The organism is Micromonospora sp. RHAY321 (genome assembly GCF_023896955.1).
Taxonomy (GTDB): domain Bacteria; phylum Actinomycetota; class Actinomycetes; order Mycobacteriales; family Micromonosporaceae; genus Micromonospora.
In genome coordinates, this window is sequence record NZ_JAMHIW010000001.1 from 454,901 (window position 1) to 512,571 (window position 57,671).

At 71.2% G+C, this 57,671-nt stretch carries 28 protein-coding genes (2 of these 28 running past the window's edge); 14 read left to right on the forward strand and 14 right to left on the reverse strand.

Features of this window, described 5'->3' with window-relative positions; translation table 11 throughout:
* Window positions 1–284 carry the 5' portion of a DUF642 domain-containing protein gene (locus M8C17_RS02140; protein WP_252414462.1) on the reverse strand. Its footprint begins 484 nt before the window's first position, so the window shows 284 of its 768 coding nt (coding positions 1–284); its start codon is at window positions 282–284; its stop codon lies beyond the left edge, outside the window.
* A 323-nt stretch (window positions 285–607) separates the two neighbouring features.
* Here M8C17_RS02140 and M8C17_RS02145 point away from each other — a divergent pair, with 323 nt between their 5' ends.
* From M8C17_RS02145 to M8C17_RS02165, 5 genes are all read left to right on the forward strand, one after another.
* Window positions 608–1,009, forward strand: a complete 402-nt coding sequence (locus tag M8C17_RS02145) for a DUF4345 domain-containing protein (RefSeq protein ID WP_252414464.1) — start codon at window positions 608–610, stop codon at window positions 1,007–1,009.
* Window positions 1,010–1,265: 256 nt separating this feature from the next.
* On the forward strand, window positions 1,266–2,600 hold the full coding sequence (locus M8C17_RS02150; protein WP_252414466.1) for an SWIM zinc finger family protein: 1,335 nt from the start codon (window positions 1,266–1,268) through the stop codon (window positions 2,598–2,600).
* On the forward strand, window positions 2,597–5,134 hold the full coding sequence (locus M8C17_RS02155; RefSeq protein WP_252414468.1) for a DUF6493 family protein: 2,538 nt from the start codon (window positions 2,597–2,599) through the stop codon (window positions 5,132–5,134). Before M8C17_RS02150 ends, M8C17_RS02155 begins: the two co-directional genes overlap by 4 nt.
* Before the next feature lie 412 nt (window positions 5,135–5,546).
* Window positions 5,547–5,954: a hypothetical protein gene (locus M8C17_RS02160; protein WP_252414470.1), complete on the forward strand. Its 408-nt coding sequence runs from the start codon at window positions 5,547–5,549 to the stop codon at window positions 5,952–5,954.
* A gap of 237 nt (window positions 5,955–6,191) precedes the next feature.
* A complete protein-coding gene (locus tag M8C17_RS02165) occupies window positions 6,192–6,818 on the forward strand; it encodes a maleylpyruvate isomerase N-terminal domain-containing protein (protein ID WP_252414472.1) in 627 nt (208 codons plus the stop codon).
* Between the two features lie 257 nt (window positions 6,819–7,075).
* Here the strand turns inward: M8C17_RS02165 and M8C17_RS02170 are convergent, their stop codons facing one another.
* Window positions 7,076–7,657 carry a hypothetical protein gene (locus M8C17_RS02170; RefSeq protein WP_252414473.1) on the reverse strand — a complete coding sequence of 194 codons (582 nt, stop codon included), beginning with the start codon at window positions 7,655–7,657 and terminating at the stop codon, window positions 7,076–7,078.
* Window positions 7,658–8,563: 906 nt separating this feature from the next.
* Between M8C17_RS02170 and M8C17_RS02180 the strand changes: the two genes are divergently transcribed.
* Window positions 8,564–8,893: a TraR/DksA C4-type zinc finger protein gene (locus tag M8C17_RS02180; protein WP_252414474.1), complete on the forward strand. Its 330-nt coding sequence runs from the start codon at window positions 8,564–8,566 to the stop codon at window positions 8,891–8,893.
* A 54-nt stretch (window positions 8,894–8,947) separates the two neighbouring features.
* Here the strand turns inward: M8C17_RS02180 and M8C17_RS02185 are convergent, their stop codons facing one another.
* Together M8C17_RS02185 and M8C17_RS02190 are read right to left on the reverse strand one after the other, a co-directional pair.
* Window positions 8,948–9,199 carry a potassium transporter TrkA gene (locus tag M8C17_RS02185; protein ID WP_252414476.1) on the reverse strand — a complete coding sequence of 84 codons (252 nt, stop codon included), beginning with the start codon at window positions 9,197–9,199 and terminating at the stop codon, window positions 8,948–8,950.
* A 197-nt stretch (window positions 9,200–9,396) separates the two neighbouring features.
* On the reverse strand, window positions 9,397–9,606 hold the full coding sequence (locus M8C17_RS02190) for a hypothetical protein (RefSeq protein WP_252414478.1): 210 nt from the start codon (window positions 9,604–9,606) through the stop codon (window positions 9,397–9,399).
* A 143-nt stretch (window positions 9,607–9,749) separates the two neighbouring features.
* Between M8C17_RS02190 and M8C17_RS02195 the strand changes: the two genes are divergently transcribed.
* Window positions 9,750–10,220 (forward strand): phage holin family protein, encoded by a 471-nt coding sequence (locus M8C17_RS02195; protein ID WP_252414480.1) that lies wholly within the window; start codon window positions 9,750–9,752, stop codon window positions 10,218–10,220.
* 215 nt (window positions 10,221–10,435) lie between these two features.
* Here M8C17_RS02195 and M8C17_RS02200 read toward each other — a convergent pair whose 3' ends face one another.
* Window positions 10,436–10,606, reverse strand: coding sequence for a hypothetical protein (locus M8C17_RS02200; protein ID WP_252414482.1), 171 nt, complete (start codon window positions 10,604–10,606; stop codon window positions 10,436–10,438).
* 205 nt (window positions 10,607–10,811) lie between these two features.
* Between M8C17_RS02200 and M8C17_RS02205 the strand changes: the two genes are divergently transcribed.
* From M8C17_RS02205 to M8C17_RS02215, 3 genes are all read left to right on the forward strand, one after another.
* The gene (locus M8C17_RS02205) at window positions 10,812–11,741 is read left to right on the forward strand and encodes a diacylglycerol kinase family protein (RefSeq protein ID WP_252414484.1); all 930 of its coding nucleotides are present in this window, start codon (window positions 10,812–10,814) and stop codon (window positions 11,739–11,741) included.
* A 490-nt stretch (window positions 11,742–12,231) separates the two neighbouring features.
* The gene (locus M8C17_RS02210; protein ID WP_252414485.1) at window positions 12,232–12,834 is read left to right on the forward strand and encodes a hypothetical protein; all 603 of its coding nucleotides are present in this window, start codon (window positions 12,232–12,234) and stop codon (window positions 12,832–12,834) included.
* 408 nt (window positions 12,835–13,242) lie between these two features.
* Complete coding sequence (locus M8C17_RS02215) at window positions 13,243–15,690, forward strand: CehA/McbA family metallohydrolase (RefSeq protein WP_252414487.1); 2,448 nt, start codon at window positions 13,243–13,245, stop codon at window positions 15,688–15,690.
* 230 nt (window positions 15,691–15,920) lie between these two features.
* On the opposite strand, the gene M8C17_RS02220 is transcribed toward M8C17_RS02215, so the two are convergent.
* Window positions 15,921–17,183: a winged helix DNA-binding domain-containing protein gene (locus M8C17_RS02220; protein WP_252414489.1), complete on the reverse strand. Its 1,263-nt coding sequence runs from the start codon at window positions 17,181–17,183 to the stop codon at window positions 15,921–15,923.
* A gap of 416 nt (window positions 17,184–17,599) precedes the next feature.
* On the opposite strand from M8C17_RS02220, the gene M8C17_RS02225 reads away from it, so the two are divergent.
* The 3 genes from M8C17_RS02225 to M8C17_RS02235 all read left to right on the forward strand — a co-directional run bounded on the left by M8C17_RS02225 (window position 17,600) and on the right by M8C17_RS02235 (window position 21,681).
* Window positions 17,600–18,328: a Crp/Fnr family transcriptional regulator gene (locus M8C17_RS02225; RefSeq protein ID WP_252414490.1), complete on the forward strand. Its 729-nt coding sequence runs from the start codon at window positions 17,600–17,602 to the stop codon at window positions 18,326–18,328.
* Window positions 18,325–20,694 (forward strand): ACP S-malonyltransferase, encoded by a 2,370-nt coding sequence (gene fabD, locus M8C17_RS02230; protein ID WP_256481924.1) that lies wholly within the window; start codon window positions 18,325–18,327, stop codon window positions 20,692–20,694. Before M8C17_RS02225 ends, fabD begins: the two co-directional genes overlap by 4 nt.
* 135 nt (window positions 20,695–20,829) lie before the next feature.
* Window positions 20,830–21,681 (forward strand): cupin-like domain-containing protein, encoded by an 852-nt coding sequence (locus tag M8C17_RS02235; protein WP_252414493.1) that lies wholly within the window; start codon window positions 20,830–20,832, stop codon window positions 21,679–21,681.
* Between the two features lie 179 nt (window positions 21,682–21,860).
* Here the strand turns inward: M8C17_RS02235 and M8C17_RS02240 are convergent, their stop codons facing one another.
* The 3 genes from M8C17_RS02240 to M8C17_RS02250 are packed head-to-tail and all read right to left on the reverse strand — an operon-like array spanning window position 21,861 to window position 42,555.
* Entirely contained in the window at window positions 21,861–41,102 is a 19,242-nt protein-coding gene (locus M8C17_RS02240) for an SDR family NAD(P)-dependent oxidoreductase (RefSeq protein WP_252414495.1), read from the reverse strand.
* Between the two features lie 17 nt (window positions 41,103–41,119).
* Window positions 41,120–41,347 (reverse strand): ferredoxin, encoded by a 228-nt coding sequence (locus tag M8C17_RS02245; RefSeq protein ID WP_308209342.1) that lies wholly within the window; start codon window positions 41,345–41,347, stop codon window positions 41,120–41,122.
* Window positions 41,344–42,555, reverse strand: coding sequence for a cytochrome P450 (locus M8C17_RS02250; protein WP_252414496.1), 1,212 nt, complete (start codon window positions 42,553–42,555; stop codon window positions 41,344–41,346). The genes M8C17_RS02245 and M8C17_RS02250 overlap by 4 nt, the downstream gene beginning before the upstream one ends.
* 113 nt (window positions 42,556–42,668) lie before the next feature.
* On the opposite strand from M8C17_RS02250, the gene M8C17_RS02255 reads away from it, so the two are divergent.
* Window positions 42,669–43,154, forward strand: a complete 486-nt coding sequence (locus tag M8C17_RS02255) for a hypothetical protein (protein WP_252414498.1) — start codon at window positions 42,669–42,671, stop codon at window positions 43,152–43,154.
* A gap of 154 nt (window positions 43,155–43,308) precedes the next feature.
* Here M8C17_RS02255 and M8C17_RS02260 read toward each other — a convergent pair whose 3' ends face one another.
* The 5 genes from M8C17_RS02260 to M8C17_RS02280 all read right to left on the reverse strand — a co-directional run.
* The gene (locus tag M8C17_RS02260; protein ID WP_252414499.1) at window positions 43,309–44,544 is read right to left on the reverse strand and encodes a hydroxymethylglutaryl-CoA synthase; all 1,236 of its coding nucleotides are present in this window, start codon (window positions 44,542–44,544) and stop codon (window positions 43,309–43,311) included.
* Between the two features lie 3 nt (window positions 44,545–44,547).
* Window positions 44,548–45,309, reverse strand: coding sequence for a thioesterase II family protein (locus M8C17_RS02265; protein ID WP_252414501.1), 762 nt, complete (start codon window positions 45,307–45,309; stop codon window positions 44,548–44,550).
* An 80-nt stretch (window positions 45,310–45,389) separates the two neighbouring features.
* The gene (locus M8C17_RS02270; RefSeq protein ID WP_252414502.1) at window positions 45,390–46,631 is read right to left on the reverse strand and encodes a beta-ketoacyl synthase N-terminal-like domain-containing protein; all 1,242 of its coding nucleotides are present in this window, start codon (window positions 46,629–46,631) and stop codon (window positions 45,390–45,392) included.
* Window positions 46,628–46,897, reverse strand: a complete 270-nt coding sequence (locus tag M8C17_RS02275; protein WP_252414504.1) for a phosphopantetheine-binding protein — start codon at window positions 46,895–46,897, stop codon at window positions 46,628–46,630. Before M8C17_RS02275 ends, M8C17_RS02270 begins: the two co-directional genes overlap by 4 nt.
* Window positions 46,894–57,671 carry the 3' portion of a non-ribosomal peptide synthetase gene (locus M8C17_RS02280; RefSeq protein WP_252414506.1) on the reverse strand. The gene runs 1,963 nt beyond the window's last position, so 10,778 of the gene's 12,741 nt are visible here — the last part of the coding sequence; the start codon falls outside the window, past its right edge — the gene reads right to left on this strand; the stop codon is at window positions 46,894–46,896. Before M8C17_RS02280 ends, M8C17_RS02275 begins: the two co-directional genes overlap by 4 nt.

Sequence of the window (57,671 nt, forward strand, 5' to 3'; positions counted from 1 at the left end):
ATGGCGGGGCTCTCGAAACCGTCGGCGAAGACGGGGGCCGCCGCCGCCGGACTCGCCGTGAGGGCGGTCAGTAGGGCGGACAGCGCCACCGCCAGCGCCACCCGGGTTGCCGTGCGACGGGTACGCGAACGTCTCGTTCCCATGGTTGTCCTTCCGACGTAGGCACTGGCACTGGCCGGGACGGTGCCGGGAATCCGTATCGCGGATCGACCACCGGACGCTAGAAAGTCGATGCCCGTCAGTGACGTTACGGTGACGCCGCAAAGGCTGGCAAGGCCGTTCAATTCCCAACAGTCGGCCAAAATCCGACAACGGTTGAGCATCGGAGAGCCTTGACATCGCCTGCCCAACGGCATTGCCGTCGGCCTATCAGCAGACCACTGTGGCGCCGCTGGCGACGAAGACAAGGCATCGCCAGCAGAAGCGGTGATTCAGCCAGCTCACCATGATGACCGGAGCGGCTGGCCACCGGTGATTCGTCGATGCCGGCGGAGCGGACAGCGAGCGGGTGATGGATACGCCCGATCGGTAGGCTCCGCACCACATCGTGGCCTCGTACTTATCGGAAGATCATCGGTGGCGAGGGCGGCGGGCGAGGGAGAATTTGGTGAGCAAGCGAGGCTTGCAAGTCGTACTGGCGATCCTGGCTTCGGTCGCGGTGGCTTCGGGTCTGTACGGAATGTTGGCAGGGCCGACCGCGTTGCCGGGTAGCGGTCCAGTCGATGCCACCGTGGACAGCGAGTACCGGTTCACCAATGCGTTCTGGCTCGTTGCGGGGGTGGTCGTATGGTGGGCGATCCCAAGGGTGCAGCAGGCTACCGCCGTGCTGCGCGTCGCACTCGGCGCGGCGTTTCTCGGCGGTCTGGCCCGGTTACTCGCCGCCGCGGTCTCCGGCTGGCCGCACCCCATCTTCCTCGGCGCCCTCGGCGTTGAGCTCGTGGTCGTTCCGACTGTGCTGTTGTGGCAGGCGAGGGTGTCCAACGCTGCCCGCCGGGGCGCGTCAGCCTAGCTTCCGTCTACCGAGGCGTCGGCCGCAAACCCTGACCGACTTGGCACCCGAACCAACATCGCCGCTGCATTGCGCCACAACGCCCGCAAGAACCGCCGCGTCCGCAAACAACTGGAGACCGGTTGGCTCTGCGGTTCCGGCCTGCGCCTGCTGCCATCTGCCGTCGTCTTTCAAGCACACGGCCGTTGCGACGACGCAGCTGGCCGGCTAGCCCGCGTCGTGCGGGTGTCGGGGGTCGGTCGTAAGTTCTGCAGCCGTGAGCGCCCTTCAGACTTACCGCTACCTCCAGCCGTCCACGCTGCACCGGGGTGACCTGGCGCTGCAGACCAGCGGCGGGCCCGCGACCAACCCCCGGTTCTTCTCCGGTTTTCTGACGACCCCGCAGGCGGCGGCCGCCGGGCTGCTGGCGGTCGCCGAAGTCGCCCGGACCCGGTATCACCAGCCGGTCAGCCCAGCGAGCCTCGATCCCGTGGTCACCGGCAGCCGGGACCGGATGCGCTTCGAGTCGTTCTCCGGCTGCTGCGGGGTGTACGCGCGGCTGGACGTCGTGCCTGCCGGGTTCGATGGCGACATCGTCGAGCACGGCACCACCAACGTCGACGTGAACGCGCCGCTGCGGGAGGCGCTGGCCCGGGTGGGCGGCATCGATCCGCTGCACCTGTCGGTGGGGCCGGACGACCTGACTGTGTCCACCCTCGATGGCCAGGTGGTGGAGAAGAAGGTGCCGCTGCCCGGGCGTTGGCTGCGGGGGTTCGCCGAGGTCCATCTGATCGCCGCGGCCATGGAACCGCGGGCGGAGGTCCCGGCGGCGGAGGCGGCCGCCTTCCTGCGCCGGCTGCCGGCGGGCAACGACCGGTCGGTGCTCTGGGCGGTGCCGGCCGGCCGCTCGCTGCGGCTGACCTCGCGCCCGGTGCCCGGCGCGGTGTGCCTGGCCGGCGCCGGACGGCTCGCCACGCTGCGTGGGCTGATCCGGTACGCGAAGACCCTGCGGGTGTACGGGCCACCGGCGGCGGCCGGGTCCCCGCCGCTGCCGAGCGTGTGGGAGCTCGACACCGGCGCGCTGCGGCTGTCGCTGACCCTGTCGCCGGAGCCCCACCGGGGTTTCTCCGGGGAGGGCGGCGCGCTGACCGCGCTCGCCACGGACGACGTCGCCGACGACGCCGCGCTGGTCGCCGCGCTGCTGTCCTGGGACCCGACGATCGATGTCCACGCGTTGGCCGCCTCGGCGGGGATCTCGGCGGACCGGGTCCGGGCCGCGCTGGCCCAGCTGGGCACCGCCGGTCGGGTCGGCTTCGACGTGGCCGAGGCGGGCTACTTCCACCGGGTGCTGCCCTACGACGCCGGCCGGGCCGAGCGGGACAATCCCCGGCTGGTCGGGGCGCGGGCGCTGGTCGAGGCGGGCGCGGTCACCCTCGACAGCGAGGTGGCGACCGTACGCCACGGCGACGAGGTCTACCGGGTCCGCCGCCGGACGGACGGCTCGTACACCTGCTCCTGCCCGTGGTGGGCGCGGCACCGCGGTCAGCGCGGGCCCTGCAAGCACGCGCTCGCCACGACGATGGTGGGCGCTCCGGTGGAGGTCGGGGCGTGACCGATCCGTTCGAGTTCCTGGTCCAGGGTGACATCGGCGCGGCCGTCGACGCGGTCACCGGCCTCGACGAGCAGGGGCGGCGGTCGTTCGCCGACGGGCTGGTGGCCCACGTACGCCGGCGGCGCGACAACTGGTGGTGGAACAACGAGGCGACGGCCCTGGCGGTGGCCGCGGTCGGGTGCCTGCCCACCGCCGCCACGGCGGCCGAGCTGCTTGGCCGGCGGAACGTGTCGCTGCGGGGCGCCGACGCCGGGCTGGTGGTCGAGGTCGCGCGGACGCGCGGGGTGCCCTGGCTGGCCGAGCTGGCATACCGGCTGGCGGACCGGCTCCGCCGGGACGACCCGATGGACGGCTGGGGATTCGTCGCCGAGCTGCTCGCCGCCGAGAAGGCGGCGACACCCACCGGTGATCAGTTCGTGGAGGGGTGGCTCGCCATGATGGCGTGGCCGCCGGAGTGGCAGCGACCGGTCCCGCTGGTGGACCGGCTCCGGGCGGACGTGTTCCTCGACGCCCTGGTGCCGCGCCTGTTCGAGGTGGATGGCGCAGGGACGCGGATGTCCTTCGACGAGTTCATGACCGACGAGAAGCTCGCTATGCCGCGAGCGCTGGCGCGACTGGCCGGCGAGGGCCGCCTGGACCGGACGATGCTGCTCGACGGCTGCGTGAGCCGGCTGCTGCGCGGCGACCGGCCGGCTGCGTTGCGCGCGTTCGTCGCCCTGCACGCCCTGCTGGAGCCCACTACCAGCGAGGTCGACCGGCATCGCGGAGACTACCTGCGCCTGCTCGCTGACGCCCCCGGGTTCGTGGCGTCGGTGGCGCAGAAGACGCTGCGGGCTTTCGACGGCGTGGAGGTCGAGGGGCTGCTTGACGCGTCGCGGGCCGTCCTCGTCCGGCCCGACAAGGCGTTGGTCCGTGCACAGCTCGGCTGGCTGGACCAGGTCGCCCGCCGGCACCCCGACCGGGCGGCGGAGATCGCCGAGGTCATCGCGACAGCGGTTGACCACCCGGCGGCGGACGTCCGCGACCGGGCCGGCACGCTGGCCGCCCGGCACGGTCACGTGGTCGCCCCGCGGGTTGTGGTCGGTGCTGTGGGCGACGACCTGCCGCCACCGGCCGGCCCGCTGCCCGCGTCCCCGGCCATCACCGACCCGGACGAGCTGGCGGAGGAGGCTGCCTCCCTGCTCGGCGGCCCCACGACGGCGTCCGGTCTGGAACGGGTCCTCGACGCAGTGGTCCGGCTCGCTGGTAGCGACCGGGTCCGGCTGAAAGACGCCCTGATTCCGGTGCTGCGGCGGCACCGCGCCGGCGCGGAGGAGCACCCGTGGGATCCGTGCTGCCTGTGCGGTCTCCTCGGCGGGGTGCTGCACGCGGCGGCCGACCCGGTCGAGGGGGGCGTACGGCGGGGACGGTGGGCCGCGATGCTGGCGGCGTTGCGGCGCCGCACGCCGGGCGGACCGTCCCTCGATCCACGGGTACCCCCGCCGCACAGGCTGCTGCGCGCCCGGCTGGCCGAGATCGGTGACCGCGTCGGCCCGCCCCAGCACCCCGGTCTGCTCGCAGCCCCGACCACGGCAAACGGCGCCATCGACCCGGAGGTGCTGTACGACCGCCTGACCCGGCTCGGTGAGCGCGGCGCGTGGGAGGTGGACCTGACGCAGGCCCTGCTGCGGCTGCCTGCGCGGGTCGACGAGCCCCTCGCGGCCAGGGCGGCGGCGCTCGGCACGCCCGCCGGTAGCCGGCTCGCCGGATGGCTGCGCGCCGGAGGCCTGCCGACCCCGGACCAGCGGGTGGTCACGCTGCCCCGCCGGGAGCGCCGACAGGGCTACGACTGGGGGTACGACGAGCTGCCCCGGCAGCGGACGCACGTGCAGGTCAGCCCACCGGAGGGCGTCGACGACCCGTTCGGCCTGCTCACCGTGCCTGCCGGATCAGTCGACAGCTACGTCGGCGGCGCGGCCCTGCTCTGGCCGGCCGTGCTGCCCGGCCACCGGGGACTGGTCGCGGCGTACGCGCTGCCTGACATCGCCAGCAGCGCTGATCAGGACCTGTCCGGCGGCGCCGCGATCCTGCCACTGCTCGCCGAGTGCGGCGGCGACGGCGGTCCCGCCGTCGACCTCGCCCTCGCGTACGGCCTGGGTGCCCGGCACGAGTCCGACCGGGTCGCCGCCGTTGACGCCCTGCTGATGCTGGCCGCCGCCGGCGACCTGGACGCTCCCACGGTCGGGGCCCACCTCGGCACCCTCGCCGCCGTCGGTGACGTCACGCTGACCCGCACCCTGCAGCCGCTGCGCGACGCGGCCGCCGCCGGTGCCCCGCTCAGCACCTGGCGCCTGCTCGCCGCCGCGTTGCCCGCGCTGCTCGCGGCGCCGAAGGCCCCGCGCGGCACCCCGGACCTGTTGACCCTGGCGGCGGAGACGGCGGGCGCGACCGGCGCCCGGATCGACGTGCCCGGGCTGGCCGAGGTCGCCGCGCGCGGCGGGTCGAGCCGGCTGGTCATCGAGGCGCGGCGCCTAGCCATCGCACTCGACCGGTGATGCCACCTTCGAGACCTGCGACTTCGACAGCCGCCGGTTCCGGGGATATCAACGTCTGCGCGAACGTCTTGATCATCGCCTGCAACACATCCGGCGATTGCGCCCTGGACGCGATGCCCGTTTCTCATCGATGCAACACGGCTATCACGGGAAGTCGTACGCCACTCCCGCACTCGGAGATCAACTGGGCTAGGCTTCCGCCCAATTTCTTGAATCAGAGGAGCACCATGGCGACGATCCGCCGCAACCGGACCACCCGGATAGCCGCCGCGATTGCCTCGCTGCCCGCGGTAGCAGCACTCCTGCTGTCAACCGCGTGCACGGCACCAGCACCCGCCCCGCCGACGCAGGCCAGCACCGCACCGCCTCGAAAGCTGCACACGCCAGAGACACTCCTCGGGATGCCCAAGATATGACCCGAGGTCTGACTGACAGACCCATCTCGCTGCTGGAAAAGCTGAAGCGAGAGGTCGGAAACCCAACCAGCGCGGTCGGTTGGGCGTATGGGGGCGAGACCGAAACCGCCGACGCGGTGCTCGTCACGGGCGCGTCGGGAACCGTCGCCGACCCGGCAGCAACCCTGAGACGCGTACTCACCCTGTACGGACGCGTCGAGACCAAGCCAGTTGATGCGGGCAAGTTTGGGGGGAAAGCCGGCTGCGGGCAGGGACTCGCTGAGCTCGGCGGCTACATGACGATCTGCGGCTGGGCGGACAAGGAAACGGTCGGAATCGTTGCCTTCGTCTCCGACCTTCCACAAGGGGACCCCACCGACGACTTCCTCACCGTGCGAAGCGAGCTAGAACGCCCGACCACCTGATAGCGGCAACCACGCTCCCTCACGTCTAGAGCAGCTGGGACTGACCAACCACGTCCCACTGTTGGAGGACCACGGAGCGCTCACGCCGGGCGCTCGGACCCCGCCGTGACACCGACTACGACGGTCCCCACCGAGCGTCCGCTCATGTCGATGGTCGCGCACTCGCAACGGGGAGTCGCTCCTCGCCGGCGCTTGCGGGGATGACAAGGGTCCCCGTGCGCGCATAACGTGCACTCGATGATCCGACCCGCGTTCCTGGACGCCGCCGACACCGCCATGGCCCTGTTGCGCAATCCGATACTGGCCGAGCAATGGTCCTCGCCCAGCGCACTGCCGGACTTCTCCACCGGCGGCCTCGCCCGCCATCTGGCCAACCAGGTCACTCAGACCGTGACATTCCTCGCCGCGCCGCCCGGAGAATCGGCGATCTCGGTGCTGGAGCACTTCACCAGCAACGCCTGGGTGACTTCAGGAGTGGACAGTGCCGACAACATCGACATCCGGCGCCGCAGCGAGCAGACAGCTGCCGCGACGGCAGCCAGGGAACTGGCGGACGCGGTCGATGCGGCACTGACCGACCTGGGTGCCACGGTGACAGCGCAACCGCCCGACCGCATCGTGGACCTCGGCGACTGGGGCCTCAAGGTCGACGACTTCCTGCTGACCCGGGTCATGGAGCTGGTCGTGCACACCGACGACCTGGCAGTCAGCCTCGGCTTGCCGACGCCACCGATGCCGCAGTCAGCGACTGAAGCGACAATCCAGCTGCTGAGCAGCCTCGCGGCCTGGCGACACGGTTCCCTGAACGTGATACGCGCGCTAGCTCGGCAAGAACGAGCTCCCACCTCCATCTCCGCCCTCTAGCTGGTGGAGCGCTCGCTCTGCACTGTCCCCATCTAGCCGCGCTCCGCGCGGCCACTGGGGCGCAAGATAAGTTGCACTCAGTAATCACGATTTCGGCCTGGCTCGGACAGGGTTCGTCGCAAACGCCTATGGCCGGATCGATCGCACAGGTGCCGGGCCGCCGTAGTCAATCGTTGACCGTCGCTTCGGACCTGTGCTACCGCCGACTCACCGAAAACAACCATCTGGAACGAGCCTTAATCGCCGCGGAATGCGCCTTACCCCGCGAAACGACTGGCGTGACCGGCGGGCCGCATGGACAGCACGGACAACGACAGCAGCAGGATGCCGCCGATCAGGAAGTAGGTACCGGAGGCCACCATGTCTGCCAAACCCAACTCGGGATTGGCCGCCTTGGCTCCCCATTGAACGATCTCGCCGCCGACGGCTGCCGACAGCAGCAATCCCAGCAGCGGGGCGGCCGCTCGGCCGAGGCGGAGAAGCCGCGGATTACCGCACAGCACCGCAGTCGCCACTACCAGCGCCACCAGGCCCAGCATCGGGGTCAGGAAAGGAAGGTCCGTGGTCCGCAGCGCAGAGACCGGATCACCGTTCGAGGCCAACGGCGCGAACATCGCCACCATCATCGCGAGGAATCCGGCACCGGCCATGATGTGCGGCAGCGGCGAGGACAGCCCGTTGGGCGATGCCGCCATCGCGGCCCCGCCCGGCGCGGGAGGTGTCGTGAAGTAAGGCGGCGGGGCGGGCTGCGCGGGCACCGGCTGCGACGAGCCCTCGGCCCGGGGAGGTTGGCTCGGCGGCACCGAAGGACGGGTGCCCTCGTGGTCTGCAGCTGTCACCCCTGCAGTATCGCAGTCGATTGACATCGACCAGGCCCAGCCCAACCTAAGGGACGTCTCGTAACCCGTCGTCTGTCTGTTGGGGAGTCGGGCAGGATGCCTGGGTCCAGGTGATCACGGCGCCCCGCCCGGAGTGGATCTTCCCAGTCACTGGGCTGCATCCCGCTCAATTCCGCACGCTGGTCCGGCTCGTCGCCGAGCGTGGCGGTGACCCCGTAGCCGGACCAGCAATGCCGCCCGCAGAGTCCTCGCCAACACGCCGACGGACCAGGTGCGGGTGATCGCCCCGCCGGACGCGTCACGGTCACGGCCGGCGGCGCACCCCCGGCCACGGTCACCCTCGACGCGTCGAACGCCGGCACCACCCGGATACCGCCGAACAAGCCGGCCACCCTCACCGCCCACTCCAGGCAACGGCAGCGTCCTCGGAACCACTCCGTTGCCGCCGGTTGAGGCCGACATGTCGGGCCTGCCGGGCGAGAGCCGGCTACCCGGGTGACCCCCTGACGAACCGAGGGCGGGGCCGAGCCGTCGACGACGGCTCGGCCCCGCGAGCAGGTATTGAGGTAGTCGTGGTCGGAGCGGGTGCCACCGCGGGCGTTGGCTTTAGGGCAGCCATCAACCTATGGTGGGGGCATGTCGCCGGTGACGTTCCGCTCGCCTGCCGTCACTGAGGTGGCGGCACCCGGCGCTGTCCACGTGACGACGGCGGCGCACCTCATGGCCGGGATGCGGGTGCCGGTTGTCCGCCCGCTGCACATCGCGCCCACGCACAGGCTGTCGAGCCCGGCGCGAACCGGCCGAGGCCCTCCCGCGGAATCGTTGCATCCCAGAACGACCGCCAGGGCGAAGCTATTCGAGCTTCGGCCCTTTTTCTTTTCCACGTCCCATTCCGAAAGGTGAATCATGAGCGTCGATCATCGTACTGTCGACCAGCGTTGGCTGGCTGATCTGCGAGCGTCCCTGGCGGACGACTTCGCCACACAGACGGCTCGGCTGCGAGAACTGACCGAGCTCAACGCGGACACCGGCGACCCGAGCGAGGCCCATCACCAGGCCGCGCTACTGGTGGCAACCCGCCGCAACATCGAGCAGATCACCGGCGCGCTGAGCCGGATCAGCGACGGCACCTACGGTGCCTGCGAGAAGTGCCGCCAGTCCATCCCGGCCGAGCGTCTCGAGGTTCTTCCGCACGCCCGCTTCTGCGTGCCGTGCCAGGAGAAACACAACAGGTGACTCCCGGTGTGGCTGCCGTGCCGCGCCGATGCACGGCACGGCAGCCACACGCCGTTACCCGCGAGATGGCTCCGCGACGGTGACGACGTCCAGGACGTCAAGGATGCCGAGGAGCCCGGCGAGGGCCACGGCCTCGGCGCGGGTCAGGGTCAGACAGCAGGTGGCGTCGGGATCGTCGTGGGAGTCGTAGACGAGATCTCGCCGGCCGCCGGGATGGTGCGTGACCACACCGACGCGACGGCCTTCAGCGGTGGTGAACATGCGGCGTACCCCGATACCGGGCAGCGGGGTCAGTTCGACATTCATGACAACTCCAAGAGGGACGCGGGGAAGCCGCTTCGGCGGCAGACGCGGGCCGGCGAGCGTGGCCAGGCGTGGTTCGGCCGGCACGGCGACAGTTCCGCTGGTCATGAAAGCCAACCGGGCGGCGACAGTCGGATGAGTGGCACCGCCGCCGGTGAGCAGCCTCCCGGCCAGAACCGGCGCGAGCCGGGGCGAGTGGGTCAGGCGATGGCGGGCGTGTGATGCGGCGGAGCACGATCCGCCGACCAGGCGGGCACGCAACCAGGGATCGCCCGCCGTGCGGAACGGAACACGATGCACAGCCCGATCGACCGGGTGGCCGAGAGCACCATCACGACCACGGCAAGCACCAGCATCGTCGGCAGCGGCATGCGCTCGCCGACGCGCCGAAGGGTGCGCCGATCATGCATGCCGCACACCATAGCCGTCCCCCAGGTGTGTCCTCCACGTCCTCGTCCGGTGACTGCCGTGGCCCCGGCAGCACCGTCGTCCAGGTATAGCGGTGATGTTTGCGGGTAAGCGGCCGACCGCAGCGAAGCGGAGGGGGCGACCGATGAGTGATCCAGCGGCGCAACGGTCCGGAGCATCAGGACCGGCGGTCAGTCCGACCGAGCGGTTAGCTGCGGACGTGGCCGAGGTGGTGCGTGCGGAGGTCCGGGAGATGCGCAGCCAGCTGATGAGGCTGGCTCGGCCGACCGGAGTCGGCTTGGCGCTGCTCGCCACGGCCGGGGGATGTCTCGTCCTGGGAGCCGGGGCCGCCTCGGCAACCGCGTTGCGTGTGCTGGAGACCTTTCTGCCCCGCCGGCTGGCCACCGCGGGACTCACCGGGGGCTACCTCGTTGGCGCCGTCGTGCTGGGACGGGCGGGACTGCACCAGCTGCGGACGGCGGGAGGTGGCTCGGCCTGGCTGGCGGACGAGGTGCAGGCCGCCGTGGCCACCACCGCGAGTCGGGTGGTACCGGCCGGTGCCGCCGCGGTTCGGGACGAACTCGACCAGTGGGGCTCCGGCCGGCAGGACCGCTGATGTTGACATTTGGGACGGGTGGCGCCGATCGTGACGTCACCGGTGAACTCGCACCCTGCCGCCGGCTCCGCTATGTCAGTTCCAGGCGCGGCCACTCCGCGAGGTCCCGCAGCAGCTGACGGTCGTGCGTGGCGACGACCACCGCCGCGCTCGTGTCGCGGATCGCGTCGGTCAGCTTGTCGGCCAGCGCCGACGACAGGTGATTGGTCGGCTCGTCAAGCAGGATCAGCCCCGGGCCGCCCCGTCAGCGCCAGGTCGAGGCGCCGCTGCTGCCCCTGCGACATCCGCTCGACCGGCGTGCGCATCGCATCGGAGTCCAGCAGGCCGAGCGACCCGAGCGGGACGCCGTCATCGCGGAGGCTCCCGCAGGCCACCAGCCGTCCCACGTGCCGGGCGTACACCTCGCAGGCGGTGAGCCCGGGGTCCTGCTCGGCGGTCTCCTAAGTGGCCCGCGCGACCCGTGCCTCCCTCGCCGTCCGACGTGCCCATGCGTGGGCTCGAGCAGCAGCACGTCGTGCCGCGCGCCGAGCTGGCACGCCAGCTGGGGCGAACGGGATGTCGCCCGCCCATCCGGCGATAGGCTCCGGCTTTATGCGAACAAAGCCGGAGCTGAGCGAGGCCGTCCGACGGGAACGGCGCGCGGCGCTCGTCGTCAACGCCCACTCCCGCAATGGCCGCCGGCTCTACGAGCGCGCTCGGGATCGGCTCACGTCCGCCGGCTTCAAGCTGCTGGCCACGTACCCGGTCGAGCGGCCCGCCGAACTGGAGCAAAGCCTCGCCGCTGCCGCCGATCTCGGGCCGGACCTGCTGGTAGCGGGCGGCGGCGACGGCACGATCAGCACCGCCGCGCGCCTGCTCGCGCACCGTGACATCGCGCTGGGTCTGCTGCCGCTGGGCACCACCAACAACTTCGCGCGCACGGTGGGCGTCCCACTCCACCTCGACGCGGCCGTGGCGGTCCTGACCGACGGAAAGGTGATTGACGTCGACCTCGGGCTTGTGGGCAGCATGCGGTTCACCAACCACGTCGGCGTCGGCCTGTCCGCCGACGTGATGCTCCGGACGCCGCCGCGTCTCAAGCGGGCCACCGGCCGGCTCGCGTACCCGGTCACCGCGCTGACGCTGCTGACCCGGCACCGTCCGCTGCGCGCCGTGGTGCGCGCGGAGGGACGGGAGCACGAGTTCGTCACCCATCAGCTGTACGTGGCGAACGGCGGCTTCCACGCCGGCCGGCCGATCACCGCGGACGCGGATGCAGACGACCGGCTCCTGGTCGCCTATCCGGTGGGAGGCCGGCCCCGCTACGAGCTGCTGCGGGACACGGCCCGTAACGCTGCGACCGGGCACCGCCGCACGCTCGGCGAAGAGCCGTTCCTCGCCGTCCGCCAACTCTGGCTGGAGACCGACCGACCCGCCCCGGTGGAAGTCGACGGCGAGCTGTACGGCGAAACCCCGGTGCGGATCGGCCTGGACGCCAACGCGCTACGCATCATGGCTCCCGCCCACAGCCCGGACCGTTAGCACGCGCCCGCGGGAGCAGGCCGACACCAGGGGCCGCTGGTCAGGCGTCGGCGCGGGCGGCGAGGGCGTCCACCAGGCGGCGGGCGGAGCCGGCCAGGTTCCAGGTACCTGCCCGGCCGGTACTGGATGTGAGCTGCGCGCCGGTCACGGACGCCTTCGAGCGCGCCGAAGAGGTCGATCACCACGACGAATTGGCGGCAGGAGCTCTTGGTTGTTCTGGTCCGTTGTGGCGGCACCGGTGTGTTGCCGAAAGCAGCGTGGGATCCCCGTACGGCCGCAACACACGCCCACGCCTGGCCACCGCGCTCCGCCGCCTCCGTGACTGCTCACCGCCCCCTTGCCGGTGTCCGGTCGCCTTCCCGGCAGGGGTCCGGTCTCCCGTAGGCGAGGGAGCGACTCCCCCCTCACAAGGGATGGATGCTGTCCACGCGTCGCGGATCGTGAAGGTCACGCAGGGCCGCGGCACCGCGGCCGGATCGGGAGGAAGACCATGCGCAAGACATTCGGATGGGGAACGGCCGCGGCGGCCACGATGGTGGCGGTGGCGGCGGTGGCGGCGCCGGCCGGGGCCGCGGACGACAGGCCGGCGCGGGTGACCGGATCGGCCGAGTTCGCTCTGCCGTACGGGGAGGACGGCGACGTGCGCTCGTTCGCCTTCGACGCCCGGTCGGAGCCGTACAGCCGCCCGATTCCGCTTCCGGGCGGGGAGAAGGGCTCGCCCGCCGACGCGACGGGCACGGTCCGGGTCGCGCACTGGCTGGCCACCGACAACATCACCGTACGGTTCGAAGCGGCCGTCGACTGCATGATCACCAGCCCCGGTCACGCGACCTTGACCGCCATCGTCACCCGCGCCGACGAGGAGGCCCGCGACTTCCTCGGCAAGCGGGTCGGTTTCAGCGTCCAGGACGGCGGCCGCGGCCGCGACCGGGTCGGCTTCACCTGGTCGGCCAGCGCCGACCAGAACGAGGCGGGCCAATGGGGTCCGTCCCGAATCGGTACCTGCCTCGCGCCGGCCGCGTTCGCCACGGTGACTCGCGGGAACTACACGGTGCGGCACGCCGAACTGACGGCACCGCCTACCGACAACTGACCTCGACCACGGCGGGGCGAGAAATCGCCCCGCCGTGGCGCGTCGCACAGTGCGACCCACCGCATCTGGCTTTCCTGGCCGCAACACGCTGCTCGACTCGTTCGCCGGCCTCGTCGACGTGACCGTTCCCCCACGCAGCGGGGGACGAGCGGGGCGCGGCATCCCGTACACGGTGCGCGAGGCGCCCTCCGGCACCCGGCATCACCGCGCACGTCGCCACCCGTCCGCCTCCGCAGGACAAGGGCCGCAGCCGTCGCTCCGTTCCTCGCCATTTGATCTTCACCGGCGATTCACGGGACCTACGCAATCGGCTGGCTAGCGTTGCGCTCGCTTGATCAATTCGAGCCCACCGACGGCTGCCTCACCAGGACATGTGCGCCGGAGGGATCTGCGCGAGATGAGGGCCGCATGGAGCTAGATCGCAGACAGTTCATCGCCATGGGTGGCGTCGTCGCCGCCGCGGGGCTGCTGCCCGCCACTGCCGCCCAGGCGGACGCGGACGTGGAGCGTAAGCCCGGTGGGCGAGACGAGCCGGAGGGCATGTGGCTGCCGGGTGACACCCACGTCCACGACGACCACTCGTCCGACGGCAGCGCGCCGCGCCAGTTGTCGAACCAGCGGGACCCGGGGAACCTGCCGGTCAGCGACCAGATCAGCTACGCCGAGTCGGTCGGTCTGGCGTTCCTGCCACTGACCGACCACCGCACGTTCGACCAGCACTGGGACCCGCTGTGGCGGTCCGACAAGTTGCTGCTGCTCACCGGCGAGGAGGTGAACGGCTCGCCGCACGCCGTGGTGCTCGGCGCGGTCGACACCGTGGTGGACGGCGCCAACCCGCCCGGCTCAGCCGCGTTCCGGCACGTCCAGCAGTCGATCTGGGACGCGCACGCCCAGCACGCGTTCTGGTCGGTCGCGCACCCGGACGACGGCGAGTACACCCCGGCCGCCGGGCCGAACGCCAACGCGAGCGCGCAGGGCGTTGACGCCGTGGAGTTGTGGAACGCCAGCAGCAACCCCGACGTCGAGATCGAGTACGCCGAGAACCGCTGGAACCACGGTTTCCGCTTCGGCGGCGTCGCAGCGAGCGACAGCCACTTCAAGGAGCTGCGCCCGGTCAGCGCCCCCGGCCAGCCGACCACCTGGGTCTTCGCCGCCGAGCGCTCGGTCCGCGCCGTCCTCGACGCGCTCAAGGCCGGCCGCACGACGTTGTCGTCCGGTACGGACGGGCCGTTCGCCACGATCGAGGCCGACGCCGACGGTGACGGCCGGTTCGAGGCGATGGGCGGCGACGAGGTGATCGTGGACGTCCGGGGCCTGCCGAAACGCGCGGCGCTGCGGGTACGGGTCAAGCGGGCCACCGGCATGAAGGTGCTCGTCTACGCCGCCCCGGGCCGCTCGGCGGGACCGGTCGCCACGTACGTCCCGGACAGGGCGGACCAGACCTACCTGCTTCCGCTCACGGTGACCGGCGACCACACCTGGTACCGGGTGGAGGTGCGTGCCCCGGGCGAGTTGTCCGGACGCGAGGCGGACCCGAACCTGCCGGACCAGTTGCGCGCCGCCACGTCGCCGGTCTTCCTGTCGGTCCGGCGGCCCGCGGTGCCGGCCCCCGAGATCGCGCTTCCGGCGCCGGCCGGCGGCGACGACCGGGCGGACCTGGTGGTGGGCCAGCGCGACGGCTTCGCCGGGTTCGCCGACGTCGCCGTGGAGGGCCGCGTCACCCACGTCGTCGCCGAGGTGCACGCGGAGCACCGGACGTCGGTGGTCTACCGCCGGCTCGACGGGCACGGGAACAAGCACGCCGACAATGAGGTCGTCCTGTCCGGCCACTCCGGCACCGCCCGCGCGCCCCGAGTGGTGGCCGCCGACGACGACGTCTGGGTGGTCTGGCAGGACGCGCAGGGCCAGGAGCAGCCGCACCGGCCGGGCATCTGGCTGCGCCACAGCCGCAACGGCGGACGCAGCTTCGCCTCTGCGGTGAAGCTGAGCACCGGGCACGGTCGGGCCGAGCACCCGGCGCTCGCTCTCCTCGACGGCGAACACCCGGTCGTCGCCTGGGCGGAGAACAGCGGCGGGGCGTTCGACGTTCACGTCCAGGTCGTCGGCGTCGACCGGGCGCCGGTGAACGTCTCCGCCGCCGGCAAGGTCATCGTCCCCGGTACGCCCGCCGACGCCCGTTCGCCGATCCATCCGGCCTCACTCTTCCCCGCGGTCGCGGTGACCGAGGACCGGCGGATCATCGTGACCTGGCAGGACAACCGGTTCGACCCGGACGCGGGGTGGACCGGCCACACCCCGCCGGCCGGCCAACCGGCCAGCGGCGGCACCAACCCCGACAACTGGGAGATCCTGGCCACGGTGCGGCCGGGCGCGAGCAGTGTCTGGGGCGCCCCCGTACGGGTCAGTGCCAACGACGACGCGGCCGACCGGCATCCGAGCGTGGCGGTGGACCGGGACGGCGGCTACGTCGTCATCTGGGAGTCCAAGGCCCTCTCGGCCGCCGGGGTGAACCTCATGCTGCGCGCGAGCCGGTCGGCCGACGGCGTGACGTGGTCGCCGTCGGAGGCGGTCGCGCTCGACCCGAACGCGATGAGCCAGCGGCCCCGGCTCGCCGCCGACCGTGACGGAACCGTCCGGGCCGTCTGGTACGACTCCCGCTCCTCTGACTGGCGCTGGAAGGTCTTCACCTCCCGCCGGACGGCCTCGGGCTGGACCCCTCCGGTCCCGGTGAGCACCCTCGGCAACGGCACCTGGCCGGCTGTCGACAAGGGAGCGGTCGTCTTCACCAGCGACCGGCGTGCGCTGCGTACCCAGCGGGACCGCACTCAGGAGGTCTACCTGGTCGCGCAAGGCTGACGTGGTGAGGTGGGGGCGGCCCCGGCGGGCCGCCCCCATGCGGCGGCAGGATCTTGCGGCGGGAGACACCGAGCGCTTCGAGTCGGTTCGGTACGTCACGTCGCTGACGCAGCGTGCCCTACCGGAGGGGCAGCCAGCCCTGGGCGCCCTTGAGGAACTGCCCGAGATCGGCAGTGAAGCGCCGACCGGCTACGGCGGGGTGAGCTGCTGGTCCAGGCGGTGCGGCCCGATCACCGCTTGTGCCCTGGGCTGTCGGACAGTTCTCGCTCCAGCGGTGTGTGGAACCTTGGGCTGACACGCGACCCGCCGAGCCAGGTGGACAGTCGTTCGGCCTCGGCGGCGATCGCCCTCTGCTCCCGTGCGCCGACGTCGTTCAGGAGACGCCAGTTGATACGGCCTATGCGGTCCTGGGCCCACCCGCCGACCACCTGGCCGTTGACCCAAACGGTCGGGCCGGCGTTGCCGGTACGGTCGAACAACGCCGGCGTGCTCTCGGAGGGCAGGTACCAGGCGCGGTCACGCCAGCCCATCACGGTGGAGTCCAGCGCGGGAAGCAGCGCCACCGAGAGCTCCGGTGGCTCGACCGGGTCGAGGTCGTCGGGGGCGACGTATCCGGTCTGGCCCTCGCTCAGCTCCACCGCAACGGCGTTGACGTCCGCCAGGCTCTGACGCGTCTGCGTGACGGTCCATCCGGTCCACCAGCGGACATCTGCCTCGGTGACCGGTCCGTAGCGGGCGAGATAGTGGCTGAGCAGGTCGGCTCGTGCGGCCCGCGGCTCGATGGTGGCCATCGGTGCGGGAGGCGACCACGTGTACTGTCCGCTGGTCCACCCGCCGAGCGGACGGCCCCGGCAGATGCGTCCGGTCATCGCCAGGTTGTAGAGGATGCGCATGCTGACCGGCTGTCCCGGGGCGGTGGACGACGGGGAGCTGCTGGGACGGATCTTGGTGCGCAGGACGGGAAGCGCCTCGGCAAGCTCGCGGCCGGTGATCGTGCCCTTGGCGATGACGAGCGCGACGATCGAGTCCTCAATCTCGGTGAGGTGGTCCTCGGTCCAGCCGAGGTGAGCGTCGAGCAGACGCAGGATAGTGGCGCGGTCCCGCAGCGCCAGCGGCCGGGCGGTCGCCTCCAGCACCGTCGGGGCCAGGTCCGCCTGAAGGACGAAGACGGTGCGACGCATGCCGGTCATGCGCGTCATCGACGGCGCGTGCAGGCCGGCGGCGACGTCAACGGGACCGGCGAGTCGCGTACGGGCGGCGACGGACAGGTAGACGGTCGGCGGGTCAGTGGCGTGGATCGCGACGAGCGAGCCGGCAACAGCGCCGGCATCCTTGGCGATACCTTCTGGAATCAACGCATGCCGGACGGAAAGACGGGCTCGCCGTTGACTTTCGGACACGCGCAGCCTCGCGCCGCTTATCATATTCCCGCCCCTCGGCCAATAAGCAGGTTCGCCACTGTGTTGTGGCTGGAAGCGCGCATCAATAGCCACAGTTGCCGACTCTACCAAGATGGGGTCGATCCGGACACGAGAACGCGGCTCTCGGACCACCGCGAGGCCCTCCACTTACCGGAGCAGACCCATCGAAGAACGACGAAATCAGACAGCCTGCGGTTGCGGGAGATGTCTGTTTTTGGACATCAGTCCGATCGGTCGGGCTTACGACCCCGACCTTGTAACAGCACCGTAGCCGCTGTTAAATGACTGAGCGATAACACAGTGTGATCGCCGCTGCGGCTCAAGGTGCGCACCGCTTCGGCGACGTTGACCGAGTGCAAATGCCAACGTGCAAACCGGCAAGCAGATCCTGCGTGTTGGTGGGAGGGGATAAGCCGGCAAGGGCCGGACGAGCACCGTTGGCGGCAAGGGAACGAGTCGACTGGGGAACTGTTTTCGGGGGAGAACAGATGCAGATCAAGGAGCGCGTCTCGCTACGGGACGCGGACCGTCAAGTCACCACCTTGCATCGACGAACGGTCCTGGGGAGGATCATTCTCGCAAAGATCGATGAAGGTACGTTTCATGCGCCGGTCAGAAGGCTGCCGCCCGAGGTTCATCTCTACAGTTGGGGCGACTCAGGAGATTGGCTTTATCTGATTAACAGTGGCTGGGTCAAGTCGATGACCTGGTCGCTGAACGGGAAGCCGTGCCTGTTGGAAATCAGTGGGCCAACCGCCATCGTCGGGGTGTCGAGCATCCTGAGGGGACGGCGAGCGGAGACCGCGATGACCAAGAGCCCCACGGAGCTGACGGTGATCGCGCGCGACCAGCTGCACCAGATCACCGACGACCGGATGCTGCGCGATGCCTGGGACCACCATCTGGCCTCACACATCACCGAGCAGCAGGAGACTCTGACGAACTTCGTGACGCTCGACAGCGAGCACCGTTTGGCGATGACCCTGCTGCGGCTGGCCCAGAAGCTCGGTAGCGGCAACAGCGATGGCGATGGCGACGGCCTGATCATCGACTGCCGCGTGACTCATGAGGAGTTGGCGCAGATGGTGGGCACCACCCGATCGCGTGTCGGCTATTTCCTCAAGCGTTTTCAACAGGCAGGCATGACGAGAAAGCACGGCCACAACATCGTGGTGAACGCCAACGAGCTCACCGACTACCTGACGTCCTGCCGATGACCGGGGCGGGGCGGCCCGCGCAAGCGTGGCTCTTTCCGGGCCAGGGAGCCCAGCGACCCGGGATGGGATTGGACCTGCTGTCTCGGTTCACTGACCATCGCAAAGCGGCCGACCGGGTGTTGGGCTACTCGATCCGAGATGTGTGCGACGGCACCATCAGCGGCGGCCTTCGCAGGACCGAATACGTCCAGCCCGCCCTGTTCGTCGTCGAATACCTGGCCTTTCGGGCCCGGATGGACTCCGAACCGGCTCCGGCGTTCCTGGCGGGGCACAGCGTCGGAGAGTTGACGGCGTTGTGCGCTGCCGGGTGCTTCGAGTTCGAGAGCGGCCTTCGGCTGGTGAAACGACGCGGGGAACTGATGGGCCAGGCCGCCGGTGGGGCGATGGCTGCGGTGGTAGGACTGGCGGCAGACACTCTTGCCGCAGTGCTGTCCCACGCACAGGCAGATGACGTGGATGTGGCCAACTACAATTCGCCGGAGCAGACCGTGTTGTCCGGTCCGCGCGAGACACTCGACGCGCTCGCCACGCGGATACGCGCCGCCGGGGGCCGGTACGTGCCGCTCAACGTCAGCGCGGCGTTTCACTCCCGATACATGGAATTGGCTGCTCGGCAGTTCGCCGCCGACCTCGCCGAGGTGCGGTACGCGCCGCCGCGGATCCCGGTCATCGCCAATGCGACCGCGCAGCCCTACCCTGACCGAAACATCGCCGACCTGCTGACACGCCAGATAACCGCGCCGGTGCGATGGCGGGACAGCATGCGCACCCTGGCCGCGCTCGGGGTGCAGGACATTGTCGAGCTCGGCCCTGGAGACGTCCTGACCCGGCTGTGGGCGGCCTGCTCTCCGGATCGGGAGAACGCCTCAGAAAGCGGTACGCCCTCCCCCACCGCGTCCTCGCCGCCAGGCCCGCCCGACGGGCAGCCCCACCCACCGGCGCCGGCACCGGCGACCCGCCCACCCGCCACCACACCACGGCGGTCGGCGCGGCCGAGCGCCGCGTCCTTGGGGTCGGCCACGTTCCGGCACGACTTCGGCGTGCGGCATGCCTATCTCGCCGGATCGATGTACCGGGGCATCTCGTCGGTCGACCTGGTCGTCCGGATGGCCAACGCCGGGATGCTGGGATTTTTCGGCACCGGCGGACTGCCCCTGACCGAGGTGGAAACCGCCATCGGCCAGCTTCGGACGGCGCTGGGCGACACCGGGCTGTTCGGCATGAACCTGCTGTACGACATCCGTCGCCCGGCGGCGGAAAGCGCGATGGTGGACCTCTATCTCCGTCACGACATCCGCTTCGTCGAGGCAGCCGCCTACACCGCGATCACCCCGGCGCTGGTCCGCTTCAGGCTCCACGGCGCGCACCAGGGACCCGGAGGCCGGCCGGTGGCGGTGCGCCGAGTGCTGGCGAAGGTGTCGCGGCCGGAGGTTGCCACCGCGTTCATGAGCCCGCCACCGAAAGAAGTGGTGGATCGGCTGGTGACGCAGGGACTGCTCACAGAGCAGGAAGCCGCGGTCGGTCAAGAGCTGCCGGTGAGCGAGGACGTCTGTGTCGAGGCGGACTCCGCGGGCCACACCGACGGCGGTGTCGCCCTGACGCTGGTGCCGAGCTTCACGCGGCTGCGTGACGCCCTGGTGCGCCGGTACAGCCGTCCGGTCGACATCCGTCTCGGCGCCTCCGGTGGCCTCGGCGCGCCGGAGGCCGTCGCTGCGGCGTTCGTGCTCGGCGCGGACTTCGTCGTCACCGGCTCGGTGAACCAGTGCACCGTCGAGGCGGGCACGTCAGCACTGGTAAAGGACATGCTGTCCGATCTTGATGTGCAGGACACCACCTACGCTCCCGCCGGCGACATGTTCGAGCTGGGTGCACGGGTGCAGGTGATGCGCAAGGGCACCCTGTTCGCGGCTCGGGCCAACAAGCTCTACCAGCTGTACCGCAACCATGGGGGCATCGAGGACCTCGACGCGCGTACCCGGGCAACCGTGGAGAGCAGTTGTTTCGGTCAGCCTCTCGAGGAGGTTTGGGAACGGATCCGGCAACGTCACCAGGCCAGAGGTGACACCACCGACATCGCACGCGCCGAGTCAGCTCCCAAGCTGCGGATGGGGATGGTGTTCCGCCAGTACTTCGTGGACAGCACCATCGCGGCGATGGACGGCAAGGTTGAGGACAAAGTGAACTTCCAGGTGCACTGCGGCCCGGCGATGGGCGCCTTCAACAGGTTCGCCGACGAGACCGGACTAGGTCCGTGGCGGCAACGTCACGCCGACGCCATCGCGGAGGCACTGATGTCCGGCGCCGCGGACCTGCTGGGTCGGCACACCGGTGCGACGAGCATCGCGGTCGACGGCACCCTCCCCTAGCCTTGCCCAAGCCGAGCTGCCAGCAGGCCGGCACGGGTGTGCACACTATTGCGCGCCCCAGGTCGCGGGCCTCGGCATACAGTCGGCCAGGCCCTGGGACCGGGGCGGCCGGTGTACCCCTCAGATGAGGTGACCATGAGCGAGAGCACCCAGGTCGAGGCCCTGACGTCGTCGCAGTTCGTCGACCGGTATTTGACCTGGCGGCAACCGGTGGTGGTCCGCGGCGCCGCCGCAGCGTGGAACTGGGCACCCGAATGGGATTTCGCCACGTTGACCAGACGCTTCGGCGAACACAGGGTTCCGCTGTACGACTCCCTGTTCAGCCTCTACGGCGTGTCGACCTTCGGTGCGTACGTCGCACGGCACATCGGCGTCACCTCCCCGGCCGCCCCGCCTTACCTGCGCTGGTACGCCCGACAGAACGCCAGCCGGCTCCCCTGGGCCGACACGGCCTTCACGGCTCTGGCCGACGACTGGGCCATGCCGTCCTGGCTGCCCGACTCGGGCTACGTCTTCCCCCGGCTGCGCGGTCCGGCCGACGCCGCCCGGGACCCCTTCCCTGCCAAGGGGATCTTCGTCTGCGGCGCGCAGGGACGCACCCGGCTGCACGTCGACCCGTGGGCGAGTGACGCCTGCCTGTGCCAGACGACTGGCCGCAAACGGGTCATGCTGTTCAGGCCCGACTCGCTGCCGCTGCTCAGCCGCGACGGTAAACCGACCGACCTGGTCGATCTCGACCAACCTGACGAGTCCGCGTTTCCGCACTGGCGGAACGCCGCCGTGGAACTGGACGTGGTGCTCGAGCCGGGCGACTGCATCTACATCCCGGCCGGGTGGCCGCACGCCGCCATCGCCCTCACCGACAGCGTCTCGCTGACCTGGAACTTCGTTCACGAGGTGCACGACGCCGACTTCAGCCGCTACCTGTCCTCCGGCGGCGCGGACGACGCGACGGTCCGCTACTTCACCGCTGCGGACCTGCGCTGACAGCAGGCGCCCGCGCCCTGGTGCCCCGGCCTGCTTTGCGAGCTGCCCGGCGGGTGTCGGGTGGTCACGAGGTGGTCCGAGCACGAGCGTGAGGTCGCTCAAACAGGCCGCCGGCGCGGCGGCAGGTGACCATCGGCGTCGACCCGGAGGCCGCCCGCGCGAGCACCGCCCCGCCTGACCTATGGCCTCCCCTGCACCGACCCGACGGGCGTGGTCGCACCGATGAGGAACCCGGTGAGTTCCTCGTTGACCCGCTCCGCATCAGTGAAGCAGACGAAGTGCCCAGAGTTCGGCAGCTCCACGTATCGGGCATCGGGGATCGCCCCGTGCATGAAGTGCCCGGTCTTGACCCCGACCACCGAGTCGTGCCGGCCCTGCACCACCAAAGTTGGCACGCTGATGTCCGGCAGACGCCCGCTCAGGTCCTGCTCCGTGAACAGGGTCAGGTACTTCAGCCCGGTCTTCGGGTCCATGCTCTCGCAGCGCAGCAGCAGTGCCGTCAGCTCCGCAGCGGTGGCCCGGTCGATCCGGCCGCCGCCGTCGTTGATGGCCCCGAAGTCCTCCGCCAGGACCTCGGCGAGCTTGTCGATGCGGCCCTTGCGGTTGGCGAACTTGTACGAGCCGCCGAGCAGGCTCAGGGACAGCACCTGCTCGGGATAGCGCAACGTGTAGTACTCGGCGAAGATGGAGCCCACCGAGGCGCCACCCACGTGAACGGGCTCGGTGATGCCCCGCTCGGCCAGCACGGCACGCTGCAGCTCGGCGACACCGTCGAGGGTCAACGCCGAGGGCACCCGGGTGCGTCCGACGCCTGGTTGGTGGATGACGATGACGCGGAACCGGTCGGCCAACCCCGCCAGCTGCGGGGCGAACATGCCGGCGCCGACGTTGAACGGGTGCATCAGCACCAGCGTCGGCCCGGAGCCGACCTCGAACACCTCGACAGTTCCCTCGGCGACCTCCAGCAGGTGGCAGGCGACCGCCGGGCAGATCTCGCGCAGCACCCCGAGGTTGTCGTCGCCGGGCGCGTAACCGGGACGGCGCAGCGATTGACCCAGCTCGGTCAGCTGCCGCCCGAACCACGTTGGCAGCGAGGCGGCAACCGGGCGGTAGCGCGCGTCCTGGGAGGCGACGCCGGGTGGTGACTCGCGGGTCAGATTCGGCGCCGAGAACGTGCCCGATGCCGCCGTAGCGATCTGCTGTCCCACCCGGCGCGCCGTCACGGCATCCATGCCCACCGGCACGGCGAGCCGAACGCACCGGTCCCTGCTCGGATGGGCGCCACCGCCGGACAGGTGTGGTCCGCCCCGCACTCCCGTGGTGTCGTAGAGCCATGCCAGGAACGAGGCGACCGGCTCGGTCAACTCGGCGAACCGCGGCATGGCGGCCACGTCGAGCAGGACGCAGTGCGCGCCGTCGGTGCCGACGACCGGGAGCCCCGCCTTGGTCAGCGGCCGCCGCAGCGCACGCACGGCCTCGCGGCGGCGAAGGACCCCATCCCAGACCACGTCGCCACCACGAAGTGCGGTTCGGGCCAGCGCCCGGTCGAGTCTGCCGATGTCAGCACCGTGCAACGCCTGGTCGGCGCGGATCCGCTCCCCCAGTGCCGGGTCGCGGGTGGCGATGAGGCCCCCGGAGGCGAGCCCGAAGTCCTTGGACAGGCTGAGGGTGAGCGCATCGGCCAGGGACACCATCTCGCGGAGGACAGCCCAGGGGCCACGGCCGACCTGGCCCGCCTCCCGCTCGACGATGGCCGCGACGTTGTCGAGCAGACGAGTGGCATCCAGCACCAGCGGCACACCTCGCGCGTGCAGCCGTTGGCCGACAGATCGCAGGTTCGCCAGCGACATCGGCTCGCCACCGCAGGCGTTGGCCCCGGGTTCGACCACGACGAACGCGATCTGCTCGGCGTGCTCGACGAGAGCAGCGTCCAGCACGGCCAAGGGAAGGTCGCCGGCGAAGTCCACTTCCGGGGCCGGTGGATGCACCAGCGCGACCGGTGTGAACCGGCTCTCGGCGAGCGCGACCAGCCAGGTGGGGAAAACCCCGTTGTGCAGCACGACGCCCCGACGGCCCGCCCAGGCACGGCAGAGCAGCCGCTCGGCGGCGCGCCCGCTGGCGGTGGGAAGGACGGTGGCAAACGGCAGCCAGGGCACCTCCATCCGGTCCGGCTGGAGGTCCAGGCTGTCAAGCAGCTTCCGCTGCCGGGTCGCGATCCAGGGGTCCTGCCGCTCGGCCCAGGAGTCCGTGATCAGGTCGACGTCGATCACGTCCGGGCTCAACCGCAGGACGTTCCAGTCGGCGGCGGCCAGGGGCGAGTCGGCTTGCGCCGCCGATGACGGCCGGTCCTTCACAGCGGCGTTGTGCCGGCGATCGGGGTTCTTGTCCTCGTCACCGGTGGCGGCGTCGGTGCTCGCGGGGCGGCCGGCGGGTCGCTGCTCAGGGGAGGCGATCATCAAGAGCACCTCCTCGACCGAGCTGGGCCCGGACACGGGCTGGCACAGGTAGATCGGCATCTCGATCGGACGGAACTTGCTCTTGAACTGGTAGTTGCCGGCGCCGCTGACCCCGGCCTCGCTCAGTCTGCTCAGCGCCCTGACCGCGGCAGGCGAGGCGTTGTCGGACTGGCCTACCTGGACGCCGAACGTGGCGCCGAAGCTGAAGACGGTGGCGCCTTCGGCCCGCACCGTGTCGATGATGTGCACGATCGTGAACTCGAGGCCGCCCAGCGGCATCGTCCGGCGGTAGAACTCGACGTCGAGCAGGTAGCCGGGCTCACTGGCCATCCTGGTCACGACGACCGCCGCCATCAGGTCACCGTTGAGCCGGGTGAGGAACAGCCGGTGCGCGTCGGGCAGCGCGCCCTGGGCCAGGTCCGATCGGACGCGCGAGACGTAGCGGTTGACGTGCTTCTTGCCGGCCGTCCATTCGTCGACGAGGCCCACGATGGCCGCGTCGGTCGCGGGGTGGGTTCCCGGCCGGTACTCGGTGACGTCGATGGCGCCCTGGCGGGTGAACCTGCTGATGTTGCCTCGGAGTCGTCGCATCCGGCCGCCCTCGATGGTGAACGAGGTCAGATCGGTCAGGTGCTGCACGACACCGAAGGGTGTGGCGGTGCAGGGCTGACCGGCCAGCTCGGTGAGCCGGACCGGAGACAGGACGTTGACCCGCCGGGCCCGCGACGTCATGTGCCGCGTGAAGCGGTCGACAACCGGGATGCGGGCCTCCTCGGGCCCGGTGTAGCCCCACACCAGGGCCGCTCGTTCGGACCAGGCGAACTCGATGTACCCGCTGTGATCGGCGGGAACGAACAGGACCGGGGCGATGTCGCGTCCGGCCAGGCCACTTTCCACCCCGTAGCTGGCATCGAGCGAGGCGACGGTCGCAGCGAGAGCGGGGGCCGCCGTCAGGTCCCGCTTGTCAATCACCGTGTCATCGTCCTGCCCCGCGACGTGGTCGTCGCCAACGGCGGTTTCGGTCACCGGCGCGACCGGGGCATTGCCCAGCGATTCGGTGAGCATCCCGGTGAGCAGGTCCACGCTGTCGTAGTCGTACACCTGAGCGGCGTCGAGGACGGGACCCAACGCGTCGGTGAGGCGGTGAGTCAGGTCGAGTGTGAAGATCGAGTCCAGACCGAGGGCTCGCAGTGACCCGTCGTCGGTGAGGGTGGCCGGGTCGAGGCCCAGCAGGTCGACCAGCTCGGATCGGATCGTACGGCGGATGCGCTCCGAGACGTCCTGCCCGCCGCCGCCGGGGGTCCCGTGCTCGTCGACGGGCAGGATGCCGTTGGGGTGAGGACCGGCGGATCCGGTGCCGTTACGACCGTGCAGCGAGGTGGACGCCGGTGCCGGCTCGAGCGCGATGGCGGCCGCACGGTGGCCGTTGTCGAGCGAGGGCCGAGGGCTCGCGGGTGGGGCGGCGGCGCCCCTCGTCACCGTGCTCGGCGCGACCGCGCCGGCCGCTGCGTCGGTGTACCAGTACGTCGTCCGGGCGAGAGCGAACGTCGGCAGGGGCGCCCGGCGGGGTCGTACCGCCCACTGCCGGTCCCAGGCGACGTCGTGCCCGGTGAGGAAGGAGTGGACGAGCTGCGCCACCGGCCCCTGCCCCTGCCTCTGCGGTGAGTCGAGGGTTGTCACGGCGGGGTGGTCGACGCGCCGGGCGGCGGCCCGCAATGCGGCGACGAGGTCGCCGCGGTCGGCGGTGTGCACGACCAGACGGCTGGGGTATCCGTCGCGGCCGGTCTGCAGGGTGTAGGCGACGCTGGCGAGGTCGACGGGCTCCGTGCTGATGTGTTCGGCCAACCGGCTCGCATAGTCGGCGAGCCGGGCGGGATCAGGTGCGGACAGCGGAAAGACCAGCGGGCCGTCGGCCGCCGGCGCGGGAAGCGTCGGGGGCTGCTCCACCACGACGTGGGCGTTGGTGCCACCGAAGCCGAACGAGCTGATGCCGGCCCTCAGGACGGGCGCCTGCCAGGCGGTGAGCTGATCGGTGATGGTGAGGCTGGTGCCGGCCAGTCGGATGTGGGGATTGAGTTCGGACAGGTGCAGGTGAGGCGGCAGGTGCCGGTGCCGCAGCGCGAGGAGGACCTTGAGCAGGCCGGCGATCCCCGCGGCTGCCTCGAGGTGGCCGATGTTGGTCTTGACCGAGCCGACGGCGAGCTGCTGCCCGGCGCGTCGCACGGGAAAGGCCTTCTTGATGCCCTCGATCTCGACGGGGTCACCCAGCCTGGTGCCCGTGCCGTGGGCCTCCAGGTAGGAGATGTCGTCGGGGCCGAGGCCCGCGTCGCGGTGGGCGGCGGTCAGGACCTCGGCCTGCGCTCGAGGGTTGGGAGCTGTCAGCGACGCGGCCTTTCCACCATGGTTGACCGCGCTGCCCCGGATGACCGCGTGCACGTGGTCGCCGTCGGCAAGGGCCCGTCCCAGGGACTTGAGCACCACGGCGCCGGCGCCTTCGCCGCGGACGTAGCCATCCGCGGCCTTGTCGAACGTGGCGCACCGACCCTGTGGGCTGAGCATGCCCGCCTCGGTGAAGGCGGTGAACAGGCCGGGGGTGAGCAGGACGGAAACGCCGCCGACGATGGCGGTGTCGCACTCGCCGCTGCGCAACGCTCGGACGGCGCGGTGCAGGGCCACCAGCGAACTGGAGCACGCGGTGTCGACGGCCTCACTGGGGCCACGCAGGTCCAGCAGGTGCGACACCCGGTTGGCCAGCACGGCGTGCGACAGACCGGTGGCCATGTGCGCCCGCACCGGGATGCCGTCGAGGGTCATCAGGTCCTCGTAGTCGTGGGTCGATACGCCCACGAAGAGGCCTGTCCGGGTGCCCGCCAGGGATGCGCCGGCGTGTCCGGCGTTGGCGATCGCCGACCAGACGCAGTGCAGGAAGAGACGCTGCTGCGGGTCCATCAGCGCGGCTTCCTTGGGCGAGATGCCGAACAGGGTGGCGTCGAACTCGCCGACCTGGTCGAGGAAGCCACCGACCAGGTGGCGGGTGCGGGGGTCGGCGAGCAGCGCCTCACGGTCCTCGGGAACGTGTCGGACCAGGTCGTGGCCGGCGGCGAGGTGGCGCCAGAAGGTGTCCAGGTCGGGTGACTTGGGCATGATGCCCGCCATGCCGACGACGGCGATGTCGCGGGCGCTCTCGCTGCCGGTTGAGGTCGTGGGCGCCGCGTCAGCAGCCGGCGTGGCGCGACGTTCGGTGCGGAGGTAACCGGCGAGTGCCGCCAGAGTCGGGTGCTCGAAGAGGACCGTCGGCAGGATCTCGAGGTCGTAGATCCGGTTGATCTGCTCGGTGAGCTGGGACATGGAGATCGAGTCGAACCCGAGGTCCATGAGCTCGGTGTCGATGTCGACGTCCTTGGCGTCGACCAGCAGGAACGACGCCGCCAGATCGCGCAGCTGCTCCAGCGCGTCTGGTTGGTGCGCGTCGCGGGACGCGTCAGACGGGACGGCCCGAGGCGGCACCGCAGTGGCTGGCGGCCCTTGCAACGGCGTGGACGGTTCGGCATCGACGAGTTTCTCGACCACGACGACTGCGGGGTCCCGGCCGGCGAGCAGGGTTTCCAGCACGGCGGTTGCGGTGTCGGAGGTCATCGGGACCATGCCGAAACGGCTGCGGAGCCGATCGAGGACCGCCGCGGGCACACCCATGCCGCCGTCGGCCCACAGCGGCCAGCCGATGGACAGTGTGTGGCCTCGGCGGCGTCCTGCGGCGACCCACGTCGTTCTGGTGGACGCGAACGCGTCGAGGAAGGCGTTGGCATAGCTGTAGTCGACCTGTCCGGGGTTGCCCACGGTCGCCGCGACGGAGGAGAACAGAACGAAGAAGTCCAGCGGGTCCCCCGCCGTGGCCTGGTCGAGGGCGAGCGTGCCGGTGAGTTTCGGGGCGAGGACCTCGGCGACCTGCGCGGGCGTCTTGTCGACGAGGCGGGCGTCGCGGATGACTCCGGCGCAGTGCACGATTCCCCGCAGCGGCTGGTGGCGGCGCGCGTCGGCGAGCGCCTGCGCCAGCGCTGCCGGATCGGCGACGTCGCAGCGCAGGTGACGCACGGTCACTCCCGGCCGGCGTAGAGCGGTGATCCGGTCGGCCTGATCGGTGGTGAGGGCGGAGCGGCCGAGCAGGATGATCTCCGTCGCGCCGCGGGCGGCCAGCAGCGCGGCGATGTGCAACCCGAGTGCGCCGGCCCCTCCGGTGACGAGGTAGGCGCCGTCGGGCCGGACCCAGCCCGGGCGGGCGGGGACGGGCCGGTACGTGCGCATCGCGGCGACCAGGCGGCGACCGGCGCGGTGTTCGACGTCGTCGTCCGTTCCATGGCGCAGCTCGCCCAGGATCTGCCAGGCGGCCGCCGCCGGGTCGTCGGAGGCGACACAGATTCCGGCGCACCCGGTCTCGGCGGTGAGGGTGCGAAGCATCCCTGTCATCGCCGTCAGGTGGGGTTGCTGCTCGGGGTGCTCGGACACACGTGCGCACACCACACGGGGCCGGTGGCCGGCGGTGAGCAGGGCGACCACGGTTTCCAGAACGTGATGGAACGTCGAGGTCGGGTCGGCGAGGCCGTCGACGTGATCGCGTCCGACGTACGTCACGGCTGCGGGGGCGCGACCGGCGGCCACGAGCTCCGCCGTGATCCTCGCGGCCTGCTCGGGTTCGGCGACGGTGACCTGGACTCCCGAGCCGAGCATCCTGTCGCGCAGTTGTGCGCGCACCGCGCAGTCGGCGGCACCCACGATCAGCACGGAGTCGATGGGGAAGGTGGCGTCACCGAGCGGGCCAGGGCTCAGCTCACGCCGTTCGTACTCGACGCGGGTGGTGGGCCGTGGCGCCGTGTCGTGCTCGTCGATCCAGTAGGCGACGGGCCGCAGCGGAGTGTTGGGCAACGGCGTCGGGGGTGTGGGCGTCGGCCAGAGCACCGACCACGGCACGGTGGTCCCGGCGACCCACAGTCCGGCCAGCGTCGGCAGGTCCCGTGCGGTGAGGGCATCGGCGAGGTCGCCGGCGGCCGCGTCGCCGGTTCGGACGAGCCCGGGTGTGGCTTCGCCGGCGACGTAGGCACGCAGTGCGGTGACGAGCGCGGGCACGTCGGCGCAGATGACGGCGAGTCGTTCGCGGAACGCTCGCCGGCGGGTCTGGCTGGTGCAGGCCAGCGCGGCCAGGGGCGCCGGGTCGGACTGTTGCTGCTCGGCGAGCAGTCCGGCGAGCTCCATCAGGCGGGACTCGTCCGGTGCCGACAACACGACGAGGTGCTCGTCGTGGCTCGGGCTCCACGTGGTGGGCGCAGCGACGTACTCCTCGACCACCAGATGGGTGTTGGCGCCGCCGGCGCCGAAGGAGCTGACGCACGCCGTACGTGGGGCACCGGACGGCCGAGCCGGCCACGGCCTGGTGGCGCGCACCGGCGCGATCCCCCCGAAGTCGATCTTCGGGTTGGGGGTGTGCAGGGATGCGGTCTGCACCAGCGTGCGATGGCGCAGTTGCAGCAGGACCTTGGTGAGGCCGGCGATGCCCGCCGCTCCCTCCAGGTGGCCGATGTTGGCCTTGACCGACCCGACGGCACAGCCCTCGGGTGCGTCATCGAGCAGGGAGAACGCACGGGACAAGCCGGCGATCTCGATCGGGTCGCCGAGTTCGGTGCCGGACCCGTGGGCCTCGATGTAGCCGATGTCGCGCGGGCGGACACCTGCCCGGCGCAGCGCGGCGGCAACCACCGCGCCCTGGGCGTGAGGATTGGGCACGGTGTAGCCGCTGGTCTTTCCTCCGGCGTTGACGGCAGAGCCCCGGACCACGGCCCAGATGGTGTCGCCGTCGGCGATCGCGTCGGCCAGGCCTTTGAGCAGGACAGCGCCGACGCCCTCGCCGGGGACGTAGCCGTCGGCTCGGTCGTCGAAGACCTTCAGCTGGCCGTCCGCGGCGAGCATGTTGCGCGAGCCGAGCGCGATGTGGTGCAGCGGGTGCGCGATCAGGTTGACGCCGCCGGCGAGCGCCATCCGGCATTCGCCACGTCGGATGCTCTCGCAGGCCAGGTGCACGGCGGTCAGCGACGAGGAGCACGCGGTGTCCACGGCAAGGCTGGGTCCGCTCAGGTCCAGGGTGTAGGAGACCCGGTTGGCGATGGACCAGTACGCCGAATGGGCGCCGTTGGCGGAGCCTCTGACCCAGGCCATCGCGCCGAGCTCGCCGTAGCCGCCGTACATGGCACCGGCGAACACGCCGGTGGACGGCTCGTGTCGTTCGCCGAGGTAGCCGGCGTTCTCCAGGACCGTCCAGCACGTCTGCAGGAAGAGCCGTTCCTGCGGGTCGATGTCGACGGCGTCCTTGGGAAGCACCCCGAACAGGGCGGCGTCGAATCCGGCCACGTCGTCGAGGAATCCGCCCCACCGCTGGTATTCGCGCAGGCCGCGCTGCGGGTCGGTGGTCTGCCGCCAGTCCCACCGCTCGACGGGAACCTCGCTGATGTCGCGGCGGCCGGCGGCCAGGTTGGCCCAGAACGTGGTCAGGTCCGGCGCGCCCGGGTAGCGGCCATCGACGGCGATCACCGCGATCGGCTCGTCCGCCACTGCGGCCCTCGGGATGGCGGCGGGCGACGGGCCGTCGGACGTGCCGGCGGACCGGCCGGTCGACACGGGCTGGTCCGGGATCGAGGGGGCGAGCCGCGTGACCATGGCGTCGGGATGGTCGGCGAGCAGCCGTGACGCCAGGCGGGCGAGGGTGGTTTCCTCGAACAGCAGGGTGGAGGGCAGTGGACCGAGGTGGCCGGTCAGGTGATCGAGCAGCCTCGTCCCGATGATCGAGTCGACGCCGAACTCTTCGAAGGTGCTGTGCTCGTCGAGGTCGTCGAGGTCATGACCCAGCACCTCGGCGAAGACACCGCGGACGTAACTCAGCGCGTCGGCGGGTGTCGCGTGGGCGCGACGGTCGACGGGATCGGCGGCCGCCGTGGTGGGCACGGCGGTTGGCATCGGGCGGGCAGGGGCTACCGGCGCCGCGGCCGGCGCCCCGCCGATGCCGAAATGGGCCAGACCGGCGGGGGTGGCGTCGATGACCAGGGCCTGCGGTACCGCGGCGGCCAGGATCCGATCCAGCGCCTCCATCGCCAGGGAGGGATCGAGCGAGCGGATCCCGTCGGCGGCGAGCAGGGAGCGGTGTCGGTCGTCGCTGACGGCTCCGGTACTCCCCCAGTACCCCCAGTTGATGACGGTTGCCGGCAGACCGGAACGGCGCAGCGAAGTGGCGTAGGCGTCTTGGAAGGTGCTGGCGGCGGCGTGGTTGGCCTGCCCGTCCGCGTCGATGAACGACGCCGCGGAGGAGAAGAAGACCAGATGCTGCAAGCGGCGACCCGCGAGGGCCGCCGCAAGGGTCAAACTGCCGGCGACCTTGGGAGCCAGTGCGGCTTGCAGGTCCGCGTCGGTGAGGTTGCCCAGGCGCCGGTCGCGCAGCACCCCGGCGCTGTGGAACACGCCAACCAGCTCGCCGTGGCGGTCAGCCTCGGCCAACGCGGCGGCCACCGACGCGGGATCGGCGACGTCGCCGCGCACGTACACCGCGTGTCCGCCGAGGTCACCGATGTCCGCCTGGGCCCGCCGGATCGCGGCGTCGGCTTCGCGGCGGCCGAGCCACACCAGCGTCGCCCCGACGCTGCGGGCAAGATGCCTGCTGACCACGTGGCCGATCCCGCCGGCCCCACCGACCACCAGGTACACGCCGGGCCGGTAGGGCAGGCGGGCCTTGGCCGGTGTGGTGGGCACGAACGACCGGACCAACCTGCGCCCGTCGCGGAGGGCCACGAGCCGATGGCTGCCGTCCTCGGCCGCGACCGCCGCGGCGTCGACGGTCGAGGTGTCTGCGCCGACGTCAAGGCAGGTCACGCGCCAGGCGGGCTGTTCGGCGGCGATGGTGCGGGCGAGGCCTATGAGGGCCGCCGCGTGTGGGCGTACCCGTTCGTCGGGCGACGCGCCCACCGCCGCGTCGGTGACGACGGTGAGGTGGATGGGGTCCTCGCCTCGTCCGTGGCGCAGCAGGCTGCGCGCGATCCCGAGCAGGAGGCCGGCGCCGTGGTCGTGGCCCGGCCGCTGGCCGGGGTCGTCGGCCGCGATCAGGTAGATCCGTTCGACGGTCGCCACGAGTGCCTCCCAGCCGGCCGGCGGCGCGGCGGTGAAGGGTAGAAGGACGGCGTTGGCGGCGGGCTGCGCGGTCAGGAGGTCCTCGGCCAACGGGCGTCCGGCGGGACGGCAGAACACGACGACGTCCCCGGTGGCGGGGCTGGCCTCGGGCGCGGGTCCAGCGGGCCGCCATGCCGGGACGAAGACCTTTCCCTCCAGCGGGTCGATCGGGAACAGGGTCAGACCGACCACAGTGGCCACGATCATGCCGTTGGCGTCGGTGAGGTCGATGTCGAAGCGCAGAGGGCCCCGCCGTCGGACCACGGCGTGACGGGCCAGGCTCGGGTCGTGGTGCAGGTGGATGGCGGAGGTCGCCACGGGCAGCACCGGTCCGGCCGTGTCGCCGACGAGGACGGCGGTGGCTTGGAAGGCTGCGTCCACAACGGTGGTGACGGCCTCAGCGGCCGGGGGATGGAGGTCGGCCAGGGCGGTGTCGCGGCCGACGCACAGCCCGCGCAGCAGACGGAACGTGGCACCGTAGCGCATGTCCGCGCGGTCGAAGTCCTGGTAGAGGGCATCGACATCGACCCGGTCGGGACAGTCGCGCCGAAGCGCTGCGATGTCGAGCGTCACCGGCGCCGCCTGCGCGGGCCGGGTGACGGTTCCGGTCGCGTGCGGTGTGTCCGGATCCCCCAGCGTGAAGGTCCACCCGCCGGCCGACGGGGTCAGGCTGACCGGCAGCTGGCATTCACCGTCGACGGGGAAGGGACGCCGCCACCGCACGGCCGTCAGGCGTACCGGGTAGCGGGGTTCCCGCAGTCGGTCGAGCGCGTCGGCGACCAGGGCGACGGTCGCGGCGCCGGGCAGCAGCGGACGGCCCGCGATGACGTGATCGGCGACCATGGGGTGCCGAGGGTCGAGCTGCACGGCCCCGTCCGGGGCCGGTTGCGGCGCGGCGGTTGTGGGCGCAGCGGGCGTCGGCAGGCGGTGGCGCGCGGGCGCGAACGGGTATGTCGGCAGGGGTATCCGCCGTGCCGTGGCGGCGGCGAACCAACCCGACCAGTCCATGGACCTGCCCTCGACAAAGGCGCGGGCGGCCTGCTCGGCGTCGGTCACGGCGATCGGCGTGCCTGTCCCGGTGGCTGCCACCGGGCTGGTGGCGACGAAGCAGCCCTGCGGCGAGTCGCCTCGGGCCAGCGCCGTGAGCTTCGCCCTCAGGTCGGCGATGTCGTGTGCCACCACCGCCGCGCGTGCCCGCAGGTGGCGCCGGCCACGGGCCAGGGTGAAGGCGACGTCTTCGAGGGCCAGCTCGGGTGTGAGCGCGGCGGCGACGTCGCGGACAAGAGCCGTTCTTTCGGTGTCGGTGCGCGCGGACAGGACGACGGCCTCGGTGCGTACGGTCCGCGGCGAACGGGGGCGCGGCGGGGGCGCCTGGCCCACCACCAGGTGACAGTTGGTGCCGCTGAAGCCGAAGCTGGACACGGTGGCGATGCGGGTGCCGGATCTTCCCACCGGCCACGGCCGGCCGGTGGCAACCGGGAACAGCGGGCTACCGGAAAAGTCGATCTTCGGGTTCGCCTCGGCGTAGTTGGCAGTGGGGGCGATCTCGCCGTGCCGCAGCTGCAGCAGGACCTTGATCAGTCCGGCTACCCCGGCGGCCATCGTGGTGTGGCCGATGTTGCCCTTCACCGAGCCCAGGGCGCACCATGCCTGGTCGCCGGCCCCGCCGGCGCCCAGAACCCGGCGGAGCGCGGCGAACTCGATCGGATCGCCCAGCGGGGTGCCGGTGCCGTGCGCTTCGACGTACGTGATGTCCTCCGGGTTGGCACCCGCGTCGGCATGCACCCGGCGCAGCAGCGCGGCCTGCGAGTCCGCGCTGGGGGCGGTGATGCCGTTGGTGCGGCCGTCGCCGTTGACGCCACTGGCCTTGATGACGCCCAGGACCTGGTCACCGTCGCGCACCGCGTCGGTCAGCCGTTTGAGCACGACCACACCGACACCTTCGCCCAGGACGATACCGTCGGCGGAGGCGTCGAACGGTGCGCTGGTGCCGGTGGGCGACAACATGCCGACCTGGCTGGAACGAACCTGCAGCGACGGGGTGAGCATCAGCGCGACACCACCGGCGACGGCCACGTCCGTCTCGCCGGTACGCAGGCTCTGCGCGGCGAGGTGCACCGCCACGAGCGACGAGGAGCAGGCGGTGTCGACGGCGACGGCGGGACCGCGCAGGTCGAGTTGGTAGGCGATGCGTGCCGCGAGGATCGAGCTGGACCCGCCGAGGAACGCCGAGGCGGTGTCGGCCTTTCCGCTGGCGCGCAACTGGTCGGCGTAGTCGCCGGGTGCGCATCCGACGAACACCCCGCATCGCGATCGTTGCACGGCGTCCCCGGCGTAACCCGCCGACTCCAGCGCCCGCCACGCCTCGGTGAGGAACAACCGTTGTTGTGGGTCGGTCTGCGCGGCCTCCAGCGGCGACATGTTGAAGAAGCGGTGATCGAAGGAGTCGACCTCGTCGAGCATTGCCGCCCAGCGGCTGTAGGTCCGGCCCTCCGCGGTGGGATCGGTGTCGAAGACGGCGTCGACGTCCCAGCGTGCCGGACCGACCTCAGCGACGGCGCTGTGTCCGCTGGACAGGTTGGCCCAGAACTCGTCGAGGTTGCCGGCTCCGGGCCACTGGCCTGACATGCCGATCACGGCGATGTCCATTTGACCGCCTGCCGGCGGCTGCTCAGGGGCCGATGGCGTCGGACCGGGCCGGGCGTCGCTGGTGTCGGTGCGGGACCTGCCGGCCTCGGTCCGGGTCTCCGGGCCGGACGTGTGCTCGGGCGTGGTCCTCACGGGCGCGACTTCGACCGTCACGGGCGCGAGCGCGATGGTGCTCGCCTGCGCGGGGTGCGGTGCCGCCAATGTGGGGGCGGTTGCCGCGGGAGCACCGCCCCCGGTGGCGGACGGTCGGGGTTCGGCCCGCACCGACTGCACCAGTGACTGTCGGGCGGCGACGGTGGTGAGGACGTGCTCGGTGAGCCTGTCGATGGTCGGGTGGTCATAGACGGCGACGGACTCGATGTCGGTGCCGAAGGCGCGGTTGATGTGCAGCACCACGTCGACCGCGCCGATGGAGTCGAGGCCCATGTCGCTGAAGGTGCGGCCCGGATCGAGTTCGGAGCGGTCCAGGTACAGCTGATCGGCCAGGGTTTGCACGACGACGTCGACGACCTCGTCCCGCCCGACCGACGGGTGGGCAGCGGGTGGCGCTGGGGTCAGCACGGGCGAGGTGGCGGTGGGCGGCCGTAGCGGCGCCAGGTCGACCATCGCGGGCGCCGCCGGCACCACCGGCGCCGCGGGCAGGGGCTGCGCGACCGCGGGCCGGTGCGTGTCTGCTCCGAGAATTTCCGCGTGCGGCGCCTGCGCTGGCCGACGGTCGGGACGCGCCGGCCCGGCCGCGGATCCGAGGCGGTCGCGGACCAGCTGCACCGCGTCCTCGCCCAGCACCCTGTCGTGCATGGCCAGTTCCACCTCGATGACGCCGGGGAGGCGGTCGAGGGTGGGTCGGGCCAGCTCGGCCTTGAGTTCCCGCAGCGCCTTGCCGGGCATGGCGGCGATGGCATGGGCCAGGTTGAGGGCGCTGGGCAGCACGTCCGCGGCGTCGGCGAACCGGACCTGGGCCCCGCGGCGCTCGAGCTCGTCACCGGCATAGGCACGTCCGGTGAGCAGCATCTCCGTGGCGAGGGCTCGCCCGAATCGGTGGGCGAGGATGTGGGTGGCACCCATGCCGGGGGTGAAGCCGTACTTGAGGAAGTTGGCGGCGTAGGTGGCGGATCGTGACAGGACGACGAGGTCGGCGTAGAGAGGGAAGGCGAGACCTCCACCGGCGGCGTGACCGCCGACGGCGGCGATGACCGGCAGCGGGCAGGTGATCAACCCCTCGTAGACGAAGGACGCGTCGGTGAAGGCGCCGTTCTTCGCCGCCAGTTCCGCCAAGGCGCCGGGTTCACCTCCCATGCAGAACACCGGCGGTCCCCCGGTGAGCACGACGACGCGGACGTCGTCGCGGCGGGCGAGTTCGGTGAAGGACTCCTCGAGCCCGGCCAGCAGGGCGTCGCTGAACATGTTGCGGTTCGCCTCGTCGCGCATCGTCACGAGCGCGATACCCGCCTCGGTGACGGTCAGGTCCACGGGCCCCTCCGGGTGTGTCGTCCTCGGTGGCGCGTCTTTGTCGCGGCGGCCCGCCGCCCAGGCCCCGAGCCAGCAGCGCTCCTCCGGCAGTGGTGTGGCGGGCAGGCTGATACGGCGTCCACCACGGGGATGCGAGGGCCAGGCAAGGCGTGCCCCGCGCACCCATCGGCTGGCCACCTCGCGCAGGTCGCCGGCGGCGAGCAGCTCGGCGATCTCAGGGTCGCTTCGTGCCTCCTCCGGTGCGAGGCCCCGCACCCACCGGTCGGAGCCGGACGGCTCGGCCAACTCGCGCAGACGCTCGAGCAGTTCGGGCACGGACGTCACGACCACCGCGGCTCTGACGCGCATGGCGCGCCGCCCAGCGCTCAGAGTGTGTGCGATGTCGGCCAGGCCGGGTCCGGACGGCACCGTTGCGGCGAGCTCGCCGATGGTGAGGTCGACGTCGAGGGGAGCGTCGGTGCCGGTGAGGCGACCGAGGGCGGCGAGTGCCGCGGGGTCGAGGCCGAGGTCGGCCAGGGTGGCGTTCGGGTCGACGTCCTCGGGCGCGAGTCCGAGCAGGCTGGCGACCTCGGCACGCACGACGTCGAGATCCGCGCCGCAGGGCGCCTGCTGGTCGGTCAGTGCCGCGCGCAGCCGGGTGGCGAGAAGCGTCAATGTGGCCTCGTCCGGGGCGGACAACACGATCAGTTCGGGCTGGCCGGTGCGGGAGAGCCGGAGGGGGCGGTGCGGAGGGCTCTGCACGATGACGTGGGCGTTGGTGCCACCGGCGCCGAAGGCGCTGACACCTGCTCGGAGAACCCCGTCCGGTGATTGCCAGGGCGCCGTGCGCGTCTGCACGGTGAATCCTGTCGAGGCGAAGTCGATGTGTTCGTTGGCTGGTGTGGCGTGCAAAGACGCGACGAGCTGCCGATGGCGGATCTGCAGCAGGACCTTGCTCAGTCCTGCCACGCCTGCGGCCGCCTCCAGGTGCCCGATGTTGGACTTCACCGATCCGACGACGCGGGTCACCGGCGGGGCACCGACGCCCGTGAAGGCCTTGTGCAGGCCGGCGATCTCGATGGGGTCGCCGACGGACGTGCCGGTGCCGTGGGCCTCGAGATAGGTGACGCTGGCGGGCGGGACGCCGGCATCGGCCAGCGCGGCGCGAATGAGGGCGGCCTGCGCGCCGGGTGCGGGGACGGTGAAACCGCTGGTGCGGCCGTTGTGGTTGACGGCGGAACCGATGATGACCCCGGCGATGGCGTCGCCGTCGGCCACGGCGCGCGCCAGTGGTTTCAGGACGACGACGCCCACGCCCTCGCCCGGCACGTAGCCGGTGCCGCCTGAGCCGAAGGCGCGGCAGCGTCCGTCGTCGGACAGGAACCGGTCCGCGGCCAGTTGCAGGTACTTCTGCGGGTGTGGGGTGAGGTTCACTCCCCCGGCGAGGGCGAGATCGGATTCACCGCGTCGGATGCTCTCCACGGCCAGGTGCACCGCCACGAGGGATGACGAGCACGCGGTGTCGACGGCGAGGCTGGGTCCGGTGAGTCCGAAGCAGTAGGACACCCGGTTGGCGATCGCGGAGTGCAGGGCGGTCGGTGCGACCCCGTGCTCGTCGCGCAGCAGCTGGTAGTGGTTCCACATGACACCGGCGAACACACCCACGCGGCTCGCGGTCAACGTCTCCGGGGGGTAGCCCGCGTCTTCCAGGGCGCGCCACGACTCGGTGAGGAACAACCGCTCCTGGGGGTCCATGTACTCGGCCTCCCGACGGGAGATGCCGAAGAAGGCAGGACTGAACTGGTCGATGTGGTCGAGAAATCCGCCCCAGCGGCTGTAGGTACGCCCGGGTGCGCCCCGGTCCGGGTCGAAGAGCGGCGTGTGGTCCCAGCGGGCGGTGGGGACCTCGGTCACGCAGTCGCGCTCCTCGGCCAGGTTGCGCCAGAACTCGCGCAGGTCGGCGGCGGCCGGGTACCGCCCGGACATGCCGATCACGGCGACGGGTTCGCCATGGCCGCAGGACCGCTCGGATGGTGTCTGCGTCCGCTCCGGTGGTGTGCTCGGCGTGCCTGCGGCCGCAACGACGCCAGGTGCGTCGACGCCGTGCGCATCGTGCGGGCGCGCGGGGCCGTGCAGCGCCCGTTCGATGGCGCTCGGGGCTCCGTGGGCGACCACGACGTGCGCCGCGGACGAGCGCAGCGCGAGGTCCAACGCTGCCAGACCCGCGTCGGTGGTCAGCGACACCAGGTCCTCATCGTGGTGGTCGGCGGCCCTCACCGCTCCCATGCCGCCGTCGACCCAGTGCGGCCAGGAGATCGACAACCGGGACAGCGGGTCCGCGGCGGCATGATGATCCAGGTAGGCGTTGGCGAAGGCGTAGTCGCTCTGGCCCGGGTTGGCGATGACCGACGACAGCGACGAGAAAAACACGAGCAGTTCGGCCGGCTCGTCGGCAAGTGCCTGCTCGATCGCGCGAACGCCGTCGACCTTGGGCGCCAGCACCGGCGCGCACTGGGCCGGCTGCTTGCGGAAGTGGACCACGTCGTCGATGACGCCGGCGAGGTGGAAGACCGCGTGGAGTCGACCGTAGACGAGGCGGGCGAACTCGACCGCCGCGGCGAGCTCCTCGGCGTCCGTGACGTCGGCTTGGGTGTACTGCACCTGCCCGCCGGACGACCGCCAGGCCGCGATGGCGGCGGTGAGGTCCTCGTCGGGGTCGCTGCGGCCGACCAGCACGACGCGGGCGTCGTATCGCTCGATCAGGTGAGCGGTCAGCAGCCGGGCCAGTCGTCCCCCACCGCCGGTGAGGAGGCAGACGGGTGCGCGCCGCAGCCGGGACGGCCGATCGGCGGTGAGGTGCTCGAGGGCGGGCGCCTCACGGCGGCCGCCGACGTGACGGACCTCGGCGTGGACGTCGGTGTGGCCGGTCTCGGCGTCCACGATGCCGGCCAGGGTCGCGATGTCCTCTTCCGCGTCGAGAAGGACGGTCCGGCAGACCAGGACGGGTGTCTCGGCGGCGATGGTGCGGGCGAGGGCGGCCACGGCCTGCCGCGCTTGCGCACCCGGCCCGCCGTAGGCGATGTAGTGCAGCGGGATCGGCCGGGTCGGGCGGGTGCCGAGCAGGGCGGCGGCCACCGATCGCAGCAGGTCGTGTGCGCGCGCCGCATCGGTCTCCGGGCGGGTGTGGTGATCCAGGACGCAGACCGCGACCGCCCCGGTGTCGTCGCCGCGCAACGCGGTGAGGTGCTCGTCCAGGGCCGCGGCCGACAGGTACCTACCGTCCGGGCCGGCGTGGACGACCTTCACGCCCCGGTCCCCTGGCGGCAGGGCGCCGAGCAGCTCATGGGCGTGGGCGCTGTCGGTGGCGAGGATCAGCAGCGGTGGTGAGGCCGACGGGCTCGACATCGGGGCGGCGCGCCAGACCCGCCGGGCGACCAGGGTGGTGGCCGGCGCCGCAACCGTGGGCGTCGACGGTGCGGCCGACGCCACGGGTGGGGCGGGGCGCACCGGAGGGCCGTAGGTTGCGGCGAGATGCTGGGCGAGCTCGGTGATGGTGCCGAACTCGAACAGCAGGGTGGGGTAGGTGCCGCCGTTGACGATGGCCTGCAGGTCGTCGCTGACCGCCAGCATGCTGACGGAGTCGAGGCCCTGGTCGTAGAAGCCGTGGGTGACGGACACCTCGGTGGTCGGCCGGTTCAGCCGGCGACCCACCAGGACACGCAGGTGCTCCACATACGCATCAGCGATCGCGTCGAGGGCAGGGGTTGCTTCGACGTCGGACCGCGGTGCGGACGTGGGCGTGGGCGTCCGTGGCGAGGGCGTACCACCGAGGAGGGTGGTGATCAGCCCCGGCTGCCGGATCCTTTTGCAGGTCAGCTTGGTGAACTCGGCTACCAGGCCGCCGTCCAGGTCGTGGATCCGGTAGCTGTTGTGCATGACGTCGCCCGACGGGGCGTGGCTCTCCCGCTGCGGAACGAGCACCAGGCAGCGCCGTCCACCGGGCCTGGGAAGGCGGACCATCTCGATGGAGATGGGAATGAAGGGGGCATCAAGCACCGGCGTGCGCGCGAACGCCACCAGGGTCGACGCGTCGAGCAGCGCGGGGTGCAGGTGGAACAGATCGGCGTGTTCGCGGGTGGAGGCGTGCACGCTCAGGTCGGCGACGAGCCGTTCACCGTCGAGGTACATCGCGCCGAAGGCCTGCATGGGTGCCCCGTGCACGATGTCCTCGCTGCGGGCCTGGACGTACAGGTCGTCGACGTCACGGACGTGCTGCTGCCCGGCGAGCAGCGCGGTGGTGTCGACCCGGTCGTCCTCGGCGTGATCGAGGTGCACTCGTGCGGTCATGTTCGGTCGCCACGACCCGACCGGTTGACCGTCCCGGCTCCTGCGGCTGGTGATCGTGACCCGACCCTCGTCGGCGCCGCTCGGGTCGACGTGGACGTGCACCTCCCGGTCATGCCCGTCGTCGGTGGCGATCGGTTCGGTGAACAGAACGTCGCGGACCACCACTGACTCGGGCGCCACCCGGCGTCCGGCGAGCGTGCGGTAGAGCACGTCGAGCAGCGCTACTCCGGGAAGCACGCTCACGTCGTGGACGCGGTGGTTACGCATGACGAAGTCCGTGTGGGACACCGTCAACCGGGACGACACCGCCGGAACAGGCATGCCTGCTTCCCTTCGGTTCAGCGTGGCGGTACGGAGACAGGGCGGGCCAGCTCGATCGCGGCAACCGGACACAGACGGAGCGCTTCCTCGACGCGAGGTAGCGCTCCTGCGTCCACCTGCGACACGAGCAGTTGCACGACGCCGTCTGTCGGGGACTGGTCGAAGACGTCGGGGGCGACCGAGGCGCACATGCCGGACCCGCAGCACCTGTCCTGGTCGACGACCACCCGCGCGGGTGCACTCACCAGGTCACCGGCAACGAGTCGACGCCGAACAGGCCGACGGTGTTGGGGCGCAGGGGAACGTCGGAGACCGGCACGGACAGGCGCAGCGTCGGAAAACGTTCGAACAGCATGCGGAAGACGACGTCGAGTTCCATCCGGGCGATCGCGTGACCGAGGCACTGGTGGGCGCCGAAGCTGAACGCGACGTGGTTGCGGGCGGCGCGGCGTACGTCGAAGCGGTCGGGGTCGGGGAACGCTTCGGGGTCACGGTTGGCGGCCTCGAGCACGAAGACGACGCCCTCACCGGCGCGGATGACATCGTCGCCGACCGGGATGTCGGCGACCGCGGCCCGTTGGATGGGGTTCTGCACGATCGTCTGGTGGCGCAGGATCTCCTCCACGGCGATCGGCCAACCCTCGGGATCGGCCAGCAGCAGGTCGAGCTGGTCGCGGTGCTCCATGAGCGCGAAGGTGCCCAGGCCGATCATGGTGGCGGTGGTCTCGTGGCCGCCGACCAGCAGGATGAGGGAGATGGTGACCAGTTCGTCGCGGGTCAGGTTGCCGGCCTGCAGCTCTTCGACGACGAGCCGGCTGATCAGGTCGTCGCTCGGCGTCTGTTCCCGCTTGGCGACGAGCTCGGTGAGGTAGGCCATGATGGCGCCCATCGCGCCGAGCATCTGCTCCTGCGTGCTGGTGGTGTCGATCATGGCGCGGGTGTTGGTCTCGAAGACCTCCCGGTCCTCGTACGGCACACCGAGCAGTCCGCAGATCGTGCGTGAGGGAACGGGGAAGGCGAGATCGCGAACGATGTCGGCGGACCCGGCTCTGGCCATGTCGTCCAGACACTGCCCCACCACGGACTCGACCTCGGGTCGCAGTTCCCGTGCCCGTCGAAGGGTGAAGTCCTTGCTGAGCATGCGACGGATCCGGTAATGAGCCTCTCCGTCGGCGCGCATGAAGGTGCCCTTCAGGGGGGACTCGAACGCTCCGGCGTAGAGGAACGGGTAACCGGGAGCGGTCTCGTCCGCGCTCAGGCGTTCGTCGTCCAGCAGTCGGCGCACCTCGTCATGACCGGTGACGAACACCGCTGGCAGGCCACTGGGCAGCCGGACGCGGTGCAGCCGACGTTGCGCCTGCAGCTTCAGGTACGCCTGCGGCGGGTGGAACGGACTGGTTCTGGTGGCGGGGAATTCACTGAGATGCTGCTGGTCGTCGATCATCTCGGTCATGCCGCGAGTCTGCGGACTGCGACGGCCCACGCCCGCTCAATTGTGTGCACGGCTGGTGGGTTGGTCAGTGATGCCATCAGAGGCAGACCACGCCGAGCGTTTCAGGAGGCCTAGTGGATTTTGATGGCGTCGAGGGACTGCGCGCCGAGGGCGTCACCCGCGTCGACGGCAGGACGATGCTCGAACACGCCGGCGGTAGACAGCGGATCAAGGAGTTCGTCGAGTGCTTCCATCAGGCGGCTCTGGACGATGATCTTCTCGGCGAGATGTTCTACCGGGGCAAGCCGGCGCACACCGCACATCTGGCGGCGTTCTTCGAGGAGATCATGGGTGGACGTCAGGGATACACCGCACATCACGATGGCGTGGCCGGGTTGTTCCAGGCGCACGCGGGCCTGCGTATCACCGAGGAGCAGCGGGCGCGATTCGTGGAGGTGATGATGGCCGCCGCCGTGCAGGCGGGGCTGCCCTCCGACGAGCGTTTCCGATCGGCACTGCGGGCGCGCATCGAGCAGGGTTCGAGGTTCTCCACCGTGCTGTCGCAAGACGGGGCCTCGCCGTTGTCGCCGTGGCCGCCGGTCGGCACCTGGGACTGGTGAGTGGGCAGCGGTGACCGGGTGGGTGCCGCTCATCTGGTCGCCGCCTCCGCCTGGCGCCCCGCGGAACCAGATGGGGCTGCGCGACGAATGGCCGGCGCCGCTCGGGCACCCGGGGGGGGTCGGCGGGCATGTCGGGCAGTGGCTGGCCCAGGGGTCAGGACCAGCGGTAGACCCGGTGGAAGTCGGTGACGTGGTCCAGCACCAGCAGTCCCCGACCATCCAGGCATTTGCGGTACACGTCGTCGTAGGGATGCGGGTCGAACCGGACGTGGCGGTGGCCTGGCATGCGGTGCAGGCTCAGCTCACTGATCAGCTCGTACTCCTCGGTGCTGAGCGGGTGGCGGGATTCGATGGCCGCCGCAATGCCCATGGCACCGACGATCCGGCTGGCCTCGGCGCCGGTGACTCCGCTGTAGAACTCCGAGGCGCATCCGGACCCGTAGGAGAACAGGCCGAGCCGGGACGGTCCATTGAGCGGCGTGTGGTCGATCAGGGAGCACAGCGCGACGTAGAGCGCCGCGGAGTAGACGTTGCCGATCTGCGCGCCATAGCGGAGCGAGTGCGCGAGGCGGCGCTGGAAGTCGGTTTCCACCTCGTCGGGCCTCATGCCGTACAAGCTGCGCAGAAGGGTCCGGTGGGCGCCCTTGACCATCCCCCCGAACGGCATGTGGAACGCGAGGTGGTCGAAGGTGGTCAGAAAGTCGCTGCCACGCACGCGTTCGGCGTACATGGCGTAGCTCTCCTTCAGGCAGTGCAGGTACGACATCAGCGACAGGTCGGAGTCGCCGGCTTCCAGGTCGGCGCGTGGCCGGGCGGTGTCCATCACCTCGTAGCTGTGGTACCCGCTCGCCCCCTTGTCGAGCGTCAGGATCCGCGGATCCTCCCCGAGGATCATGGCGACGGCACCGGCGCCCTGGGACGGTTCCCAGTACGTGTTCTTGTCGATCTTCGCGGCAGCGTCGGTGGCGATGACCAGTGCCTTCATCCCGGCGATCGGAGTGTTGGCGATGAGACCGGCGGCGGTCTGCACAGCGGCCGTTCCGCCGTAGCAGGCGTGCTTGACCTCGAAGGAGCGGCAGCGGCGCGACAGCCCCAGGTAGTCGTGCACGTAGGTGCTCAGTGGCTTGCCGAAGTCGACGCCGGATTCGGTGCCGACGATGACCGCTTCGATGCGGTCACGTTCGTCGTCGCCGAGGGCGTCGATCAACGGTTTGGCGGCGTTGACCGCGTTGGTGACAGGATCCTCGCAGGGCAGGTTGACGGACTTGCTGTCCATCATCAGGTTGTCGAAGCGCCGGGTGTCCAGGCCACGAACCTCGAAAAGGGTGCGCGCCGACATCGACGCCCGGCCCGGGTAGACGTTGATCGCGTCGATACCTATGGCTACCACAGCTCACTCCGCTCGTGATCCGATGGGCACTGTTGGGCCGGGCACGGACAGTTCCCTGCCGATGGCGGCACATACGTGCTCGGCGGCCGCCGTCAGATAGAAGTGGTCCCCGGTCAGCACCCGCAGACGGAAACCCCGGTCGGTCACGTCCCGCCAGGCGAGCATCTCGGCCGGGGTGACCAGTGGGTCGCTGTCGCCGGTCAGGGCGGACACCGCAACCGGTAGTCGCCTCGCCGACGCCGCGTAGGTTTCATTGACCTCGAAGTCCGCGCGAATCGTCGGCAGCAGTGCACGGAGCAGACCGGGATGCGCCAAGACCTCGGTCGGGATGCCGTTGAGAGTGTTCAGGTAGGCGACGAACGCGTCGTCGGTGAGGTGCCGGGTAGCGCCCTGGCGAGCCGGCAGGTGCGGCGGACGGCGACCGGAGACGAACAGGCGCATCGGTGGCAGCCCCCGGTCACACAGCCGTGCGCACACCTCGTAGGCCACGGCGGCGCCCAGGCTGTGCCCGAACAGGGCGAACGGCTGGTGGAGCCGGGGAACGATCTCCTGCAGCACCTGCTCGACCAGGCTGGTCATCTCCCGGTGGGGACGTTGCTGCCAGCGCGACTCCCGGCCGGGCAGCACGACGGGGCACACCTCCACGTCCGGGGACAGCCGGTCGCGCCAGGGCCGGTAGGCAGCCCCGCCACCACCGGCGTGGGCGAAGCAGAACAGCCGCACCCCGGCGGGTGGATCCGGCGGGCCCGTCAGCTGTGCGGTCACGCGGCTCCTCGCTTGCGATCTGGAGTGCCCACGGTAGGGCTGCGTGGCGGTCGAGCGATGCGCACGATTGCGCGTGACGTCTACGGATGCGTGACAAACGCCAGGCAGGTGTTCACACCGCCGAAGGCAAAGCCGTTGGACAGCGCCGCGCGTATCGACGCTGGCTCCGGTGCCGGGCCGGTGAATCGGCCTGCGGTCGGCAGCGGGTCGGTCAGACCTGCGTTGGCGTGGACGTACCCTTGGGCCATCTGCTCGACCGTCGCGATCGCCTCGATCACACCGGCTGCGCCGATGCAGTGCCCGGTGAGCGACTTGGTCGAGTTGAGCCAAGGCCGCTGTCCGGGCACGTCACCGAAGACCTGCCGCAGCGCCTCGACCTCGGTGTGGTCCCCGACGAGCGAGCCAGTCCCGTGGGTGTTGACGTAGTCGATCTGAGCAGGCCGCAGGCCGGCCCGGCGCAGCGCCGCCCGCATCGCCGCCACCTCGCCGGGCACTGCCGGATTGGGCAGACTGTTGGCGTCGAGGAGGTGTCCGTACCCGGCGAGGACCGCCAGGATCGGGGCCTCGCGGCGCTGGGCGTTGCGGGTCGACTCCAGCACGAGGCAGCCGGTCGCCTCGCCGACAACGAAGCCGCACCGGGCGGTGTCGAACGGAACGCTGCGGCCCTCCCAGGCCAGAGCGCCGAGGTTGGCCAGCGCCGTCAACTCCAGCAGCGACGGCTCGGCCAGGGCGCCGACGACCAGACAGACATCGACCTCATCGGTGGCGATGAGTCTGGCCGCGGCGATCACGGCGGCGTTGCCGGCGGCGGAGGCCAAGCCGACGGTGAAGCCTGGCCCGGTGATGCCCAGGGTGTGGCTGATCACCCCGATCTGACTGGTCGACACGGTGTGCAGCGCGAAGGTTGGTGGCACCCGCGCCGGATTCGCCGTGTGCAGGGCGTGCACGTGCTGGGCGTATTGACCGTCGAGGTCGCCTGCGGTGACCACGACGCCGATACGGTCGGGCGCCGTGGGGCGCTCGTGCAGTCCGGCGGAGACCCACGCTTGTACGGCCACCGCCAGGCCGGCCTGAACCGTTCGAGGCGTCCGGCGGGCGATACGGGACGCGGCGCGGCGCAGGTCGTCGGGCAGGGCGGTGATCGCGTCGAGAGTGGTGGGCAGGTCCTGCCACGCGAGGCGGGCGCGGTAGCGCGGCCCGGGCTGCCCGCCCTGGTCGACGATCGCGGTGCGGCCCCGGCGAAGACCGTCGGCGAAGGCTGTCTGGTCGGGGCCGAAGGCGCTGATCGCCGCCATCGCGGTGATGGCGGCGCCGGGGGTCACTCGTACTTCCGGAGCAGGGCGATCAGGGACCGGATGCTCAGGTCGCGGGAGAACTCGGACGGGTGGATGGTGATGCCGAGCTCCCCCATCACCGCGACCATAATCTCGGCGCGGTCCACGCTGTTGCAGCCCAGTTCGGCCAGTGTCCTGTCGGCGGTGACGTCGGTCGGATCCACCTCGGGAACCACGGCGTGCACAGCCTCTCCGATGACCTCCAGCAGGGGGTCCGACGCAGCAGGGGTGGAGCTGGTGGCGGGCTGGCTCATGACTGCTCCTCAGTGGGGGTGGTGTCGTCGTATCCCAGGCTCAGCAGCGAGGCGACGAGGCCGGTCGCCGGTGCCGCGGCGGGATCCGCCGCAGGTGGGAGACCTGCCGCGGGCAGGATTGCCGGGCTCGGGTTGGATGCCGTCGTTCCGTCGACGACCGGTGGGTCCAGCCACAGGCGCCGACGTCGGAACACCGGCGGTGCAAGGGGTGTGCGTGAGGGTGCGGCTGCCGGCGCGCCGCGGACGATCACGTGGGCGTTGGTGCCGCCGAGGCCGAACGCACTGACGCCGGCGATGCGGGCTTCCGGCTCGGATGTCCACGAGGTGAGGCGGGTCGCGGGGACGAACGGGGAGGCGGCGAAGTGGAACCGGGGGTTGGGTTCGTCGCAGAAGAGGGAGGCAGGGATGGCGCCGTGCTCGACGGCGAGCACGGCCTTGGTCAGCCCTGCGATCCCGGCGGCGCTCAGCAGATGTCCGAGGTTGGACTTGACCGAGCCGATCTGGCAGTAGCCGGTCCGCTGCGTCGACTCCCGGAACACGTTTGTCAGCGCCTGCAGTTCTATGGGGTCGCCGATCATGGTGGCGGTGCCGTGGGCCTCGATCATGCCGACCTGGTCGGGGCGTACCCGGGCGTCGCGCAGCGCACGCCGGATGACGGCGGCCTGGGCCACCGGGTTGGGTGTGGTCAGACCGACGGTGCGTCCGTCGTTGCCGACTGCGGCGGCGTCAATGGTCGCGCGAATACGGTCGCCGTCGGCGATCGCCTTGTCCAGGCGTTTGAGCAGCAGGACACCACACCCCTCGCCGGGTACGAACCCGTCGGCGGATCGGTCGAAGGTGCGACAGCGGCCCGACGGTGACAACGCCCCGGCCGCGCTGAAGTCCAGGTGCACCTGGGCGTCGAGCAGCACGTCCACGGCGCCGACCAGCGCGGCGGAGGACTCCCCCGCGAGGATGCTGCGCATGGCCAACTGCACCGCGACCAGAGCCGACGAGCAGGCACTGTCCACGACAAGGTTCGGGCCGGTCAGGTTCCACTGATGCGCGATGCGCGCGGCGAGGAAGTTCTGGTCGCCGCCGAAGGCCGCGGTCCCGGTTCGTCGCCCCACCCGCCGCCGGTAGTCCGACAACCGGGCGCCGACGAACACGCCGACGTCGTCACCGCCGAGCTCGTCGCGGTAGCCGGCGTCGGCGAGACAGGTCGCCACGCCCTCGAGCATGAGCCGGATGCCGGGGTCGAGGGTGATGGCTTCCTCGTCGGTCATCGAGAAGTAGTCGGGGTCGAACAGCTCAATGCCGTCGAGATAGCCGCCCCACTTGCTGACCGACCGGCCGGGTTCGGTGCTGGGCCGGTACAGCGCATCGGTGTCCCACCGTGCGGCGGGCACCTGGGTCACGGCGCAGGTGCCCGTGGTGAGCAGATCCCAGAAGGCCCGGACGTCGGCGGCACCGGGAAAGCGGCAGGACATGCCGATGACCGCGATCGTCTCCTCGGCGGCAAGCTGCCTGTGCACACCGTTGAGTCCCGGCGTGTGCTGGGCGTCGGTCCGCGGTGAGGCACCGCCGGCGGTGGAGGTCGTGGGCGGTGGGGCGCTCACCGGCGGCGCGGGATGGACGTCGCGAAGGTGGGCGGCGAGTGCGGCGAGGCTCGGGTGGTCCAGGAACGCCGACGGGGCTACCGGGGCGCCGAGCCTGACCTCCACGGCGGTGACGAGGTCAGCGATGAGCAGCGAGTCGACGCCCAGGTCCCCGAAGGGCGTCTGCACGTCCAGATCGTCGCGGCTGATGCCCACGGTCGTGGTGAAGACGTCCACGAGCCAGTCGGGCACCGGCGGGGCCGGCGCGGGGAACTGTGCAGCGGTGGCGCGGCTGCCATCTGGCTGCGGTGCGGTGGTGGACAGAGGCGGTGCGGCCAGGATCGCGGAGATGTTCCCGCCGGGCACGACCACGACGTTGGCAGGCGCAGGCCCCACGAGAACGACATCGAGGATCCGCAGCCCGTCCTGCACGGACAGTGACGGCGGGATGTTGTCCGTTCCACCGCTCATGCCGACGTCACCCCAGCTGGGCCATGCGATCGCACAGACCCCGGCCCTGCCCTGGCGGGTCAGGTGCGAGGCGTGGCGATCGAGATACCTGTTCGCGGCGGCGTACTCGGTCACGCCGGCGGCGAGGGTCGGTGACACGCCCGCCAGCGAGGAGAACGACACCATGAACGCAGGCTCGTCCGGCGCGCACAACGCGGTGAGCACGTCGACACCCTCGACCTTCGGTGCGAGCACGGCGTCGATCTCGTCGGCCGACTTTCCCGTGAAGGAGCCGGTGCGGGCCATGCGGCCCGCGCAGTGAATGACGCCGCCGATCGGGCCGAGATCGGCGCGGACGCGGTCGAGAAACTCCGCGACCGGCTGCCTGTCGTCCAGGGGTCCGCAGTGCAGCGCGACGCGGGCGCCGAGTTGCTCCAGCTCACGCACCTGGTGGGCGACGGTTGCCTGGTGCGCGTCGAGGTCCGCGTCGTCCCAGTCCTCGCGCGGCGGCATGGGGCGCTGTCCCAGGAGGGCGATCGCGCGGGCACCTCGGGTGACGAGGTGCCGGGCGACGACGGCACCGATGCCGCCCGTTCCCCCGCTGATGAGATAGCTGCGGTCGCCGTCCAGCTCGGGTGTGCCGTCGGGCAGGTCGGTCAGCTCGAGGGCGGGTGCGAACCGACGACCGGAGCGGTAGCACACCTCGGCACGTCCGTCGGTGCTCGTCCACTCGGCAACGAGCGCGGCGAGCGCCGCCGTCGAGCGTGTCTCGACGTCGACCACGGTGGCCGACAGTGTGCGGGACTCCGCCGACACGGCCCAGACGAATCCGGACAGCAGCGCGCCGGACAACCGCGGGGCCGGACCGGGCAGAGCGTGCAGCCCGGACACCGCGTGCAGCATCCGCAGCGGACGGCGGGCTGCCGCCAGCTCCCGCAGGTGGGCCAGGCGGGTGGCAACCGCTCGTGGACTGACGGCCTCGACATCGGTGATGTCGGTGAGGTCGAGGGTGCCGCGCAGGTCTGGGTAGGACCGAAGCAGTTGCCGGGTGAACTCGGCGGCGCGGGCCGGATCGGCGAACCTGGTGTCAGTGGCGACATCGACCATGACCACCTGGACGTGGGCGCCGAAGGCGCTCGGCAGTGCCTGCAGCAGCGGTTGCGGGCCACCGGCGTGCAGGCAGAGCAGCGTGCCGTGCGCGGGGGAAGCGCTCGGCTGATCCGCCGGATGCCACTCGGTGCGGTACAGGGGCAGGACCGGCGTTTGAGGATCCGGGCCGGTCGGGGTGAGCCAGTGCCGGTGGTGGGCGAACGGGTAGGAGGGCAGCGAGGTGGTCCTGGCCGACCCGCTCGGGTGAAGAGCGGTCCAATCGACGGACTCCCCCCGAACCCACCGGTCGGCAAGCTCCGCCAGCGACTGCCTGTCCCGACGCTCGGGCATCGGCGCGGCGGGACCGGAGGGGCGCTCGGCGCGCCCGTGCGCGCTGTGGGCAGTGTCCCCCGCAGCGAAGCCGCGTAGAAGGTGGACGAGCTCGTTGCGGTCGGTCACGACCACGGCGAAACGTTCGGGCAGCGGTTCACGGCCGATCTGCAGGGTGTAGGCGATGTCGGCGAGGGTGGGGCCGTCGCGGCCTCCGCGGTGCCGGTCCAGCAGGTAGGAGGAGAGCCGACGCACGGCTGTCGCGGTTCCGTTGCCGGCCAGCACATCGGGGAGGTCGCCCTCGGCCAGCCGGGACAATTCGGCCAGTAACGCCGAGGTGTGTTCCGTCGCCTCGGCGGCGAGCACGTCGGCGAGTCTGGTGGCGGCCTGGCGTAGCTGGCGCGTGTCCCGGGCCGACAGGACGATCAGCTGGGGGCCGAGGTTGGGAGTCGCCGGGGATGCCGGCGGCGGCTCTTCGAGAACGACATGGGCGTTCGAGCCGCCGGCGCCGAACGAGCTGACGCAGGCGCGGCGGGGATGGCCGGCCGGGGCCGGCCACGGCGTGAGATCGCGTTGCAGACGGAACGGCGAGTGCTCCCAGTCGATGCCGGGATGGGGTCGCTCGACGTGCAGGGTCGGTGCGAGGGTGCGGTGACGCAGTTGCAGCACAACCTTGGTCAGCCCGGCGATACCGGCGGCGCCCTCGAGGTGCCCGATGTTGGACTTGATCGATCCGATGGCACAGCCGCCCGGGGCGACCGTGTCGGCGAACACCCGTTCCAGTCCGCTGATTTCTACGGGATCGCCGAGCTTGGTGCCGGTGCCGTGCGCCTCCACGTAATCGATGGTTTTCGGGTCGACCTCGGCGCGGGCGAGCGCGGCGGCGATCACACGGGCCTGCGCGGCGGGGTCGGGCACGGTGTACCCGTTGGTGCGTCCCCCGTGGTTGATGGCGGTGCCCTTGATGACCGCGTGGATGCGGTCCCCGTCGGCCAGCGCTTCGGCGAGGGGTTTGAGCAGGACCGCGCCGACGCCTTCGCCCGGGGCGAACCCGTCGCCGCCCTCGCCGAAGGCGCGGCAGCGATTGTCGTGCGACGGCATGTTCAGCCGCTTCTGTTCGATGAACTTGTTCGGGTGCAGGGAGAGGTTCACGCCGCCGGCCAGGGCGAGGGCGCACTCGCCGGCCCGCAGTGCGGACACCGCGAGGTGCAGTGCGGTCAGCGACGAGGAGCACATGGTGTCGACGGTCAGGCTGGGGCCGCGGAGGTCCAGAGCGTAGGAGACGCGGTTGGCGATCCCGGCGACGGACGAGTCGGTGCTCACGGGCGGGCCGGTGAGGGACTGCTCGACGCCGAAGAAGGTGTACTCGCTGTACATGGTGGCGGCGAAGACGCCGACGTGCCCGTGATGGGCCTGGCGGAGGCGGTGTCGGGGGTATCCGGCGTCGTCGAGGGTTTCCCATACCACCTCGAGGAACAGCCGCTCCTGAGGATCCATGAGGTCGGCGTCCCGTGGTGCGATGCCGAACAGCAGCGGATCGAAGCGATCGACCTGATCGAGGAAAGCGCCCTTCATCAGGTCCCGCGGCCAGGTGGGCCGGGCGCGGTGCGCGGGCATGTCGGTGATGGCGTCGTGACGATTGATCAGAAGCTGCCACAGGGCGTCCAGGTCGTCGGCACCCGGGTAGCGGCCGGCGATGCCGATGATCGCGATGTCCGTGCCGGTGCCGGCGCCGGGGACGGATGGGGACGCTGACTGCCGTCCGGCCGACCGACCGGACTCGATGCGGTCGGCGAGTTCAGCCAGGGTGCGGTGTTCGAAGAACAGGTGCGGTGGCACGTCGCCGATGTCATCGGCAAGCTTCGCGGCCAGGTGCACGACCAGTGCGGAGTTGAGTCCGAGATGCTCCAGCGGGGTGTGTGGGTCCACCTGGTCGGCCCCGATGCCGGAGACCTCGGAAAATCGGGCCACGAGGTGGGACAGGACGCCGCGGGACCCAACCGCGGCGCTCGGCCCCCCGGTTGTCGCGACGGCGACGGTGGTGTTGTCGATGCCGTCAGTGGTGGCGATCCAGTGCCGCTGCGCCTGGAAGGGGTACGTCGGCAGGGCGATCCGCCGGGCCGGCGCAGGCCACAGCCGGCGCCAGTCCACGTCGGCGCCAGCGAGCCAGCTCGCGGACGCCTCATCCGCTCCGCTGGGCTGGACGATGGGCCGCGGGCCGGGGGCGGCGGTGGATGTCCGTACCCGCGCGTCGGTGCCGCCTGCGAGGAACGCGTCGAGGGCGCAGATGAGGTCTGCGGTGTCGCGGCAGGACAGCAGCAGCCGGTAGGTCATCGCCGTCCGGCCGGTCTGCAGCGTGAACGCCACATCGGCCAGGTCGGGTCGCTCCCGGGCGAGGTGCCGGTGCAACCAGCGGGCGGCGGTGGTGAGAGCCTCGGCGGTGGCAGCGGACAGCGGCACGAGCAGGGCGGCGGGGCCGGTGTGCGCCTCCTGGGTCCTCGATGGTGCCGCCTTGAGCAGGACGTGGGCGGATGACCCGCCGGCGCCGACGGCGTTGACCAGGGCCAGCTCAGGCCCGGTCCACGGCTCGGGCGTGGTGACGACCCGGATCGGCGCACCGGGCCAGTGCAGCAGGCCCGGTCCGCCCTCGGGGACGGGGGTGGGGGCGATCCGACCGTGGCGCAGCTGAAGGACGACCTTGGTCAGCTGGGACATGCCGGCGGCTGCCTCGAGGTGACCGATGTTGTGTTTGACGGTGCCGATCGGAACGGGCGCAGGGTTGTCGTGGAACACACCGACAAGCGCTTCCAGCTCGGCGCTGTCGGCCACCGACGCCCCCGAGGCCGCGCACTCGACGTATCCGATCTCTTGCGGTGAGGCGTCCGCGCGGCGCAGCACGGCGCGGATGGAGTCGGTCAGCTCGGGGACCGATGGCAATCCGAAACGCCCACCGGTGTCGCCAGCGTGCGCGATCCACGTGGCGGCGATCAGCGCGTGGGCGCTGTCGCCGTCGGCGGCGCCCGCCGGCCAGGGACGTAGCAGGAGGGCGCCGTAGCCCTCGCCCGGCGACCAGCCGGTGGAGTCCGGGTCGAAGGCGCCGGATGCGACACCGTCGGCTGAGATGAGCCCCCAGGAGCGCAGCAGGTCGGCATGGTGCGGATGCAGCATCAGGTTCACCGCGCAGACCACGGCCGCGTCGCAGTCGCCGCGGCGCATGCTCTCCACCGCCAGGTGCACGGCGGTGAGGGTGGACGAGCACGAGGTGTCCACGGCGAGGCTCGGCCCGCGGAAACCGAAGTAGTGCGAGATGCGGTTGGCGATGTCCGAGGCGGTGGACGCGGCTACGGCGGGCGCGCCGCCGCGTGCGGCCTCCGCGCCCACGAGTTCGTAGTCGTGCCACATCGCGGCGACGAACACCCCCACCCGGTCGGAGGTGCGCCGCAGGGACGAGGCGGTGTGCCCGGCGTTTTCCAGGCATTCCCACACCGAGGTCAGCAGCAGCCGCAGCTGCGGGTCGAGTGTGGCGGCCTCGCTGGGTGAGATGTGGAACAGGAGGCTGTCGAAGGCGTCGACGTCGTCGAGGTAGCCACCGGTGACGGCGTTCCGGCCGCCTGCCGGGCGTTGGGCGGGCGGGGGTCCGAGCGGCCTGCGGCCGGCCAGCAGCGCCTGCCACAGCTCGTCGACGTCCTCGGCGTCGGGATAGCGCCCGGACATGCCGACGATGGCGATGTCCGCCGTGGCCGGGTCCGGGGCGATCAGCGCGCTCGCCAGCGGGTCCGGTCCGCGGCCCGCGAGCAGACTGAGCAGGAAACGGTGGCCGTCGTCGGCGCCGAGCGCGGGGCGTAGCCGCTCAAAGGCCAGGGCACCGACCGGGCACAGGGACACTCCCAGCTCACCCTGCGCCATCATCAGCAGTTGCGTGATGTGCCCGGCCTCCACCGCGAGGTACCGATCGGCGTCCTGCCGGTACAGCGGTGCGATCCCTCGGGTCTGGCCGATCAGGTACAGCTCGAAGCCGGCGTCGTCGTAGACGGGCCGGTTGTAGTAGAAGTGCAGGCTTCGGTCGAGACCAGCACCGTCACTGACACGCTCGAGCGCATGGCGGTCCGGCCGGTAGTGGTACACCCCGCCGTCGAGGCCGTCGAGGCCGTTCGGTTTGACATACAGGTAGGTCTGCACGGCATAGGTGTCGCCGGCCGACGGATAGAGCCTGCGGGGTGTCCCGTCGACAAGGAACTCCCGCAGCAGTCCCAGGAGCCGGCCGAGGGTCGACAGCGGTAGCGGGGCGGCGACGAAACTCTTGCGCGACGCGCGTCGGCGGTACAGATCGTCGGGTGGGGCCGCGGAGGGCAGGGCGATGAGGTGTTCCGGCGGCACCGGCGGACGCAGGTTCCAGTGCCCGGACTTGAAGCGTGCACGGTCCTCGACTGAGAAGAAGTCGACGTCCTCTGGAAGGCCGTCTGTGGCCTGCGGCGGAGTGTCGTCGGAGGCGGTGGCCGTGGCGGTCGCGGCGGATGCAGTGGTTGGCGGCACCGGCGTCGGGCCGGGGATGCCCGGCGGCCGAGCTGCGGCGATGGTCCCGGCCGGCGCGGATGCCGAAGGCTTGTCGTCCGATGGTGTCCGTGGGGGTGCTCCTCGCAGCACGGCAGCGAGGTGGCGGGCGATGCCGGCGACCGTCGGCTCGGCGAGCACCACGGAGATCGGAACCCGGTACTGGTACTTCTGCTGCAGCGCGCCGGACACCTGGACCAGGGTGAACGAGGTGGCGCCCTGGTCCCAGATGTCGCCGTGCGGGTCGACGGCGTTGACGCCGAGCAGCCCGGCGAACAGATCGGCCACCTCCGCAGACAGGCTGGACACGTCCGGGGCGTCCGTCGCCGCCCGGGGTGCGACGCCTTCGGCGGGCAGGGGCCACGGCAACGCGGCACGGTCGAGCTTGCCGTTGGCGGTGGCCGGGAAGGCGGGAACGAAGGCGACGAAGTTCGGCACCATGTAACCGGGAAGGGTCGCCGCAGCGTGTTCCCTGAGTTCACGGATGGCTGGTTGCGGGCCCGGCTCGGCGATGACGTAGGCGACCACCTTGCGGTCGCCACCGTCGCCTTGCGCGAGGACCACCGCGTCGCGCACGGCGGGGTGCTGACGTAACCGGTGCTCGATCTCGCCGAGCTCCACGCGGAATCCCCGGATCTTGACCTGGTTGTCGCGGCGGCCCAGGAAGGTGAGAGTGCCGTCGGGGAAGTAGGCGGCACGATCGCCGGTGCGGTACATGCGCTGCCCGGGCTCGGCGGCGAACGGGTCGGGGATGAAGCGGGCGGCGGTGAGGTCGGTAGCGTTGTGGTAGCCCTGGGCCAGGCATTCTCCGGCGATGTAGAGGTCGCCTTCGGTGTCGGGAGGGCAGGGACGCAGCTCCTCGTCGAGCACGTAGTAGCGGCTGTTGTCGATCGGGCGTCCGTAGGGGATGCTGCGCCACTGCGCGTCGACCGGTCCAACCTCGAAGTGGTTGGACCAGACTGTGGCTTCGGTGGCACCCCCCAGACTCACGATCCGCACCTCGGGGAACGCGGCGCGTAGTGCGTCCGGCAGAGGCAGGGGCGTGTAGTCACCGCTGAGGAACACCAGCCGCAGGGCGCCGAAACCCTCGGGCAGTATCTCCGCGGGTATCTCCGCGGCCACTTGGGCCAGCGTCGTCGGGGCGGAGTTCCAGAACGTCACCTCTTCGTGGCGTAACACGGCGAGCAGCAGTGCGGGATCGTGTTGCTCGGTCTCGTCGGCGACGTAGAGAGCGGCACCGGTGCCCAGAACGCCGAACATGTCGTAGACGGACAGGTCGAAGCCGAGCGAGGTCACCGCGAGGCCGACGTCACCGACCCGCAGGGGGTACACCCGTTCGCACCAGGCGAGCAGATTGGACACGGCGCGGTGGGCGACGGCGACGCCCTTGGGCGTGCCGGTGCTGCCGGAGGTGAAGATGATGTAGGCGAGGGCGTCGGCGGTGACGGCGGGGCGAGGGTTGCCGGGATCACCCTTGGCGGCGATGACGTCGTCGATACCCAGGACCGTGATGCCGTCGGGAGTCTGCCAGTCAGGTGCCTCGGCGGTGGACATCACGAGCCACGCACCGGCGGCGCCCAGCATCGCGGCGGCGCGGCCGGCCGGCAGCGACGGCTCGACCGGCAGGTAGGTGCCGCCGGCTTTGACGATGCCGAGCACCGCCGCGATCATGGATGCGCCGCGTGGCATCCGCACGCCGATCACCGTGCCCGGGGTGATGGCCAATTCCTGGAGGTGGCGCGCCACCCGGTTGGCCTGCGCGTTCAGGTCACGGTAGGTGGTGGTGGCGACGGCGGTGCGTACCGCGACGGCGTGCGGGTGGCGGGCGGCGGCGCGTTCGAAGGGCTCATGGACGAGCCGTCGCGTCGGGAAATCGCGGGTGGTGTCGTTCCACCCGTAGACGATGGTGCGGTAGTCGCCCGGGCTCAGTGGTGCGGGGTCGGTACGTGCGACCGGCGGGCAGTCCAGGTCGGTCATCATGGCGCGGACCGCCTTGGTGAAGCGGGCGAATACCGCGTCCAGCCAGCCAGCGGGGAACGCCTCGGCGCGTGCGTCCCACGCCAGGAGGACCGTGTCGTCGTCGACGGTCGACACGCTGTCCAGCGCCACGCCGGGGGTGCAGCTGAACCAGGCCCCGTCCCGCATCCCCGGCGGGGTCCTCCACGCCGTGAGATCCACGACGCTGCTGTAGACCACCGGGAAGCCGGCCACCTGGCCCCGTAGTACCCGCCGTCTGAGCGCCTCGAGCCCGGATGCGGCGTCGGCTCGGGCGTCGATGGCCAACTCGGCGGTGACCAGTGCCGCGGCCTCGGCAGGCGGCTGTTGCGGCGGGCAGGCCGGCAGCCAGCTCAGAGCTGTCGCGTCGCCGGGGTCCCGAGTGCCGGGCACCCACCGCACGACAGGAACGGCGAAGTCGGATACGCCGAGCTCGGTCGCCAGGACCTGGGTGAACACGCTCATCAGAAGCGCGTCCGGGGTGAGGTGACGGCGAGCCGCCTCCGCGGCGAAGGCACGCCAGCCGTCGACGTTGGCAGCGAGGCGTACGCGCGGCTGGTCGGGACGGGGCACCCCGGGCGAGCCGGCGGGCAGTACCACTCCCCCGGTCACGGCTTCCGCGCGGCTGCGCCAATGCTCGCGTGCCGTGGCCTCGTCCATCCGATCGGCGCTCGGGGCCGTTGGCCGCTCCTCGGGGTTTGCCGTCCCCGCGTATCTGCGCACCAGATCACGCACCAGGAAGTGCACGGTCGGCGCGTCGAAGACGGCGATGTCGAACGCGC

Coding starts and splice junctions, on each gene's coding strand:
- M8C17_RS02160 (WP_252414470.1), top strand. CDS start 5,547: ATGACCCGAGGTCTGACTGACAGACCCATCTCGCTGCTGGAAAAGCTG.
- M8C17_RS02165 (WP_252414472.1), top strand. CDS start 6,192: ATGATCCGACCCGCGTTCCTGGACGCCGCCGACACCGCCATGGCCCTG.
- M8C17_RS02180 (WP_252414474.1), top strand. CDS start 8,564: ATGAGCGTCGATCATCGTACTGTCGACCAGCGTTGGCTGGCTGATCTG.
- M8C17_RS02185 (WP_252414476.1), bottom strand. CDS start 9,199: ATGAATGTCGAACTGACCCCGCTGCCCGGTATCGGGGTACGCCGCATG.
- M8C17_RS02190 (WP_252414478.1), bottom strand. CDS start 9,606: ATGCATGATCGGCGCACCCTTCGGCGCGTCGGCGAGCGCATGCCGCTG.
- M8C17_RS02195 (WP_252414480.1), top strand. CDS start 9,750: ATGAGTGATCCAGCGGCGCAACGGTCCGGAGCATCAGGACCGGCGGTC.
- M8C17_RS02205 (WP_252414484.1), top strand. CDS start 10,812: ATGCGAACAAAGCCGGAGCTGAGCGAGGCCGTCCGACGGGAACGGCGC.
- M8C17_RS02210 (WP_252414485.1), top strand. CDS start 12,232: ATGCGCAAGACATTCGGATGGGGAACGGCCGCGGCGGCCACGATGGTG.
- M8C17_RS02215 (WP_252414487.1), top strand. CDS start 13,243: ATGGAGCTAGATCGCAGACAGTTCATCGCCATGGGTGGCGTCGTCGCC.
- M8C17_RS02225 (WP_252414490.1), top strand. CDS start 17,600: ATGCAGATCAAGGAGCGCGTCTCGCTACGGGACGCGGACCGTCAAGTC.
- fabD (WP_256481924.1), top strand. CDS start 18,325: ATGACCGGGGCGGGGCGGCCCGCGCAAGCGTGGCTCTTTCCGGGCCAG.
- M8C17_RS02235 (WP_252414493.1), top strand. CDS start 20,830: ATGAGCGAGAGCACCCAGGTCGAGGCCCTGACGTCGTCGCAGTTCGTC.
- M8C17_RS02240 (WP_252414495.1), bottom strand. CDS start 41,102: ATGCCTGTTCCGGCGGTGTCGTCCCGGTTGACGGTGTCCCACACGGAC.
- M8C17_RS02250 (WP_252414496.1), bottom strand. CDS start 42,555: ATGACCGAGATGATCGACGACCAGCAGCATCTCAGTGAATTCCCCGCC.
- M8C17_RS02275 (WP_252414504.1), bottom strand. CDS start 46,897: ATGAGCCAGCCCGCCACCAGCTCCACCCCTGCTGCGTCGGACCCCCTG.